Origin of the sequence: Bacillus massiliglaciei (genome assembly GCF_900098925.1) — a bacterium.
Lineage (GTDB): Bacteria > Bacillota > Bacilli > Bacillales > DSM-1321 > Peribacillus > Peribacillus massiliglaciei.
In genome coordinates, this window is sequence record NZ_LT622360.1 from 852,668 (window position 1) to 909,970 (window position 57,303).

A 57,303-nucleotide genomic window follows, 5' to 3' on the forward strand; every position below is an offset into this window, starting at 1 on the left:
GAGCCGGTCGCCGCGAAAGAGGATATCCCAAAAGTTCGAAATATTGCCAAAGAAGTTTTAATAAATGAGGGACTGTCACCGAGCAAAGTTTCCAGTTATGTCTTGCTTATATCGGAAGGCATTACCAATATCCTGAAACATGCAAACTATGGCAGCCTGTGTATCGTAAAAAAAGAATCTTCTATCAATATAATAATAGAAGATAACGGAAAAGGATTTCCTTTAAAATCACTGCCCTATACGACATTAATGGCAGGCTATTCAACTAAAAAATCACTTGGCCAGGGCTTTACCCTAATGCTGAAAATTGCAAGCAGGGTATTGCTGAGGACCTCATCAAACGGTTCTACATTAATTCTTGAATTCACTTATGAATAAGGGGCTGACACTTATTAAATGAAAGGTAATAAAGTGATTCCGTCAATAGATGGAACCATCCATAAAACACTTTTAACAAGCGTCCTGCAAGATGGCTTTTGGAGCCGCTGGTTCGCTCATGGAATAGAACCTAGCATTTTAAATTCCAATAGAATTGCGCTTGCCTCTTTGGATGGCTGGATCTCGATACTGAGTGAGAGTGCGCTCAGTCATTCGCTGAGGGCAGAAGAATATAAGAAAAAAGGCAACAAGTCAGAAGCCGAACAATATTACAGGCTGTCAGGACTCTATTATTGTTTAATTCAGTGGGTATATCCTGCTCCAGATATTAATAAGAATGCCTGGCATGCTTTAGTACAGAATCAGTTCGATAAAGCGGATGCGTTATCCGATGATTTAATAACGGTTCACAAGATTACTATAAATGGAAGAAAGCATATTGGCAGAGTCAGAGTCCCTGTAAACTCTGCAGGGACTGTAATCATTGTTAATCCGATTGACTCTCCAAAAGAAGAATTATTTTCTTATGAAAAGGACTTTGCTGAAGCTGGATTTACTGTCATAAGCTTTGATGGACCTGGTCAGGGGGGAAGTGTGTTTGACAAAGACAATAAAGCAAGCACGGAAAGCTGGGGACTGTTTCTGAATCGTATAATCGAGTTTTCACATAGAAAATTTCCATCAGACCCATTGCATCTTTTTGGTACCAGCTCGGGGGCGGCATGGGCAATTGAAGGCAGTCAGCATCCTTTCATTAGCAAATCTGTCGCAGTCAGCCCGCCGTGCGGGACTCAAACCGAAATGCCCGACTACTTCAAAGAAAGAATGCATCATGCTTTAGAAGACTTCAACAGTGGCTTCCTGCCCAGTCCAGATAAACTTGAATTAAGTAAGAACGTTCTTCTATTTCATGGTAAACAAGATGTCATGGTGAAGGGTTCAGATATATATGATCTATATTCCAGATTGGAAAACCCTAAACGGCTTATTGAGTATGAGGAGGCCGGGCATTGCTGCGATGAGAAGTTACAAGAAATAAGAAAGCGTTCTATCCAATGGTTCAAAGGAGAGAGTTTGGATGAGATTTAACGAATTTTGCAAGAGCATCTTCGAAATTATTGAAATAGAATCAGAAGATATTTCCGAGTCCAGTTCCTTTAAAAATGATCTTGATATCGATTCCCTTCAAATGGTAAACGTTGTGATAGGAATTGCCGAAAAATATGAGATCCCTTTTGAGAGACTCGTACTAAATTCTGAACACATTCACACAGTGGGCGGACTGTATAACATCGTGAAAGGTGAAACAAAATGATTCCATTGATTCAAAAAGTTATAAATCCAGTATCAGACAAAATTGCACTGACTACCTTTGATGGTTCGTTTTCTGGCCGGGATATAGGTATTTTAACTGAGCGATATGAAAAATTACTGGCACCGTTGGATATTAAGGGAAAGAGGATTGGCTTGCTGGTAACTGTTATCGAAGAATATCTTTCTCTTTTGTTTGCTGTCAATAAATTAGGAGGTATTGTCATTCCGCTCAGTTGGCAATTTAGACATGAAGATTTGACAAAAGTGCTTGAACTGCTTGATCCTCATATAATCTTTTCCATAACAGAGCATAATGGATTTCATTTCTCAGATGTCATCCAAACATGGGCTGAATGTTCTAATAAAAAGACACAGATTTTCACATCTGACAGTTGCTCAGAATGGAACCTTACTCACTTCATCGGGGAAGAAAAAGAACTTGATGAGGAGGGGAAAGATTTCATTTGCTGCTCTTCAGGCAGTACCGGCACTCCAAAGGGACTCGTATTTAATATGAAGGTATTTGATTTCTCATACAAGCTAATAAGTGACTTCCAAAAAATTAACTCTGAGGATAACGTCTTATTCTACGCCTCAACCAGTACCATTTATGGAATTAAATCGATGACCAACATTATTCGAGCCGGCGCAAATGTATTTGTTCCATCATCATTTGATCTGCCAGCCATCATCCAGACGATGAAACAAGCGAATTGCAATAAAATCGTTACAACCCCATCTATATTTAAAGCAATTTACTCTTTTGCCGTTCATTTATGTCCGCAAGTCATCGCTAATTTAAAGTTAGTATGCCTGAGCGGAGAAAGAATGCCGGAGAACTTTGCTGACCAATTTCCGGATATGGATCATTGTGAATTTTCATCACAGTATGGCATATCGGAAATCGGAGCCATCGGTTTCGCTAATCTTCGTTCGGGCTTGGAGCATACTATCTATAAAGAGATTGATTTTACAATTAAAAATGGTGAGCTTCTGGTCAGAACAGGTGCCGTATTTTCCGCGTATTATCGCAATAAAGAGCTGACAGATAGTGCTTTTGAAAATGGCTGGTATGCAACAGGTGACCTAGTTGAATTACAATCTGACAATCGTTCTATTACAATTGTGGGCAGAAAGAAAGACATGATTAAAAAAGGCGGACAGCAAGTCATTCCAGGTGAAATTGAAGCTGTGCTTTCTGAAATAGAAGGTATCAAACAGGCAGTCATTATAGGGATCCCACATGATATATACGGAGAGCAAGTAGCAGCTTTTGTTGTGTCAGAGGGCATAAGCGCGTCTGAAATACGAAGTTTACTGAAAGGGAAAATTTCTGCTTATAAAATCCCGGATAAAATCATTTCACTTGACGCCTTCCCTATGACGCAAGGAAAGGTTGATAAAATAAAATTGAAATCATTCATTGCATAATTTACGGAGGAGCAAGATGGATAAATTCAAGACAGGGAATACACTGAAACATCAATTTATTATTAAAATATTTCTTGTTTTCATTATCATAACGTTAGTGCTCGGTTCAATTCAGTATTACTATTTAAGCAAACAAATCAACAATGATGTAAATAACGAAGCAAAACAAATTGAAACCAGTATAGAACAGGGAATAAAGGAAACGGACCTAGCGTCCCGCTCTATAGAACAACAAATAGATGTCAGGTTAAAAATCATAGCAGAAAGAATCAGTGAACGGCTTGAAAATAAAAAGGTTGAAGAAATCACAAACGAAGAGTTGAAAAGGATCAGCAGTGAATTTGAAATAAGCGGCATCACTATTTTCACTAAGGAATCAGATGATATCGTAGGAGCAAAATCCACGGAGCCGAACGATATTGGTTTTAGTTTTAAAAAAGAATTAGGGGCCGAGGATTCTGGTTTTATCGGATTGAGTCATTTACTTGATAATAAAATGCCTGTGCAAAATGGTGAAAGTTATGTAGATGAAAATACAATTATTTTACTTACCTCTCAATCGGGTTCCCATAAAAATAAACCGACCTTTTTTAAATATGCATACTATCATAAAAAGGGTCAGGATTTCGTCATAAACCCGTTCATTGAAGCAAATGAAGTATATCAATTCACACAGTCTGTCGGCCCTGATACCTGGATTCAAAATGTTGTGAATACCAATAAAGTGGCTAAGGAAGTAGCTGTGTTAGAACCTCGTGTTTATGCTGATCCCAGTTTAGCCGAAAAAATGTATCCCCCTTTAAAAAAGGTTGTTTACGGAGAGTTTGCCCTTGCAAACAAGAAAGACAAAGCAATTCTAAAAGGTATGGCTAAAGATCCAAAAAGAACTTCTTATATAAGCGGAGAAGGTGAAGATAAACTATACAAAGTGTTTATACCAAGGGAGAACGGACAAGTTATTTATGTCGCCTTAGATTATAGTGTGATTAGTAAACCGCTGCATAAGTTAGCGATCTTACTCATTGCCTTCAGCGCAGTATCGTTACTCGCCTTGTTTATATTAACGGCTCGATTTTTCAGTTCACTTTATAAGCAGATTCAGGAAATCATCAAACAGATTAAACAATTGGAATCTGGAGATTTTACTGCTAAGAGTAATGTAAAAGCAAAAGGAGAATTAGCCAGTCTTTCTGCCAGCACGAATCATATGACTGCCATATTAAATAAGGTATTAAAGGATACAACAAAACAGGCAGAGAAAGTCCAGCATTTATCTCAGGAATTAAAATCAGAGACTGATAGTTCTGTAGATACTGTATATGCCTTATCACTCGATTTAACGGCAAATGCAAGAGAAGATAATTTTGAAATTACTGATTTTCTGAACAGACTGGAGCAAGCATTAAAAAAAGCTCCTAAAAATGAGGAAATGTTAAACGTATTAGAAAGTATCGAGAAAATAAGAGACATATCAAATACCCGCTCCGAATCAACGACTCAGATTACCTTAATTTTAGCTGACTTATTAAAATCCTTACAGCTTCAATCCGATGAGCTTTTGAATATTTCTAGTGAGTTATTTCATGATATGTATAAATTTAAATTGTAAGGGGTGCATCTGATTGTTGTTCAAAGTTGAAAGCAGCTTGGCTGGCACTGTTCAATATATTGGGATGATAGGAGTGTTAGATTACTCTACTGTGGATTCCTTTGATTTTGTTAATGAAACACCAGATTATGTAAAGGAATTCATTATAGATTTCTCTGCTTTAGAATTCATTGATTCCACAGGCATCGGCGCTATTTTGACCATCTTGCACAAAGCCAGCTCACTTCAAGCGATTGTGACATTTCAAGGAATGTCAGAAGAAACAGTCGACTTATTCGAAACAATTGGACTTTATGAAATCAAAAAAGCTTTATTAAATGAGGAGGTCTAGCCTGATGTTCAGACGTGAATTAGACCATTCGCACCAAGATTTGGCTTCTGCGAGCAAAACGCTGGAAAGAGAGATCAACCTGGCGAAAAATATTCAGCAAACACTATTAAATGGCGAAAAACCTTCTTTAGAAAATGATGAAATCACTGGCATTTCCATCCCTGCAAGATTAATAGGCGGAGATTATTTCGATTTTTACTCATTGCCTAACGGAAAATTACGAGTCATTATCGGCGATGTTATGGGAAAAGGCATACCTGCAGCAATGCTGATGATTTTAACAAGAGGTGCTTTCCGGACAGCTGCTGAATCAACTCAAGGACCTGGTGAAACATTAACCTCAATGAATAATGCCTTATACAAGGATTTACGGAAATTAAAATCATTTGTAACCGTCTTCTGTGCTGATTGGGATTCTAAAACAGGCTTGTTTACTTATGCGAATGCAGGGCATTCTTTGCCTGAAATTATAAGAAGTGATGCAGAGAAAGTCCAGGTTCCTAAAGTAAAAGGCGTCATGCTGGGCGGACTGCCGAATCAGGTCTATCACCAAGAATCGATTACATTAATTGATGGTGACTTAATCGTACTCTATACAGATGGGATTATTGAAGCGCAAAACACTGAAGGAGAAATGTATAAATCTGAAAGATTATTAAATGTTTTAAAGGAAAGTATCACACGAAGTGCATCTGAAATTGAAACCGCTGTTGTAGCAAGTGTGGAGAATTTTACTGAAACCATGCCGCAAAGAGATGATATTACATTAGTTACACTCAAAGTCGGGAGTGACAGAACAGAAATATCTGGTTTTAATTCTCCTCTGGTGTAAAAAGGGAGGTATCGATAATGGAAAAGAATATCGTTTCTAAAGGAAAATCAGTACAAGAAGCTCTGGAAACTGCTTTGGACCTTCTTGGTGTTACAAGCAATGAGGTCAATATCGAGGTGCTGGATCCGGGAGAAAAAGGCTTTCTCGGTTTTAAAGCAAAACCGGCAGTCGTTCGCGTAACACCACTTCAAAGAGAAAAATCTGAAAAGCGGTACATTGAAGATAGAGAAAATTTGAAGTTCCTTGAGTCGATATCTGCGAATAATCCAGAAGAGAACAATCCAGTGGAAAATCTTCAAGGCACCGCATGGGTTTCTAATGGAAAAATCTATTGTAAGGATGCGGAGAATAAATATCCGCTTATTAATCCTGCTAAAGGGGTAACTCTTTATAAAAATGATATATTGGTCCGGTACACGGATATCATCAGTGAAAGTGATACCATTCGGGCGGAAGTGATAAATGAAGTGATACGGCCGTCTTGGGAGATTGTCTTAAATTCAGATAAGTCAGAAGCACTGCTTAAAGTAAAACCGGGTATGAAATTGATCCGAAAGCTAAAGGACACTTCGCCAAATACCAATTTACATTTAGAAATTACAGAAGAAAAAATACCACTTTTTATTGAAGTAGAAAAGATACTTGAAGAAGCGACAAAAAGGGGTATTGTTCATGGGTTAGATTTTTCTGGCATTCATTTAGCCTGTCAGTCAGAAACGGAGGGAACCTTCGTACTGGCAAAGGCTACTATGCCAGTACAAGGGAAACACGGATTCTTTCAGGTCTTGCAATCGGTCGAGATCAAGACATTTATAAAAGAGCGCTTCGACGGTTCAGTTGATTTCAGAGAAATAAAAGAGTTTCCTTCAGTTGATTTCGGTCAAGTAATAGGAGTGGTCATTCCTCCGAAAGCAGGAACACCAGGAATAACAGTCACTGGAGAGCCGCTGCAGCCAGCAGAGGCTCATCCGCTTATCTTAAAACCTGGAAAAGGAGTGCTTGTTGCAGAGGGCAATAAAGTGGTGGCTACTGTTTCAGGTCATCCCGAAGTAAAAATAAAAGGACAGTTAGCTTCTATTTCGGTGATTCCTAAATTAGTCATTCAAAATGATGTTACCTTAGAAACTGGAAATGTTCATTATATTGGGGTTGTTGAAATTACCGGTTCTGTACAGGATGGCATGCAGGTAGAAGCAACAGGAAATATATTGGTAAAGGAAAATACAAATAAGTCCAAAATTATATCAGAAGGTTCGATTGTAGTCCAAAAGAATGTCATCGGCAGTATATTAACTGCCGGCAGCAGCGGCTTATTGAAGACAAATTTAGCAAGGCTGCTTATAGATTTGATCAATAGCCTTAGAAGAATGGCAGATGCCATTAATCAACTATCACAAATTTCTGCATTCAAAGAAACGTCATTAAAACTAACTGGATTAGGACCCTTAATCAAAATTTTAACTGAAAGCAAATTTAAAGATTTTCCTGAATTAACAACATCAGTTATAAAAAAAATTCGAACAGGTTCCTCTGAGCTTGAGACGGAATGGCTGGAATTTGCAGAAAGTCTGAATAAGAATTTCGTTGCTATTCCAATTTCTGGTTTAAAGTCAGCGGAAGATATTCTGAGTATCATCCAGCAGGCTGAGGCTCTGCTTGCCTCCGTTAAGGGAAATGAGACAAATTCAGCTGATGTAAGAGCCGAAAATGTTCAAAACAGTGAATTATATTCCAGCGGTGATATCGTTATTTCCGGAAAAGGAGTCTATAATTCCAAGCTTTATGCAAAGAGAAATATTTCAATTAAAGGGTTTCTTAGAGGCGGGGAAATATACGCTGAAGCAGATATCGATTTAAATGAAGTTGGTGAGCGTTCGGGTTCTTCAGTATTGGTTGCAACATCCTCAAAAGGCAAAATTAAAATCAAAACGGCTTCAGAAGATACAACCATTCAAGTAGGGGACCAGTCGCAAAAACTGTTAAAAAAATCAACTAATATTATGGCCGGCTTAGATGAACATGGCCAATTAGTCATTTCCCAAGGAGTGGTTTGATGTTTAAATATACAGTCTCTAAAAAAGAGAATCAGACTGTTTTTAAATTAGAAGGAGATCTGGATATTGAAGCAACAGAGGTCATTGAAGAAAAAATGACAGAAGATCTCAGTGAAGGAAATACAGATGTCGTTTTTGATTTCCAGAACATTGATTTCGTTGACTCTTCAGGGATTGGCCTTTTAATTACTTTAGTCACAGATTTAAAAGAGAATAACAGGAATCCGGTCATTATACATGTACAAGAAGATGTTAAGTTTGTTTTTGATCTGCTGGAATTAGATAAAATATTAGGAAGCGATGTTTTAGCATTTAACAGCTAGGCTTTTATAGATAAAAAGCGGGATAAGATCCTGCTTTTTTTATGTCTTCAATCCGCTTTCTTGTAATAACTGTTAGTTCAATGAATGAATCTCTTGGTGATATTGCCTTATAGTTTTAGTAATAGTGTACATATTTAGTTTTTACCCGCAGAATAGGACAAATGTTTGTGTTCTTTTTCTGAAATTTATAAGATAATGATACTGTTAATAAATTTCAGAATAATGTGATATATTATAGAAAGTATAATTATAGAGTATTTTTTAGGTTTTATGCAATCCTGGGAATTAACTACATATTAATGAGGTGTAACAAAGGTGGCGATACGAATGGTCGATAATCAATCATTGCGCGACAAGAAAGTTATGACGATTAAAATTGTGAAAGAATTAACAGGTTTGTCAGAAAGGAAAATTCGATATTATGAAGAGCGAAAGTTAATTTTTCCTGCCAGGACGTCTACAGGCAACCGAATGTTTTCGTTTTCTGATATTGAAAAGTTGATGGAAATTGCAGAGAAGCTGGCGGATGGAGTACAGACGGATGAAATTAGGAAAGATATAAAAAAACGTGAAAACAAGAAACAAGATCAAAAGAAAGAAATGATAAAAGGACAGTTAAATTCTCACTTTAACAGAAAACTATCCCATTAATTGTGCTTTACAACTTTAGTTTATTATCAGAGTGCAGTTTTTTTCCATTAAAATAAGAATTCTGTTCCCCTCTTGAATAACCTTATTTTTAAATAAGCCTTATGATACATTAATAGTCTAAAAGGTTTATCCACCTTATAGGAACTGCTCCATTTCATACTTTTTTTTATGATTAAGCGTAAGAATAATTTGTCAACGTTGCTTTAACGGAGAGACGCCAGAAAACAGTTCATTTGTTTTCCAGGCGTCTCTCTTTACTTTATTGTTTTTTTGTACTATTATAAACCTCGGTATTAATTCCTACTAAATCCATCAGTTTGAGGTGAGAAAATTGTCACAGACAACATTGGAAGGGACAAAACTTCCGTTTCAGCATGCTACGACTGTTATTACAGATCTTAGCCCAACACAGAAAAAACTAGTGGCGATTGGCAGTATTGCAGCTATTATTCTACTTATCTCCATCGTCAACGTAACGAATTGGACTCAAGGTATTCTGTTTATAATCGGTCTTATGCTTGGTGCAACTTTGCTTTATGCAAGGTTTGGCTTTACATCTGCTTTCCGCAGGCTGCTCTCTGTCGGAAATGTACAGGGGCTGCAGGCGCATATGCTTATGCTCGCTATTGCTTCTACACTTTTTGCTATTATTTTAAGTACGGGTTTTTCTTTTACAGGGACTGCACCTACAGGGTATGTATCACCAGTAGGCATAAGCGTTCTGTTCGGAGCCTTTATATTCGGTATTGGTATGCAGCTCGGCAACGGCTGTGCATCCGGTACATTATATAGTTTAGGCGGAGGATCTTCTTCTATGATCCTTTCACTGACTGCTTTTATTGCCGGTTCGACACTTGGGGCCTACCATTTTAATTTTTGGATGGAAGATACTCCTTCGCTGCCAGCCATATCATTGGCTGAGTCGACCGGGCTTGGCTATCTTGGCGCATGGTTTGTTCAGATTGTTGCTTTTGCGGTAATCTATTGGATCACCATCTTGATTGCCAAAAAGAAGAACCCTCCTATGATGAAGCCGCTGGCTACTACAAAAGGGTGGAAAAAGGTTATCAGGGGGTCTTGGCCGCTATTTACAGCAGCAATTGTTTTAGCTGTCCTTAATGCTTTAACTTTAACTGTAAGAGGCACCCCTTGGGGTATTACCTCTGCTTTCGCATTATGGGGAGGCAAAGGATTGGATGCTTTAGGTGTGAATGTTTCCAGCTGGGGTTATTTTTCCGGTGCAAATGGCGAGGCATTGACAAACACCGTGCTGGCTGATTCAACAAGTGTAATGAACTTCGGTATTATTTTGGGAGCTTTCATTGCAGCATCTTTCCAAGGGACATTCAAACCAAGGAAAATTAAAGCAGGTGTTGCGGGTGCAGCAATTCTTGGCGGTCTATTGATGGGATACGGAGCCCGGCTTGCCTTCGGATGTAATATTGGAGCCTATTTCGGCGGGATTTCATCATTCAGTCTTCATGGATGGGTATGGATGGTAATGGCGATGCTTGGTACTTATGCCGCTCTATTTATACGTCCCTTATTCGGATTGAAAAATCCAAATTCAAAAGATTCATTTTGCTAAAAACAAAGGATTTTGGCCTGCAGGCTTTCTCTGCAGGCTTTTTTATTTTGCTTAATTATGCAGCTTCTTATCCAGAAGTAATATCATTAGCAGAAATAATAAACCCCCATTTTGAATGAAAAGAAATGTTTGACACCTTAAGGATAAGTGTAAAAAAGTAACATCCAGTCTTTTCGGAAATAAAGCTTTTAGGAGGAAGAAATTTTGAATCAGTCACAAAGTACAGTTGCCAATATCATGATTGAACAATTGCATCTCATGGGTGTGGAACGGATTTATGGAGTAGTCGGAGATACCATAATTGGACTGATTGATGCTTTGGCTAATCAGGACAAAATTAAATTCATTGCAGTGAAGCACGAATCTGTAGCCGCTATGATGGCTTCTGCAGAAGCGAAATTGACCGGGAAACTTTCAGTATGTACGGCAACGATGGGGCCTGGGGCCACGAACTTGCTGAACGGACTCGGAGACGCTTATTCTGATAAGGCACCGGTTCTTGCACTGACCGGACAGGCACCCAGTCAAAAGATTGGAACAGATTATCAACAATATGTTGATCAGCAGCAATTATTTAAACCGTTTGCCGCTTACAGCGCCAATTTGACCAACCCAGATGGGATTGTTGATCTCCTTCAAAAAGCAGGACAGAAATCATTGCATCAAAAGGCAGTTACCCATTTATCGATTCCAAAAGATTTTTTTGAAAAAGAAACCCAGGCTAAGCCAAGGCCATTGCCGGAAATGGTAAGAGGAACAGCATCTTTTCAGGAAGAGGACCTTAAACGCGCAGCTGATATTATGAAATCAGCCGCTAAGCCTATGATTCTTGCCGGTGCAGGTGCCTTTGCTGCAGCTGAAGCAATAGAGGAACTTGCGGATGTCTGGGGTGCAAGCATTTTGACAAGCTTGGGCGGAAAAGGTGATTTCACTGCTGGTTCTCCCTACCTTTTACAGGGGATAGGCGAAGGGGGAAATCCTTACGCTCAGAAGCTATTCAAACAGGCCGATGTTGTATTGTTGGCATGAGCCACCTGGTGGCCGGAAGGTTATGTCCCGGAGGATGCTTCTATTATTCAAATTGATAAAAACCTAACAAATATAGAAAAAAATATACCTGTAAACATAGGGATTGAAGGAAACACAGAGTTAGTTGTTCCTTTATTATTGAAAGGGCTGGAAGAGTATTCAAGAAATGACACTTGGGTGGAAAAAGGGAAAGAGGTACAGGAAAAATGGTCTCAAGAACTTAGAAAAGAGGCCGAACAGGACGGTTCCCCGATTCATCCGGCAAAGATTGTCCGAAGTATTGAAAAGGCGATCGCCCCTGATGCCATTCTCGCTCTGGATACAGGGGATGTGACAGTCTGGGTCAACCGCATTCTTCAGCAAGATCAGCAGAAAACCCTCTTTTCAGGGTATTGGCGCACAATGGGGTTTGGGCTGCCAGCCGCAATGGCTGCCAAACTAAATGCCCCGGAACGACAGACAGTTGCGATTGTGGGAGATGGCGGACTCCAAATGACATTAGCGGATTTGTTGACAGCCACAAGGTATGGCCTGGATATTACCGTGATTGTTTTCAATAATGGATCACTTCAAATGGAACGGGATAAAATAAAAGCCGAAAAAGGGGATGAAGTTGGGGTGGATTTGACTAATCCTGATTTTGTAAAGATTGCAGAAGCCTGCGGCTGGAAGGGGTGGAAAGTGGAAAGTTCGGATACTTTAGATGATGCTTTACAGGAAGCCCTTCAGAGTAAAACCGCGTCATTAGTAGATATTACAACTTTACAGGCTTTTTTTCCAGAAACTGAATAAATGGTACAGGAAGCCAGAAGGAAAATCTTCTGGCTTCCTATGTCCTTTCTAACCTGTTTATTTTAAAAGGAGGCATTTAATTCATCCATTATTCAGTGCAGCCCTAAAATCAGTTTTAAGTATACTGAAATAATTCTTTTAGATCCTCTTAAAAAACTTATTAAGCCCTATTTCCACAGCTTTTTTCAAAAGTTATCGGTTAAATTTTAGTAATACAAGGAATGGCTCACATTATCGGCATGTATATTTTTACTCGTTAACTTTATCATTTTTTAGGAAATTTTCTTAGATAAGGTCTTGGTATATAATAATAATTCCGATAATGGGAGGAAACTTAAATTTAACATAATAATTTTTTGGCTTTTCTCTATCTCATAAAACTGATGTTTACCAAGCCTTTTTATGAAAATTATTAGGTTGTAATGTGTTTTATCGGTATGAAAATGCTTTTTATCTTATTAGCTGTTTTGCTTAGTGTTTCGGGATTTGTTATTTTATTCCTTCCAGAATTCCATTGCTTTTTTTTCATTTGTATATACGGTGATTTTTTCTTGTTTAGCAAGATGCTTATATGGAGCATCCTTATCTTTACCTTTTTGGAGAACATCATGTTGCTTTTCAATTCGATCAAGCATTTCATAAAGTTCTTGTTCTTCATTTTCTTTCATATAGATTTTCCCCTTCCAATTAGATTCTTAATGGCGGATATTATTTGTTATCTAATTATGTACATTATTATGTCCAATTTGAAATGTTGATTTCATTATAAACATTTCTATTTATTTTGAAAATTAAAAAATCAATTAATGCAATTACACTTATTAAGCATTTTGTGGTCACTCTTTGTTTTTGATATTCTATATGTAAGAGGAGTTGAAAAAGTTGAAAATTAGAGCAATTAATAATGAGAATATAGAAGAACTATATTTCGCATTTACTGACTTTCTTCGGGAAAATGGCATAGAGTTTGCCTATACCGATTTAACAGAAGAGAATGGGGAACTTTCCTTTCTATTTTGCAATGATCCGGAAAATGCCAGATCCGTTGATTTTGACAGTTCTCGATGTATCGGCCTAGAGACAGAATACATAGCAAAAGAAATACTCCAGCCGGTTTTGCCTCGGCTAAAAGAATTTGCAAGATTAGGCTCGCTTTTCTAACCTGCTCGTTTTAATAAGAAGTCAAGGTAACGAGACTGGGGGACAAACATGAAATGGAAGGCTGTTCAGCCATACTTCAAAATTGTTAGAGAAGTTACAGGACTTGAACAAAAGACACGCAAATCCTATCGGGAAATGTATTTAGACGACCAAAAATTAGTCACTAAATACAGGGAATTCCCACGCGAAAAGGTTCTGGACATGTCTTTTAAAAGAATGGGAGATTCAGGAGGCATCTTGTATTTGCATACAGATCATGGGGTGTATTCTTATAATGTAGAAGAAGATCCTGAAGAATTTATGAAAGCATTTAAGCAGAGCCGTAACTGATATGCGGCTCTATAAATGCTTCCGGCTATGTACCGGATTTTATAGGCCCGGATAAGATGAGCTCTTATAAGCTTTTCACTTGCTTTTTTTCGTTATCAAGCTTATAATTTGTTTTGATATCAATTGTTTTTAATTCAAGATATCATTTATTACTTCTAATTGGGGGAACAGAGAATGTCAAAAGTATTATTCGTTAAAGCAAATGATCGCCCAGCCGATCAAGCAATATCAGTACAAATGTATGAGGCTTTCTTAAGCACTTATAAGGAAGCAAATCCTTCTGACGAAATTACAGAATTAGATCTTTTCGCAGAAAATATTCCTTATTACGGAAATACAGCGATCATGGGTGTATACAAGCGTAATCAAGGTCTTGAATTGACAGCTGAGGAAGCAAAAGCTGCAGATTTGGTTGATCAGTATTTAAACCAATTCTTCGCTGCTGATAAAGTCGTTTTTGCTTTCCCGCTTTGGAACGCAACTGTACCAGCTCCATTAGTTAGCTATATCTCATATCTAGCTCAAGCTGGTAAAACATTCAAATACACTGCTGAGGGTCCTGTTGGCTTGGCTGGCGATAAAGAAGTTGCCTTGCTTGCTTCTCGCGGAAGTGATTATTCTTCAGCTGAAATGGCTGCTAACGAGCTTGCTGTTAAATATGTACAGGCAAACCTAGCTCTTTGGGGATTGACTAACCCTGTAACAGTGGTTATCGAAGGGCACAATCAATATCCTGACCGTTCAGAAGAAATTATTGCAAACGGCTTACAAGCTGTTGCAGAAGCTGCTGCAAAATTTTAATTACCCTTTCATAACAAGGAAAATATCATATGAAAGACCTCTGGTGATTTCTGTTTACATGAATCAGCAGAGGTCTTTTTTGTTCTTTTTTTGGATAAAACATGCAGATTTGCGAGAGGGCAACGACAGGTACTTCAACTATTAATTTGGAGAAAAACACCTCCTGCTGTTCCATAAAATAACGCTGGAGAGGTTTCTATGATTCCTGACAGCGGGAATACATATAAGAAATAAAAGTAAGGAGGAACCTCAATGTCTGAAAGCGGAGAAGAGCGAGATCAATATTTTAAAGAGCGCGCCGGAACTGATGAGGCGAGATTCCATGTAGTGCCCCAGGACGATGAAGGATGGGCTGTTAAAAGAGAGGGCGAAGATGACCCTGTATTTTCAGCAGATAAAAAAACAGAGGCCGTGGAAGAGGCAAAAAAATGGCGGAAGAATCGAAGACAATGGCCTATATTCATGATGACAATGGCAGAATTGAAGAACAGCTGAATTATCAGGAGTAAATTAAACAGAAAGAAGAGGACCGATTAGAAGCTGGTCCTCTTCTTTCTGTTGTATAAAAAGTATAAAATATCTGTTGATTTATTAACGGTTTGTCTAATGAAATTATTTTCGGTTAGATAGATAATAAAGATAGCAAGCAAAATCATTGTTCATTTGGAGCGTTCCATTTGTTCGGGAGGAGATTATATGATTAAAAAACAGAAAATTCTAATAAACGGAAAGAGACTGCAGGAAACTCTGGAAAAATTCGCTGAATTTGGAGGGACAGATTTTAACGGAGTGACAAGACTGGCTCTCACTGAAGAAGACCGCCAGGCAAGGGATTATTTCCGTTTTTGCTGCGAAGAGCTTGGTATGCAGCTGAAAATTGATGATATGGGCAATATGTATGCAAGATTAGAAGGGGTGGAAAATAAAGCACCGGTTGTAATGGGCTCTCATATCGATTCTGTAAAAAAAGGCGGACGATTTGATGGAATCCTTGGTGTAGCAGCCGGGCTTGAAGTAGCAAGGACGATTGTGGAAAATGGGATAAAGCCCCAGGTGCCTATCGTAGTCTGTAATATTACGAATGAAGAAGGCGCCCGATTCGAGCCTTCTATGATGTCCTCAGGTGTCTTGTCTGGAAAGTTCGATAGAATGGAAATGATGCAAAAAAAAGATACAGAAGGAATAAGCTTTGAAGAAGCCCTTCATTCAATTGGATATGCAGGAAGTGAAGAAAATCGGCTGAAAGAGGCACAGGCTTTCTTGGAATTACATATCGAACAGGGACCTATTCTGGAACGGGAAGGTTTGAGTATAGGGGTAGTAGAATGTGTTCTTGGCATGGTTTGCTATGATATCGAAGTGCTTGGAGAGTCAGACCATGCCGGAACAACTCCCATGAATATGAGGAAAGATGCTTTATTTACAGCTAACAGCCTCATCAGTGAAATACGGCAGAAATTAAGTATGCTGGATGAAGAATTGGTTTTCACAATTGGAAGAGTAAATGTTTCTCCTAATATTCATACAGTGATTCCAAATAAAGTGGTTTTTTCTTTAGAAGCGAGACATAAAGACACAGAGATTATAAAGCAGGTTGAAGAGATTATTCTTAGTTTAAAACAAACTGGCAATAAAGAAGGGTGTGAAGTCAATACGGCTAAACTGTGGGACAGGGACACTGTTTGGTTCGATGAATCACTCTGCAGTAAGCTAGAACAGTCTGTGAAATCTCTTGGTTACTCATACAGGCGAATGGTAAGCGGGGCCGGTCATGACGCTCAGTTTTTCGCCAGTTATATTCCATCAGCTATGATTTTTGTTCCAAGTGTCAACGGTAAAAGCCACAGTGAGGATGAGTTAACCTCCTGGGAAGACTGTGAACGAGGTGTAAATGTATTATTGGAGACGGTTCTTTCTTTACAGCAAAGCAATTAATCAAAGAAAAATCCTGTCAAGCCATCATCAAGGCAGACAGGATTTTTCTTTGAATAGTTCATAATTATTAATATCAAAAAATTAGAAAAAGAAAAAATATTTTTATAACTGTTTCCAAACTTCTTGAAATATTATTTTTAGTGGAATATCATGTTTAATAGCAAGTTCTTTACATACTTCATATTCTGGTGCTTGTTGAATGACCTCTCCATTCATAATTCCTTGCTTTACAGGAACCGTCCCCCATGGAGTTTCAATCTGCACAAAGTTTCTTCCAAGCCGGTGAACGGATAATGGATAATACCGAAGGCCAAGAGTGGTAGTTTCTTTAAAAATGACAGCGGTTACTTGTTTTAGTCTGTCCTTGCTGCATAAGACTTGCAGCTGTGTGCCTGGACGATTTTTTTTCATATAGATGGGGATGTAGAATACATCATTCGCTCCCTCTTCTAACAGTAATTCCATTACATATCCAAGCCATTCTCCCGGTATATCGTCCAGATTTACTTCAATTTTCATCATTTCATGATCGGTATGTTCTTGCTGATGCTTCATGACAGATTCCCCCTTGCTCCAATTATCTTACTTTTTGTATAAGGATGGTAGATTACTAGTATGGATTCATATAACAAGGATATTTTAACACAATTTAAAAATGGATCTCTCTCTTTGGAAGAGGCGGAGCAAAAATTAAAAGGATTTACTGATTATGGTTTTGCCAAAGTTGACGATCATCGAAAATATAGACAGGGATTTCCTGAAGTCATTTTCGGTGCAAATAAAACGCCTGAACACATTACCGGAATCTTTCGTCATTTATTAATGGAAGGGCATACAGTTTTAGCTACAAGAGTCAGTGCTGAGGCAGCAAACTACGTAACAGCGGAGATAAGCGGAATTGAATATGATCAAGCAGGCCGGACTCTTCTTTATAAAGCTAAGAATCATCAAATTGCTGATAAAAAAACAATCGGGGTCATATGTGCCGGCACTTCCGATATCCCTGTCGCCAGAGAAGCAGAAGTTACGATCGAAGCGATGGGTCATAAATCGGTGAGCTTTTATGATATTGGCGTGGCAGGGATACACAGACTCTTTGCCCAGCTTGAGGAAATCAGGAAATGCAATGTGCTGATTGTAGTTGCCGGCATGGAGGGTGCTTTGCCAAGTGTAGTAGGCGGACTCGTATCCGTGCCTGTAATCGCCGTGCCGACCAGTGTAGGCTACGGGGCTCATTTGGAGGGATTGACATCACTGCTCAGTATGTTAAACACCTGTGCTTCCGGTGTTACTGTAGTAAATATTGATAACGGATTTGGAGCTGGGTACTCAGCTTCATTAATGGCGAGAATTTAAAATGGGGAGTGCATGTCATGAAAACATTATATATTGATTGCGGAATCTCCGGCATTGCTGGAGATATGGCACTTGCTGCTTTTCTTGAAATTGGGGCAGACCTGGAAGATATAACAAGAAAACTCAAATCTGTTATACAGGAAGAATTCAGTCTTTCTATAAAGAAGGTTGTGAAACGAGGGATTGCAAGCTCTCTTTTAATAATAGATACCGAAGAAGAAAAGCATTCACACCGTCACTACAGCACAATTAAAAAACAGATAGAAGATTCGGAGTTAAGTGAAGAGGAAAAAAACACAGCGCTTGCGATCTTTGATGTTATTGCCCGTGCGGAGGCAAAGATTCATAACAGTTCATTGGAAAAAGTACATTTCCATGAGGTCGGAGGGGTGGACTCCATGATTGATATTATTGGTACCGCTATTGCTTATACTCAATTAAATATTGACAGAACGATATGTTCACCTATCGCCTGCGGAAATGGATATATTCAAATCGCCCATGGACTGTATCCTGTACCCGCTCCCGCAACACTTGAGTTATTGAAGAATCTTCCCGTCAAACAGACGGAGATTAAGGGAGAGCTGACCACCCCGACAGGAGCGGCGATTGTCCGTTCACTGTCGGAAGGATTTGGTACTCTGCCAAGCATGGAAATTAAGGAAATCGGCTACGGGGCAGGAAACAAAGACTTTGAAAATCACCCAAATGTTGTCCGTTTCATTTTAGGAGAAAGCTGATGAAGGGAGATTACTTGAATGGATAGTCTGAAAAGCCTGGATAAAGAACAGAGACTCAAAGAAATACTTCAGGAGATGGGCAGCATCGTTATTGCATTCTCAGGAGGGGTGGACAGTACGTATTTGCTGAAAATTGCTCTTGATACTCTCGGAAGGGACAATGTGCTGGCTGTTACAGCTGATTCTGAATCATTCCCTGAAGCTGAACTGAAAGAAACAATCCGGTTAGCTAAACAATTTAATGCCCCGCATCAAGTCATAGAAATGTCTGAGCTTGCTATTCCCGGTTATGCTGAAAACGATGCCAATCGATGTTACTTTTGTAAAAAAGGACTGTTTGATCAGTTATTTCCAATTTTACTAGAAAAGAATTTTAATAATTTAACCTTTGGATTAATATTGGATGACCTTGGCGATCACCGTCCAGGCGTAAAAGCGGCGATGGAAAGAAATGTAAGAGGTCCCTTGGCTGAGGCTAAGATGTCTAAAGAAGATATACGTCTTCGGTCAAGAGAATTAGGGATCGATACATGGGATAAACCGTCCATGGCCTGTCTTTCTTCCAGAATTGCTTATGGAGAAAGAATTACGATTGAAAAGCTGAACAGCGTGGAGAAGTCTGAAGAATTTATTAAGAGATTTGGAATCAGGCAAGTGCGTGTCAGAATTCATAATGAAATAGCAAGAATTGAAGTGGAGAAGCAAGATATGCCTGTCTTGCTGGAGCGAAGCCGGGAAACGGCAGAATATCTGAAGGGCTTGGGGTTTAAATATATCACGATGGATTTAATAGGATACAAAAGCGGGAGTATGAATGCTTCAATCGCAGAAGAAAGTGTATCTAAGATTTAATTTTATCCTTTAAAGCAAGCCTTGATCTATTGAGGTTTAGTATTTTCTTTCATTCATTTTCTTTCAGAGGAATAGCACCTCCTAAATCATACAGGATTCAGGAGGTGCTTTTTTATGTAAAACCGGTAAGGGAATTAATCTATAATCATCTTCTCGACTGTGTAATCAATTCTCATAACCGCTTATGATTTTTGAATGATCGTACTTTGCCGGAGACGGTCCTCTTCCCAAAACTTTCGCTGATTTAGCCATATTGCTATTTGGAGAGTCTTAGCATCCTGATAATAGCGGGGATCAAACCCTGTTTTTTCTTTAATTTTATTTAGACGGTAAATTAAGGTGTTCCGATGAATGAACATATTATCAGCCGTTTCCTGGATATTCAGGTTGCTCAAAAAAAACTGTTCTAATGTTTCTTCATATTGAAGAATGGTCTTATTGATCACTCGTTCTATAAATCGATTAGCCATATAGGAATTGATTTGATAAACCAGTGCTTTTTCTTCGATTTCATCAAAAGATATGTAATCGTTTTCGGAATTGCCGATTTCTAACGCAAGTTCACAGTCCTTATACGCATAATAATAATTAGAAAGAGAATCAAAAGGAAGACCGCTGGCCATACGGAAGTGGACACTATGACTCTTCAATATTTTATAAACCTCTGTTATTTTTTTCTGCGCTTTCTCCTCAGGCATTCCGAAAATTGTAATAAGTAATTTACTGTATTGGATAAAACTTATGATTGCGTATTCCTTATGCAGAATAGATTCAGCCTGCTGCAATATAAATTGGTTAGAAAGAGTCCGTTCGGTAATATGAATCAAGACTGACTGAAAGGGAGGCTTAAGATTAAGTCCCAAATAATCAAGTTTACCCTGCAGATATTCCTGTGACGGCTTTTCCTTTAATAATTCTCCGATGATCAATTCCACATTTCTTTGTTCCCATTCCTGCTGTGTGGCAGTGAAAGATTGCTTCAGCATAAGCTCGGTAATCATTTTGACGATACCGCTTACATCTTTAATTTCTTGAGGTTCACCTGAAACACCGAGTACACCGACAATTTGGTCTTGGAACACAATAGGCATATTAATTCCTGGCTGAACTCCTTGCCATTTTCCCTTTTGTTCTTTGGTAATGGAGAGCGTCTCACCCGTTTTTAAAACTTCCAAGGCTCCTTCATGAATTTGATGAATTCGTTCTTTGTCTCTGGTAGCTATAATATATCCTTTGTTGTCCATTATATTGACATTCCGGTTTAACTGCCGGGAAGTTTCCTGGACAATGGTTTCTGCTATCTCAGAGGAAATCATAAAAAACACCCCTTTGTTCCGAATATACAAAAAAATATAATTATTTGTACAATTAATTATATCTGACAAACATAGTAATATCAATTTGAGATTAGTATACTTATATATAATAAATGAAAGCGTTTACTAGGAGGATGACATGAAGATTGTTGTTGCACCTGATTCGTTTAAAGGAAGTTTAAATGCTGTAGAAGCTTCGAACGCGATTGAAAAAGGAATCAAGAGAGCCAGTCGGGAGGCGATAATTGAAAAAGTACCTTTAGCGGATGGTGGAGAAGGTACAGCTGAAACCTTAGTCATGGCAACCAAAGGCAGACAAAAATCAGTTTATGTGACAGGTCCGTTGGGAGAGAAAGTGCTGGCCAATTATGGTTTGCTTGGCGATGGAAAAACCTGTGTCATTGAAATGGCTCAAGCATCTGGAATAGGACTGGTTCCGAAAGAACAATTAAATCCATTGACGGCGACTACATATGGAACCGGTGAATTAATTAAGCATGCAATCGATGACGGGTACAGAGATTTTATTTTAGCTCTAGGAGGTTCGGCAACAAATGACGGCGGTGCAGGCATGCTTCAGGCGTTAGGGATGCGGCTGCTGGATGACCGCGGCCAAGAGGTTCCTGCAGGTGGGGAAGGACTTGCTTCCATCCGTCAGATTGACATGGAATCCTTTGACCCCCGCATAGCAGCCTGCCGATTCTCCATCGCCTCAGACGTGGAAAACCCTTTAGTAGGACCAGACGGGGCATCGTATATTTTTGGGCCGCAAAAGGGAGCGACTGAGGAGATGGTCTCCCTGCTTGATCGCAGCATGAAAAATTGGGCGAATCAAATTGAAAAGGTTACCGGAATACATCTCCATGATTATCCGGGGGCCGGAGCTGCCGGAGGAATCGGCGGAGCTTTCATTGCTTTTTTTCCTGCTGTATGGAAACGGGGCATAGATGTAGTGGCAGAGCATACAAAGTTACAATATGCGATGCAGGATGCTGATTTAGTTATTACAGGTGAAGGGAAAGTCGATGTACAGACAGCATCAGGAAAAACGGCCATGGGGGTGACACAGGCAGCGAAAAAATTGAATATTCCAACGGTTATACTGTCCGGTACGGTCGGCAGCGGGTTTCAAGCGCTTTATGACTATGGAGTGATCAGCGTTATGAGTATTATTGACAGACCGATGTCCCTTGAGGAAGCGATGAACGAAACAGCCAGTTTATTAGAGAAAAAAACAGAGCAGGTAATACGTATGTTTTTCCATGAACAAATTTCATTAGAAAAAGCAGGGGGTAAAACAACGTGAAAATCAAAAAAACGATAGAAAAAGTACCGGGCGGTTTAATGGTGGTTCCGTTATTATTCGGAGCAATCCTAAATACAATCGATCAATTGCATATACCATTTGTGATGAATGCTTTAAAAGCTTTAGGTGTTGCCCAAACAGAGGATGGCTATTATGAATTTTTAAGAATTGGCGGGTTTTCACAGGAATTATTTAAAGATGGCGCACTTGTGCTTATTGCCTTATTCTTGTTTTGTGCCGGCAGCCAGATGAATCTCAGAGTCGGGGGTCTTGCCTTAAAAAAAGGAGTGCTTTTAACATCATCTAAGTATTTGACCGGTTTAGCCGTTGGACTGTTATTCGGGTTTATCTTCGATCCGATGCATGGATTATTTGGATTATCGACAATGGCCATCATTGCTGCCATGACAAATGGAAATGGAGGAATGTACGCAGCCTTAACAGGACAGTACGGCAACCGGTCAGATGTTGGCGCTGTAGCAGTATTATCCTTGAACGACGGTCCGTTTTTCACTTTAATGTCACTGGGACTGATGGGTGCTCAATTTCCGGTCATTTCCTTCATTGCCGTTCTTCTGCCGATTGGAATTGGGATGCTTTTAGGGAATCTAGACGAAGATATTCGGGATTTTCTTAAGCCGGGAGAACTTCTGCCTGTCCCATTTTTTGCCTTTGCCTTGGGAGCAGGAATGAATCTGGCCAGCTTCTTTAACCCGGATGTAGTATTAGCAGGACTTACCCTTGGCTTCCTGACAACTTTCTTAACTGGATTTATAGGTATACTTGTTTTCAAACTGTTCAGAGAGAAAAGTGTCATTGCCCCTGTCGCTGAAGCATCCACTGCAGGGAATGCAGCTGGAACACCTGCAGCTATTGCTGCAGCAGCAGGTGTCGCTGCAGGCTCCGGTATGATGTCACAGGCGGATGCTCAGGCCTACATGGATATTGCTAACATTGCTACTGCCCAAATTTCCATTGCTACTTTAACGACTGCCATATTATGTCCGATCGTTGTCATTATGGTTGATAAATATCAGAAAAAGAAAGGAATCGATGGTAAGATGGAAGTAATGAAGAATGACAAAGATGAAGGCGTTACCATAACATAACTCTGTTTGAAATACCCTGGGATTCTCTCCCGGGGTATGGCCTGTTAGAGGCGAAATAATTTATGAATGTATGAATCAAGCAAAAAAACAAAGAAAAGAGTGAGATTATTATGCAAACAACACTGCTTTATGGAAAAACTGGACTCGAGCTATCATTGCCAGATAATACATTTATCGTAGAACCTAATCATTTGCCAGGTCTTGATGACGAGAAGCAGGCTATCAGAGACGCCTTACAAAATCCGATTGGAACGTCCGCTTTATCATCGCTAGTAAAATCAACTGATACAGTTGCCATCGTGATAAGTGATATAACGCGTCCTACACCGAATCATATCCTTGTTCCACTGTTAATCCAAGAACTGCAGCATGTACCGCTCGAAAACTTTGTTATTATCAATGGTACGGGAACACACCGTGATCAGACAAAGGAAGAATTCATCAGTATGCTTGGGGAATGGGTAGTTGAAAATATCAGAATCATCAATAATAACTGTCATGATAAAGAAACCCTGGTGAATCTCGGAGAATGCTCATTCGGCTGTGATGTCTACTTGAATAAGGAATATGTAGAAGCCGATTTTAGAATTGTAACAGGATTTATTGAACCTCATTTCTTTGCCGGTTTTTCCGGAGGGCCAAAAGGTATTATGCCTGGTATTGCGGGCATTGACACAATCATGACTTTCCACAACGCAAAAATGATCGGTGACCCTAAGTCTACCTGGGGGAACATGGTGAACAACCCCGTTCAGGATATGACAAGGGAAGTCAATAAGCTGTGTAAACCAGATTTCATGCTGAATGTCACACTTAATCGTGAAAAGGAAATCACAAATGTATTTGCGGGTGAATTATATCAGGCCCATGATATAGGCTGTGAGTTCGTGAAGGAGCATGCCATGATTAAATGTGAGGAAAGATTTGATGTGGTCATAACTTCTAATTCTGGCTATCCCTTGGACCAGAATCTTTACCAGGCTGTTAAAGGGATGAGCGCAGCCCACAAAATCGTTAAAAAAGGAGGATCCATTATCATTGCCTCTGAATGTTCAGATGGTTTGCCGGATCATGGCAATTACTCAGAAATATTTAAGATGGCAAACACGCCTGAGCAGCTTCTGAAATTGATCAACGATCCGGACTTTAAGGTTTTTGATCAATGGCAGGTGCAGAAGCAGGCTGTAACACAAGTATGGGCAGATGTTTATGTTTATTCCTCTTTGACCGATGAACAAGTAAAAAACGCGATGCTCAAACCAGTCGATCAAATTGAAGACACGTTAAAGGAATTAAGAAAAGTTTACGGCGACGGAATGACAATTGCTGTATTGCCGCTGGGACCTTTGACGATTCCTTATGTTGAGGATTAAGAACCGAATGAATAACATAATGCTGATTGCCGATGATTTGACGGGTGCTTGTGATGCCGGCGTTCAATTCACAAAAAGAGGAATGAAAGCGGCTGTATATTTTGATAAACCTGACATACATGCTGACAGCCATGAAGTGTGCATCATTGATCTTGACAGCAGAAGTTTAACGAAACAAGCTGCATATAAGAAGGTGCAGGCTTGCCTGAATGTAATGCCAAGCAGCCAATCGCCGCTGTTTTATAAAAAAATAGATTCTACCTTAAGAGGAAATATCGGCAGTGAAATTGATGCGATGATGGATGTTTTTTCATTCGACTTTGCGGTGATCGCACCAGCTTTGCCCGCTTTAGGCCGCCTAACGAAAGCCGGGCGCCATTATTTACACGGAACTCCTGTCGAAGAAACAGAAATTGGAACAGACCCCAAAACACCTGTAAAGGAATCAAGGATTGTCGAACTTCTTTCAGAGCAATCCAGCAGGAAGGCCATTTCGATTTCTCAGGATAAGCTGAAAAATGAAAAAGACTGGGAGAAAACAGCAGCCGGCCTATTGGCTCAGTCATATCGTCTGTTTGTACTGGATGCTGAATCTGAAGAAGACTTGAAAAGAATTGCAGCGACGTTTTCCAAATTGCCTTTCCGTATTCTATGGGTAGGTTCGGCCGGCCTTGCAGAAGCTTTGCCTATTCCAGCATCCAAGTCATTAAAGAATGCAGTGCAAATCCCTCATGGGACAGTATTAACATTAGCAGGAAGCCGGGCAGAGATTACTTCGAAACAAATAGAGTATATGCTTCAGTTTCCGAAAATGGGGAGAGTAACTTTAGACCCCGATAAACTGCATAATGAGATAGAAAGAACAAGAGAAATCGGCAGATGCCTAAAAGAAGCAGAAACATATATTAAAGATGGGAAAGATCTTGTGATACATGTCCATCAAAAAGGTTCCCGAGACATAAATACCGGTTCTTTGCCAAGCATTATCGTATATGAATTGGCTGCCATTGCATCAGCTGTTACAAAGAAATTCAATATTGCCGGGATGATTTTAACTGGCGGAGATACAGCCAGAAGCATTGCTGCAAAAATGGGTGTACGCGGTATCGAACTTGTCGGGGAACTGGAAATAGGGCTTCCGCTGTCAAAAATGATCGGCGGGCCCAATCTATGGATGGCCACGAAAGCCGGGGCTTTTGGAAATGAAAGCTCGCTCTATCAAGCCTATCAGTCACTAAAAGGAGCTGTTGAAATATGAAACCGATCATCGCAATTACTATGGGAGATGCAGCGGGAGTGGGGCCGGAAATTATCGCAAAGGCATTTACGAAAGAATGGATTTTTACAAACTGCCGCCCTGTTGTAATAGGGGACTCATCCATTTTGGCTAAGGCTGTTGAAATCGTCGGAGCCACTCTCAAAATTAATAGAATGAAAGATCTACATCAAGCCGTCTTTACAGATGGCACGATTGATTGTCTGGATTTAGAGCTGCTTGATCGAACTCTTCCTTTTGGCGAAATCTCAAAATCAGCCGGCAATGCTGCTTTCCGCTACTTAGAAAAAGCGATTGAATTGGCAAATAATAAAGAGATTACTGCTATCTGTACTGCACCTTTAAATAAAGAAGCTCTTCATCTTGCCGGGCATCAGTATCCGGGCCATACTGAAATATTAGCTGAACTTACAGGTACGAAGGAATACGCTATGATGCTTTCTGCACCAAATCTAAGAGTGATTCACGCAACAACTCATGTCGGTCTCATAAAAGCTATAGAAAGTATTTCCCCAGAGAGGGTGTTAAAGGTCATCAGACTTGCTGATCAAACATTAAAAAAAGCAGGCGTTCAGCAGCCAAGAATCGGTGTTTGCGGCATTAATCCGCATGCTGGAGAGAATGGTCTTTTTGGAAATGGCGAAGAAGAGGAAAAAATTATTCCTGCGATTTCAGAAGCAGCATCAGAAGGCATTGATGCAGCTGGTCCTTTACCGGCAGACACTCTGTTTTTTAGAGCAGCCAGAGGAGACTTTGATATCGTTGTAGCGATGTATCACGACCAGGGACATATCCCAATTAAAGTGATGGGAATTGAATCAGGTGTTAATATCACTGTGGGACTGCCTATTATCAGGACAAGTGTGGATCATGGGACAGCCTTTGATATTGCCGGAAAAGGAATCGCCAGTGAAGAGAGTCTGGAAGAAGCTCTGCGTCAGGCTATTAAATTAGCACCTGTTCAATAATATGAATGATTTATGAAAGCCGCTGGATGTAAATCAGCGGCTTTTTCTCTGGCTCTGCTGAGGCTGAATGACCCATACGCTTAAAAAAGAAATAAACACCTGTCAGGCAGCGGAGCAGACTGGCCCTTGTTTCATTCTCTTTTACATGAAAAAAAACATGTGATAGTATGGATATGGTATGAAAGATATAGATTTTACAGTGAAAGAGGAAAATAGATGATTACTCTAAAAAGTGAACGCGAAATTGAAATGATGCACGAAGCAGGTAAATTACTGGCGGCAACTCACAGAGAAATTGCCAAAATGATCAAGCCTGGGATCACGACCTGGGAAATCGAAGAATTTGTAGAGAAATTTCTCAAAGAGCATGGAGCAACCCCAGAACAGAAAGGATATCAGGGATATAAATACGCAACATGCGCATCGGTGAACGATGAGATCTGCCACGGATTCCCGCAGAAAAAGGCACTAAAAGAGGGAGACATTGTAACGATTGACATGGTAGTCCGACTAAATGGCGCGCTTGCGGATTCAGCTTGGACCTATGGTGTCGGAGAAATCTCAAAGGATGCACAGCGCCTGCTCGATGTTACAAAAGAATCCTTGTATAAAGGGATTGCAGCAGCAACGGTTGGAAATCGACTGGGAGATATCGGGCATGCAATTCAATCCTACGCAGAAGGTGAAAAGTTTTCTGTTGTCAGAGATTTCACAGGCCATGGAATTGGAGAGAGCATGCATGAAGATCCAACGGTTCTTCATTATGGAAAGCCCGGTAAAGGCGCCCGCTTAAAAGAGGGCATGGTTATTACCATCGAACCGATGCTTAATGCAGGAACCTGGCATATGAAAATGGACAGAAATAATTGGACAGCTAGAACTGCAGACGGACAATTATCTGCCCAGTATGAACATACGATCGCTATCACAAAAAATGGTCCGATTATTTTAACGGAGCAATAAAAAAAGCCGGACTTGTTGAAATAATCCCTTAAAGTTAAACAAAGTTATTTTAATTAAGCAGCTTGTAAGGTCTGAACCTGGTATTGAACCGGGCTCAGGCCTTTTAGTTTTGCCTTGATTCGTTGTTGGTTATAGAATTCTCTATATTTTTCAGTTCTAACTTAAAGTGTTCTACTCTTGCAAATTCCTCCGTACTATACATTTTAAACCCATTTGTTTCATGATACGTTGAACTTTTTTATGATTCACTATGTGTCCACGGTTTCTAAGTTCATCACGGATTCGCCGATAGCCAAAACGACCCTCATGTTCATCATAAATAGTTTGAATTAATTCCTTAATCTCTGCATTAGGATCTGGACGATCAAAATTTTTCACACAATAATAATACGTACTGGGCGGAATTTCTGCGAGCAGTAAAAGTGCTTTCACCGAATATTCATTCTTTAATTCATATATTGCTTTCGCTTTGTCTTGTTTGGTGATCTTTCCTTCTTCTGATCTAAGGTGTTCGATTTTTTTAGCGTATGCGTTCTCCATACGTAAATGTTCTTGTTCCTCTTGTAATTCAAACGGTGTGGATTTTTTTGTTTCTTTCTTCATTGCTGGACGCTCCTTTTTCTAAGATTCCAGGGCGCCTGTTCCTAGAGACTCAAATTATAACTGCTTTTTTCGGTGACGTCCCGGTGTGATATTTATAATTAAGTACGTTTAGTTTAAACTGCCCATTATATGATGTATAGCTTTTTTCAAAGGTTTTTCTCCATGGAATTGATTTTGTTTTACCCATTTCTGAAATACAGCTTTGTTCACCCCCTATAATCAGAAATTGACATCAGCCTTCTTTCACCCTATATATAGCTCTTTAGAGCTTTTAATTTCTCTTCTGAATAAATTTAACTCTAAGAAAAGCACCTCCAATTGTTGATGGTTTCTAACAATTTGGATGCGGTTCAATTAGGGCCTTTTTATGAGTGTTTATTTTAAAATAAACCTCGTCAGAATATTCTTAATTTAAAATAATAAAAAAACAGCCAAGTATTAAATACTTTACTATTTTGTACCATCACAGGATAATTAAGATAAGCAGGAGCAAATATTCTGATACTGAAAATAAACCGGCGAGGAGGTCTGGTTCATGAAGAAAGACGAAAAGCCCACTGTCTCACTGGAGTCTGTAGGATTGAGCCAACGCGAATTTTTAACTTTATTCTTATTGCATTCCCTATCTATTCGGACCAACTATCCGCGGGCCATTCACCAGGAGTTAAAAACCTTGTTCACCGGAAAAGTACACAGTTATGACTATTTATGCAAAACAGCAAAACTGCTGGTTCAGTCCGGCCACCTGAAGGTATATACAGAAAAACGAAAGAACTACTATCAATTAACACAAAAAGGGCACGAGCTTTTTAAATGGTATCAAGAAAACTATTTCACCCGTTTTGTCGAAGTAAAAAAGGTCATAGACCGATTTATGTTCGATTTAACAGGTTCAGGTCCAAATCCTCCTGTCAAACATAATTTGCCCGAAGAATATCGTTCTTATTTTTCCAAAATCATCTCTGTAAAGGATCTTGTTCGATATGTAACCCTAAAAGTTGCTTTTTCCCGCCGTCCTATCTATATGGGAGAAGTTGGAGAACTTTTAAAAGATAAGTTTGGCTGGATAGCAAGCAATGGATATTTATATGATCTGGCACATGAAATGGAAGAGAAAGATCTCTTGGTTGGCCGCTGGGAAAGTGAAAAGCGCACAAAAAGATATTTACGGATAACGGATGAGGGCTGTTATCATTATAAACAAATCGCTGATTCAGCAGCACATCAAGTACAGGAGATTCAAAAATATTTAGCAAGCATACTGAAATTTTTAGAAGCCGAGACTGCTGCTGTAAAGGGATGATACGATGAAAAAACGGTATGAAAATTTGGACGGCATATTGAATCAAAAAGGATTTAAAGATTTGCTGAAATGGTCACAAGAAAGGCGCAAGAAGGTAAAGGATATCGATACACTAATACCGCAAGCTGAAAGAAAAGAAACGGAAAGGTTACAGTCTAATCGCTCAGAGACTTCTATCACTTGGATTGGACATTCAACGTTCTTGATTCAGGTGCAGGGGCTTAATATCCTGACAGATCCTGTCTGGGCAAAAAGGATGGGCGCCCAAAAACGGCAAACCGAGCCCGGCCTTTCTATACAAGACTTGCCAGAAATCGATATTGTGGTCATCTCACATGGACATTATGATCATCTTGATTTTCAGAGTATTCGGAAGCTAAGCGGCAATCCTTATTTCTTAGTGCCTGAAGGACTTAAGCATCTATTCAAAATAAGGGGCTACCAACAAGTTATAGAATCGAATTGGTGGGAAGGCTTTGTTATGGAAGATGTAAAATTGACTTTTGTGCCTGCGCAGCATTGGACCCGGAGAACCATTTTTGATATGAACACTTCTCACTGGGGCGGATGGGTTATAGAAGATCTGGATACTGGCGTGGGTATTTATTTTGCCGGTGATACTGGCTATTTCCGAGGATTCGAGGATATCGGCCGGGAATTCAACCTGGACTATGTGTTAATGCCGATTGGAGCCTATGAACCCGAATGGTTCATGCAAGTGTCCCATATCAACCCTGAAGACGCCGTAAAAGCCTTTCAGGAATTGACAGGATCTGTTTTTATTCCGATGCATTATGGCGCTTATCGTCTGGCGGATGATACAGGACCGGAGGCATTGGAGCGTCTTATTGCAGAGTGGCGCCGATTGGAGCTTGATGATTCTGCTCTGAAAATACTTCAATTAGGCGAGACACTTTGGTGCAACGCTTAATAAAGGCTTTACAGGGGTAACACTATAGCATAGAAGCTTTGTAAAGAAGGGGTGTCGCCGCATGAAGAAGGATCAAAAAGAAGAAATGGGAAGTATCTATAAGTTTATTCAAGGACAAGTCGATAAACTGCCCATTTCGCAATCAAAAAAACAAAAAATGCTGGAACAGCTGATAGGCATTAAAACAATGACAGTAGATTCGCGTGAACCGCGTATTGCCCTTGTGGGGAGAAGGGGTTCCGGTAAGTCGTCGCTCATTAATGCGATGTTCGGAAAAGAAAAACAATATGTAAGCTCTGTCAAATCAGGTACCGGTAAAGGGAAATGGCTATGGTATCCAAGTCAGGAGGAAAAGAAAATCCGATTGCTGGATTCCAGAGGACTGGGAGAAAGCGAAAAGCCGACAGAGGAAATCAGTGAAACAACGCCTATAGCCGAACTGGCCAAAGCTGTAAAGAACGAACAGCCTGACGTGTTTCTTTTCCTGATTAAAGCCAAAGAAACAGACTCTCGGATCGAAGAAGATCTTCAGGAATTAAATAAACTCCGGAAAATTGTGAAGGAAGAGCATCATTATGATGTTCCGGTTCTTTGTGTCATTACCCAGGTAGATGAATTGGATCCGCCGCATTATAAGCAAACTCCGTTTGATGCTCATCCTAAGAAAAAAGAAAACATTGATGAAGCGGTACAATTAATGGCCAAAAGATTTCAGGAAAATGGGATTCCGTTATTAAATATTATTCCGACATGTTCCTATGTGGATTTTAACGATAAAGGCGGGATTGATTATGATATGCGCTGGAACATTGATGAACTGTCTCACTATTTAATTGAGGCCTTACCCAGTGAAGCGAAGCTGAGAACGGCTAAAGCTATACAAAGTCATTATGTGAAACGGAAATATGCACTGACCATTGTAGGTACATTTACGGCTATTACCGGACTTATCGGGGCAGAACCGATACCTTTTGCTGATTTTCCCATTTTGACAGCAATGCAGGGTCTCATGATCATCATTATTGGTTTTATTGCAGATAAAGAACTTAATACAAAAGCAGCTGGAGAATTCATTGCTGCTATCGGAGTAAATGTGGGGATCGGTCTTTTAGTCCGTGAAGGAGTCCGTGCGGCAGTAAGAGTAATTCCTGCAGCAGGGCATGCTGTATCAGGAGCTGTGGCAGGTGCTGTCACTTATGGTATTGGACAGGCAGCTATTGTCTATTTTATCGATGAGAAAAACATGGATAAGGCGAAAGAAGCTTATAAATTAGGAAGCCGAAAGTATAAAAATAAAGAAACAGATTAAAACAACGAGGAATAAATGGCAGGATTCATTTCGGCCATTTTTACTGGTTCCGAGGGGATGGATAGGATTGTCTTTTTATCAAACGAAAGAACAAGAACAGTATATTGAAAGCCTTGGGCATGCTATTAAGTCATTTAAGAGCAGGGCAGCCCATCTTGATGAAACAAAAGGCTTCCCTTTCAAAAATATACAGGAGCTGAAAGAATTTCAATATCCTCAGCTGACATTAGCAAAGGAATATGGCGGCAGAGGAGGTACGTTATATGATTTTCTGCTTGCGCAGGAACGGATTGCAATGGAGGATGGGCCAACCGCACTGGCCATCGGCTGGCATGTGGGAACAGTTCTGTCATTGACTGAAAAACGACCGTGGGAAAAATCAGTTATGGATGAATTTTTCACCGAAATCAGTAAAGGCGCATTAACGAATACCGCTGCTACAGAGCCTGCGACCGGAAGTCCAACCAGAGGGGGGCGGCCGGAAACGACAGCTGTTCACATGAATGGCAAGTGGCAGATTAACGGCAGAAAAACCTTCACCACACTGTCACCTGTTCTCGATATCTTTTTAGTGACGGCGTGGATTCCTGAGGAGGATACACTTGGCGTCTTTATGATCCATCGCAATACGGAAGGAGTAAGAATAGAAGAAACATGGGACATGGTTGCTATGCAGGGAACAGGAAGTCATGATCTTATTCTCGAAAATGTGATGATTGAAGAACGGTACTGTGTTGAAAGAAAAAAAACCGGAAGGAATTCCGAAGGCTGGCTATTGCATATTCCTGCCTGTTATATAGGAATAGCGGCAGCCGCAAGAAATTATGCAATTGGGTTTGCAAAAACTTATTCTCCAAACAGCCTTCCCGGTCCTATTCGTGAATTGCCTAATGTTCAGCGTGCTATAGGAGAGATCGAATTGGAACTGACAGAAGCTCGCCATTTTCTCTATTCAGTAGCTGAAAAATGGGATAATCAGAAGGATCAGCGAGGCGAGATGGGGAAAGAGCTGGGAGCAGTTAAGCATGCAGTAACCAATCATGCGATTTCCATCGTAGATAAAGCGATGCGGGTAGTAGGTGCAAAAAGTTTACAGCGAACAAATCCGATGCAGCGGTATTATCGTGATGTAAGGGCAGGTTTACATAATCCTCCGATGGACGATATGACAATCACATTATTAGCTAAATCCATATTATTTGAATAACCTCCGTAAAAAACATAAAGAGCATCCGAAAGGACACTCTTTATGTTTTTTATTTTTCTACATATAAGATATCAGATACTGGACGTTCACTGCCATCGGATGGGGTATTCAGGACTTCTCCATTAAAATAGAGGGTGGTGCTGCCCCCGCCGTCCAAGTTGTATGCCCACTTGGCCCCTAATTCTTCAAATAGTGCGGTTAAATCCCTGAAAGTCATTCCCCTTGATTCTTTTGACCTGCCATCCACTGTAATGATTATGTACTCGTGCGGGGTTCTTTGGCCAATAGCTGTCCTAGGAGCAGGTTTATCGGAATACCACGCTTCCTCATAATACGGACTTCTTTTACCATCGACGATCAGTTCAGGCCCAAAATCAAAACTATGCAGAACTCCGTCTTTCTTCATATCTTCTGCGGTTCGGTCTCCTTCACCGATAAAAAGGGTTCCGTCTTTTCGGATTTCCAAGGGGCTGAATGATTCTCTGTACATTTCTCCGTTTCTGATCACAAGACTTCGTGATTTAAAAGCAACATCTGCTCCGTTTACAGCAAGTATCGCTCCGTTCTTACCCGCTATTTTAGATGTTTTTTCTTTTTGTAAGCTTATCGTTTCATTTGAAAATGCAGACTTCAGCTGTTCGGCATTTAGGACTTTTATAGTGGAAATCCAATATCTCACATTTCGTTTTTCATAAGGCTGGATTTGGATCTGTACAGAGTCATTACTGTATTGATACGGAGCCGGTATCTCCTCACTAAAATGATTCTGGCCGCTGTCTGGATCAGTCTGTTCAGGAACTTTTTCATTTGGTTGGGTTTGATTAGTCGTGCAGCCCGTTAATAAAAAGAAGAGAGAAAAGAGTATGGCTATTTTTTTCATATGTAAACTGCCTTTCTTAAGGAAATGCCTTGAAGAAATAACAGTTTATCATAAACCTATTTTCCTTTCCAAAATACCTTTGATTGATTTCCCTCTAATAAGAAGAGAATTACAAGCGGAAAAGTAATAATAGTGAAAGATTTCATATTTTTTTAACGGCTAATAGCCGCTTTTGCAAGCCATTGTCCTTACAATTAGGAAAAAACTTCTTTTCTTTCTATGACTAATTACGTCATTTTATTATCTTATAATAGTTGTTTTATTACATAAGACTTACAATTTATTGAAGTATTATGCCTGAAGATAGTACCTTAAATCACCGGAAACTTCCAATTAACAGGTAGGAGAATCGGTTTGTTTTATGGTGGATTATAAGCAGTGTTGCTCATTTTTTAACATTTGTAATTATCCTTTTTTCCTATTTACGCCCGGTTCATTCAGTAATACTATTAAGGCTGGAATTTTTATATCGATATATTATTATTTGTGGCATTGTCACTTGTTGCTATGGAGAACAAAGCTTGATAGAAAGTAGGAGGGGTTGGATTGAGGCATAATTTGTCCTTTGGATCTTTTGAAAACAGTAAGGCTTTGCTTAATGAAGGCTATACGGTTTTCAATGGGACTAGGAGCCTGATAAAAAACAAAAAAGATAATATGAAATACTATATTTATAGTAAAGAGACAGGAGAAAAAATCATTTTCGATGAATACGAGCCGATGACCATTTTACAAACGCTCGTTTTAGAAGACTCTTTTGTCACGAAAGAGGGAAAACGAAAGAACGAACGGATCGTATTTTTCGTAGATACAAAATGCCGTTTATCTTTTGTAAAGACACATCAGGATAATATGAAATTATCTAGAATATTAGATAAGGTAGAGAAAACGCCATTCTATCGTTCGATTGTCTTTCTTCTCTTTTTCCATTTTTTATTTTTTGGAGTCATGCGTGTAAGAAACCAGACATTTAACAGCGCATACTTGTCCTTAGGATATGATAAAGCACTTAATTATAAACTTCACTTTTTGTTTCCTAAATGGATAAGGGAAAAGTATGCACTGCGTACAAATAAACTTGCATTGCTTGTTCATGCCTACTGGGCGTGGATTCCTATGAAAGATATATATGCTTATTATCTGGAAACTAGCAATATTAATATACCAGTCTTTATAAAGCTGAGTCAGGACGATTACAGCCTATGGTATTTTTTACGGTCAGATTCACGTCACGTTTATAGCAGAAATCATTATATTTGGAATACGCGCTCTTTCCGCCTGAGAAAGAACAATAGTGAGCTCTTTATAAGGAAATCGATTACGGGGCAATATGTTATAGTTGTTACAAATATTATGTCGAAATCGATTGTTTTAAAAGAAAAGCTCGCTAAGCTATATGTGAATCTATTCGTTTCAAATAAAGAAAAATATGATGTGTACTTTGAGAAGTTCAGCGCAGGGGCTTCGGAATCGGCATTTGAAGTCTTCAAATATGCATATACACGAAAAGATGACTGTGTATATGTCCTTGATAAGGACCATCCTGAATATCGCGTCCTTAAACAAAAATATGGTAAAAAACTGGTGGCGAAAAATAGTTTTATTGCTTTTTATCATATTTTTACGGCTAAGAGTTTTCAGTCTTCTGATTTAGTCAGTCATATCCAAAGAAGACTGTATGATAATGATTCTTTAATCAAAGAAAAGATTCTTGATGTAGATAAAAAAGTAATGCTGCAGCATGGCGTTTGTATGTGTACAAACATATTTGAACGAGGGTATTTTAATCGAAAGGTTCCGATTGCTCCAGACTACATCCTGGTAAACTCTCAATTTGAAAAAAGCCTATTTACTGAACATACAGGATATACCGATGAAGAGATCATGGTGACCGGTCTTCCTAACCTTGATTTGTATGTAAAGGAAAAAGAAAATCAGAAAAAAGAAATAACATTTATGTTAACGTGGAGGCCTTGGGATTTAACGGGAAGCATTGAACCCGGCAGCTACTTAGATCGGTATTTTTCTTTTATTGAATTAGTGAAAAATAATGAATTCTATAAAGGGATTAAAGTGAATGTAGTGCTTCACCCAAAATCTAAGCTTATTTTGCAAGAACAATTCCCAGAAGTATTTGAAAAGTATCATACGTACTTTTACGAAGGGGATATTAAAGAGGCTTTACTAAGAAGTAAGGTATTGATATCCGATTATTCTTCTGTTGTTTTTTATGCCTTTGCCGGGGGAACGAACGTTATTCTGTATTGGGAAGATAAAGAGCTTGCGGAACAGGAATACGGAGCTCCCAACATCCTGCAGAAAGATATTGCCTTCGGAGACATTGTGGGAGCATTTGATCAGTTACATTCCCATATTGTAAAGAACTATCAAAATCCGCAGTCTGTTGATCATCAATCAAAGTACGGACAATTGATGGAGTGCATTGATGGAACGAATACAAAAAATACGTATGAATACATTCAAAATATCATTATGAAAGAAGAAGCAAGCGGAAAGCAATTGGATATTGCAAAAGAAGAAACTCTAGATAAGCGGACCGCATGAATTAGACAAAGTATAAATAGACAAATGCGCCGGTGTTTAAAACCGGCGTCTTTTTTTCACATGAAGAAACTGATGTCATAAACGAAAGACGGGCATCAATAAAAAGCTAACAGCCAAGAATGGAAGTGTGGACAGTGAGGAAGCTACTTATCGTAAATGTTATTAGTATTTTGTTTGCAGGGCTTATCATCATCCTTTTTACTAATCATCATCAAAAGGAATTGACAGACAGTCTAAGTAAGAAAATAGAAAGCGGAAATCATGACAGAAAGGTGGTCTTATTATTGGGCAGCAGTGTGACTCAGGGAATTGGAGCATCGGATCCTCAAATTTCCTGGGCAGGTCAATTATATAGACAATTGAAAAGGCAAAATCCTGAAGTGGTTTTTTTAAATCTTGGCACAGGAGGATACACAACAAAAGATATCATCAATAACACATTAAAAACGACGACTAATCTGAATGCGGAAGGTCTGACACCTGATGTAATTATTTACGAAACAAGCTTAATTAATGACTTCCAAAAACTCAATTTGACTCAATCCAAACATTATGTTGAGCAAGCTATAAACAGGCTGTCGATACAATTTCCAGATGCGAAAATATATCTAATGCCGCCAAATGATGTAACCCTTTATGACGGCAGGCCAAATGCCCAGCATCTCACATATCAAGAATATGTTCACCTCGTCGGAGATTTCATAAAAGGAGAGGGATGGACCTATATAGATTTTTGGAAAAACTATGAAGAGATAGCTAGAAAGAAAGGATTGGAACTCTCTAATACGTTAGAAAATGACCGGAAACATCCAAATGATCAAGGTTATAATATATGGTATCAAGCCATTAAAAACAAAATAGAATTATAATAAGAAAGCTCGTCTCTTTAAACTGAGACGAGCTTTCTTTAATTTAGCCGGATCCAAAGAGAGAGGGAGACCGCTATGTATTATACTGTCATTAAATCAGTACTGTTTGCTTATTGAAGGTCTTTTCAAATTCTTCATAAATGCGTTCGTAGTATTCGTTTTGATAATGCATAGGGGCCAATCCCCATTCATGTTCTTCCCAGGCATAATAACTGCCTTCAGGGAGTTCAATCGTGCGAATCCCAGGCATATTGTTTTCAAAGAAATCATAATAATGCTTCAGCAATCTATTAATATTTATGTAGATTTTGGTTCTTCGGTCATCAAATTTTTGTTTTTCGTTATGTTTATTAACATATTCATAGGTGAAAAAAGCCCGATGTAACAAGATATTTTCCGGTTTATATAACGTCTTCAATTCTTCAATAAACTGAAGGCATGCTGTTGTATTTGATAATTTAATATTGAGCCACTTTTGAAGGGTTCGATCACATAAAAAATGAGCCACATGATTTCCAATTTTGATAACCTCTCTTATGATTGAAAGTGACCAAACTATCACTTTTAGAGAGAGGCACAAAGGATGATCGATATGGCTCAATTTTATAATATCAAATTCTTACATGAGGTAGAAGGACTATCACAAAGACAAATAGCTAAAAAGCTTGGTATTTCAAGGAATACAGTAAGTAAGTATTTAAAAGAACAGGAAGCTCCAACAACCATACAACGCCAAAGAATCTATGGTGGTACTAAAGATTATTCTGAAGAAACAAAACGGGTATTACCAATAATTGACCAATGGTTAGAGGATGACCTCAACCGATGGGGTAAGCAGAAACATACGGCTACCAATATATATAACAGATTAGTTAATGAATATGACTTTGAAGGTTCGGAATCTAATATACGAAAAATAGTAAGGAAACGCAGAAAAAAGCTTCAGGAAGTCTTCATTCCTCTTGATTTTCAACTCGGCCACCAATTCCAATTCGACTGGGGAGAGGCGGACATCATTCTACAGGGTCGAAAGAAACGTATTTACCTCTTTTGCATTCAGCTTTCCGCAAGTCGTGTAAGGTTTGTGAGAGCTTATCTTCATGAAAAACAGGAAGCTTTCCTTGATGGATTTGTTCATGCGTTTGAATTTTTTGGAGGAGTTCCAACTGAAGGTCTATTTGATAATTTAAAAACAGCTGTGGTAAAAATCCTTCAAGGTAGAGACCGATTGGAACAGGAATCATTTCTTGCCTTACAAACACATTATCTATTCAAATCTGAGTTCTGCAATGTCAGATCTGGAAATGAAAAAGGACGTGTAGAGGGATTGGTAGGCTATGTAAGAAGAAATGCCTTTGTACCTGAGCCGGAGGTTCAGACACTAGATGAATTGAATGATTATTTACAAGATTGGTGTTTTAACGAGGCAGAACGCAAAACCGTTCCTTATACCAAAGAAACAATCGCTGATATGTGGGCTAAAGAAAAGGAATATCTTCACCCACTTCCTGAACAACGGTTTGAAGCCTGTAAGCTAGTCTCTTGTCAGGTAAACAAGACTTCACTAATCTCAATCGAAACCAATCAGTATTCTGTCCCATGTGGTTATGTCGGCCAAGCTGTATGGGCAAAAATTTTTGTCGACCGAGTGATCGTTGTGGCTCAAAACCAAGTGATCGCAGAACATTTACGTTCAAATGAACGAAATCAAATGATTACTGTATTGGACCATTATCTAGAAGCGTTGATAAAAAAGCCTCGTGCGATACGTGATGCACATGCTTTCCAAGCTTCTGACATTCCAGCTGTGTTCAGGCGTTTTCATCGGAAGATGAGAGAACAAGAAGGAGCCATTGGAGATCGAAAGTTCATACGACTTCTCCTCCTTCATCGTGAAATTGGAATGGAAAAGTTAACACAGGCCTTGAGTGAGGCTGAGGAAGCACAAGTTTTTCGTTATGAAGTTGTGCATGAAATCATCCAAAGGCTAACGAATAACCATTTGAAGTCTCACGAGCTCTCTAAAGAGAAGACACCTACAAATCTGCTAGACTATAAAGTTAAAAAGTCAAATGTAGCTCAATATGAACAACTAACTGGAGGTCAGACAAAATGAATGCAGAAATCATGCTAGATCATATTGTAAAGCAACTTAGAATGCCGACAATCGGAAGACAGTATCGCTCTCTCGCTAGAGAAGCGGAGGAAAGAAACCTAAGTTATGAAGAATACCTATTGGCATTACTAGAAACAGAATTAGAAACAAGAGAAGAAAATCAGAGACAGAGGAGACTTAAGCAAGCTGCGTTCCCTGTCCAGAAAACATTAGATACCTATGATTTCAGCTTAATGCCAAGCTTGAATCGAAACCGCTTTATCACCATGGCTAAGGGTGAATTCGTAGACAAAAAGGAAAATCTAATATTTTTGGGGAATAGTGGTACTGGTAAAACTCACTTGGCAATCGCTCTTGGGGTAGAAATGATTCAAAATGGTTATAAAACTAAGTTTATTACAGCATCGGCGTTAGTAGAAGAATTACTTATGGCCAACGAGGAGCATAAGCTTGGGGCATTTGAGAAGAAGTGGCTCAAATTTGATTTGATCATTGTTGATGAGTTAGGGTATGTCCCCTTCTCCAAAATTGGAGCAGAGTTATTGTTCCAATTCTTTTCAAGTCGTTATGAACGCGCGAGCGTTATTGTTACAACTAATCTAGAATTCTCGGAATGGACAAACATATTTGGCGACGATAAAATGACCGCTGCATTACTTGATCGCCTTACGCACCGATCGCACATCCACCTACTTAACGGAGAATCCTATAGATTCCGTCAAAGTATGCAACATCGGGAAGTTGTCGAAGGGTAACAACGGCGGGCGAGGTGTTTGGGTGTCTTGCCCCTCTCCGGGGCAAGGCACCCAAACACCCAACTACTCCCAAATATGGGAGTTAACAGACACTAAGTGGCTCACTTTTAAAGTGATCGCTCTGGCTCAATATAATATTGACAAAAACAGCTGTTTCCCATTCTTTGATGGTATCTGCTTTTCTAACTTCACGGCCGCCCAATTTTTCCTTCAAACCGGCCTCCACAAAATAACTGGACCTGGTAACATAAGAAAAACCAATCTGATACAAAGCAAAACGCTCATCTATAAAATCAATCATCAGCAAGTCATTCTTTTTTTCTTCTAATTGCTGAAAGAACGTTTTATTCATATCTGTAAGGACCGTTCTTTGCTTAAATCGGCTTTTAAGCTGAACGTCTTGCTCTTCTAATGGGTATGGCGCTGACATCAAACTTAGAATAGAAGAGCGGGCATGATAATAATTCACTTTATAATCGGTATCCAGCAGACGAAAGATGTCTCTGGAAACACAGCTGCCTAAAATATTCAATTCCTTCATAATCAACCTCCAATTACTTACAGTTTCTATTTTATATGACCTCATTCATCAGAAACAGTGCAGATGTAACTAGGAAAAAAGGATACATAAAAGGACTGTATAAATAAAGGAAATGTTTGTTTTAATATAAGATTTTCTGGTTTTTTACCATTTTATAAAGACCAGTCAGCATAATTTGAGATCTTGGGAATGTGAATTTTTAAAAAGTTATACGTAAATCGTATGATAATCATTACAGATTGCTCTGTATAAATTGAACCAGAACTTTTTATTCATTTATTTATTTAAAGGCATGATAAATGAAATATAAATCAATCAGTTTGGTTACGTTAATCTAAATTTTTTATTCCGTCTCATTTCTTAAAGTATTCTTAGATTTTGAGACAAAAAATCAGTATCTCATATAACTTCCTATAATATATATTATGTAAACTAGGATAATTTTACACCGTGATTGGGGTTATCCCCTGACGTTCCTATAATATCTGTACTTTGGAACCTTCTATCCGCATGTTCCTTATAATTTTTCACGTTTTTCATGTGAACGATAATCCTCCTTTTGAACGATAATGTTGTGTATTTGTACGGATAATGAGTTATCGTCTAAACAACTTTTATTGGAGGTTTTTGGTTTGCAATTAAAAGCTGCAATTGACGAATTCATACTGTACATTCAAGTTGAAAAAAATTATTCCACACATACAGTTGTCAGTTATGAATACGATTTACTTCAATTTTAACTTTTTTACGTAATCATGACTGTTCAACTGATTTGGCTTCAATCACCAAGACCCATGTCCGTCGCTTTATCCAGCATCAACTGGGAACCCACAAGTAAAAACCGCGTTCCATGAACCGAAAGATTTCCAGTTTTAAGTCATTCACTAAATACTGCATACAGGAAAAATACCTTAACCATGACTTTATGAGTGGCATTGAAACACCCAAAACCGACGACAAGTTGCCAGTATATATGACGTTAAGTGATCTTCAGCAATTATTCCGCTCGCTTGAACAGGATGATTCGACTTTATCAAAGCGAAATGAAATCTTGTTCAAGCTAATGGCGGTAACCGGTATGAGACGGTCCGAACTTGTCTCGCTTACATGGTCGCAAATGGATTTTTCCAATCAAACAATCCGGATATATGGAAAAGGTAAAAAGGAACGATTGTTGCCCCTTCATCCCCTCCTTATCTCTCTTCTTAGTACTTATAAGGATTCTCTGAGTCCGTATCAGAGTTATCCTACGGAGCCTGTGTTTTTGAATAAAGATGGTAAACCATTGAAAATCCACGTGGATTACACTCTATCTTTAAAAAGACCTTACGAAAAGCCGGTCTGCCTCCTCCCGCTTTTCGTTACACCATTTGCGCCATACATTTGCTACACTTATGCTGCAAGAGAACAAAGAAAATGTGGATTTGAGAACACTTCAAGAATTATTAGGCCATGAATCCATCACTTCAACGCAAGTGTATACGCATGTAGAATTTGAACAGAAAAAGAAAGCCATTGATTCGTTTAACATATTTTAAAAGGAAGAAACTACCCTTGATGGGTAGTTATCTTTTTCCTTCTGCAAAAAACTGTGACGAAATACTTGAATGATATAACCCCATTACATCCTGTTGGTTAGCATAAAAATTCGTGTTTATAGGTGCTGATGCACTTGCTTGAAAACCCCCTTGATAATGACTCGGAATAGGATGGCTAGATGGATTTGGATATTGACTTGAATGATTTGTTTGGTTTGGATAGGGGCTAACTTCCGGAAACATGATTTGCTGATTCGGCATAACTGTTTGAGTAAGCTTTTGTTCTACTACTGACATCGTAAAACGGATCATATTTTGTTTAAATGAATGCACATGATACATGTTGTTCATTTGGCCTTGGAATGCTGCTGGCAAATTCTCATAGATCACATTCTGATTCATTTGAACGCCTAATTGATCTTCCATATCCAAAGCTGTTTGAAGCACCGTTTCCAATAAAATTTGGGCCATACGTAATTCTTTTACTTCTTTCGTATCTCTACGAAGATAACGCTCTAAGGCACCTTGTTGCGCTTTCTTAGAATGCAGTAACAGCAACCGTTTCGCATTATCTGATACACCCATTTCATGGAACATTGTAGCCACACTATAACGTAACCCATGTGGAGTAAAATATTTACTCGTTTTCTGTTTACATGTTTTTTTACCAACTACTGCTTTCTTGCTCAATCCGTCACTTGGTTCGGAATCAGGAGTCTCTGTAATCCATCCTAGATGTTCACAAATTTTATGCACTATATAATTCATTTGCTTGTTAGCAAATGCCTTTCCGCGTAATCCATATAGAAGTGGATCTTCTGGGTGCATTCCTTTTGTATATTCCAAAAAATAAGCTAATACTCTTGGAGGTAAAGGAATAAAAGTTTCTCTATTTTTCGTGTTAGGGGTCTTTACTTCCCTTTTTCTTTCATCCTCCTCACTTTTTTCTGACTTAGAAAATATAATTCTTATTCCACCCGCCTCCTTATCTATAGACTGAGCTTGTAAACTAATCAGATTTGTTGAACGAAAGCCGGTAAAGATATCTAAAAGAATAGGAGCTAAGACATTAATTCCTTGAACTTGTAATTCATGTGCTGCCTTATACACTTGATAAAGTTCGTTGATGTCCAAATCCTTAGATAAATACTGCTGCTCGGTATAGTCTGTAATTTTAACCGTTAAAAATGGATTACCATCTATGATTTTTGCATGATTTAAATGTCTAAACAAAGAGGATTTTAATGTAGCGGGCTTCACCTTTTCAGCTTGATCGTTTTTCCATACTTGACAATATTCATACGTAACATTTTCAAGAATTGGCTGTAATCCATTACTAATCATATGGTTAGTAATATCTTTTATATTTTTTCTATACGCCCTTTTTGAGTTTGGAGACCAATTGCTTATTTGCTCTTGGTCTAAATAGGCTTCCTCTAATGTACTTTGTGGTGTAATCGTAATTTTTCGCATACTAATTTACTAGTTAACATATCCATCGTCTTCCTTGTATCAGCATAATTAATATTATTCATTTCCAAGTTTTTAACATTTATTCCAAAATAGGAAGAGTGTTTCTCATAAATACCATACTGGGAAAGAGTCTTCCCTTCTTTTCCGAAACGTTCTGTATCATTAACTGACCAAAGTAGATCTAGGTTATCTATTGGACCATCAAATTCCTGACCCCGATTTTTGTTCCCAATGTTCATATTAACCCTCCATATAAAAGAAGAAACCCCCAAGAACCATTGCTACAAAAGCAACTTCTTGGGGGGTTCCCTTTTTTATTTATTTAATTCCTTACATATACCATTATAAAGGCGCAATGTATATATTTTAATACCTAATTAAAAATCTTTTATGAATATTGCCATAATAAATAGTTTATGCCACAAACACACATAAATCCAGTTTGTCGCTGTATTACATTACAAGCCCGCCATCAACAAATAAAGTTTGCCCTGTCATAAACTGACTCCAATCTGATGCTAGGAACAACACGGGTCCTGCTACATCTTGTGGAGTTGCAATTCTACGGAGAGGGGTTTGGGATATGATGAGATCCTTTAACTCTTCTTTTGTACCCTTGCTTGCATCCGTTGGATAGACAAGGCCAGGAGCAACACAATTAACCCTAATACCAAAAGGTCCCAGCTCCGCAGCTAGATTACGGCTATAACCCATAAGTGCGGTTTTAGCTGTCGTGTATTCATTATAAGGAACAATCGGTCTTTCAACTAAGTTACTAGTGATATTAATGATGCTGCCATAACTCTGTTTTTTCATATAGGGCAGGACTGCCTGACACATATAATGTGTCGAACGCAAGGTCCCATCAATTTGCACCTGATAATCTTCCCAGTTTAGCTCCCATGCCATTTTACGATGGTTGGCATCAAAAATGTAAGATTTAAAGGCATTATTCACGAGAACATCAATTTTCCCTGCTTCCAATACTTTTTCTATCATCTGATTGACTGACGATTTAGAAGTTACATCGGCCTGTATAGCCCATCCTTCACCACCAAGTTTAGTACAATCTAGGGCAACTTGTTCAGCTGCCTCTTGGTTTTGCAGGTAGTTGATGATCACTAAGGATCCTTCCTTTGCAAATGCACGAGCAATACTAGCTCCTATTCCTCGGCTAGCTCCTGTCACCAGTACTACTTTCCCCTGAAATTTCTTCATTTTTTCTCTTCCATATTGTTAGGAAGAAGATCGTCACGTACTGACTCTTTCATATCGATGCTATTTTCGATAAGTCCTAGTTTTTGATACGTATCTGCCGCTTTCTGCAAGACCGATGTATCAAGTACCCCTAATCTCTTACTTTCAGTTTCAGAGGAAACACTCGAAGCATTTCTCAAATTAATAATTTTCAGGTTTTGTTGTTCATCTTTTCCGTCAATCGCGTATTCCGATGCTAGTGTAGCGGCTTCCTCTGGGTTTTTGATCATCCACTGCGTGCTTCTTCTATAAGCCTTCAAAAATTCCTTCAGAACGTCTTTCTTTTCTTCATACGTCTTTTCTGTGACAACAAATACATCGCTAGGCACATTCAAATAATCCTTTACTTCCATTACATTTACTTCATCTAATCCTTTTTGTTTAGCTACTACTAATCCTGTATCTGTTGCAGCCGCAGCATCCACCTTTCCCTGCATCAAAGGGGCAAAATTCAACAATCCTGTCTCCACGATTTTTACATCGTTTTCCGAAAGTCCAGCCTGATGCAGAAGAACCAATAAATTTTGACGGGTGCCGCTTGTTAAACTATATACACCAATTGTTTTCCCTTTAAGATCCTGTGGCTTTGTAATGTTTTTGTCTTTAAGCGATACAATGTTAAACACATTTTGTGGATAGATATTATAAATCACCTTCAGATTTTCCCCTTTGTCTAATGCAAAGAAAAGAGAGCCGGGATCTGTAAACGCAATGTCTGCTTGTCCTGAAACAATATTTTTAATGGCATCCCCGCCACCTGCTCCGGGAATAACCCGTACGTCCAATCCTTTATCCTTGAAAAAGTGTTTTTTCTCATCCACCAATAGGTTCGTTTGCTCAGTTATCGGCTTACTCCAATTGGCTACTCTGACCGGCTGCATTTTCTCTGAACCTGATTCATCGGTTGTCTCTTCTTCTTTCGCTCCACAAGCGATTGTAATTATTGCCACCAATAACAATAAACCCATTAAAATAATTTTTGATTTCATTTTTTTTCCGTCTCCTTCATATATCGTATTACCCATTTCTTTTCCAATAGTTGCACCGCCTGATACAGAACCATTCCCATGAATGTCAACAATAACAAGGTTGCGAACATTAATGGTGTATCCATCATCCCCTGTGAAGCGATAATCACCGCCCCTAATCCGTCACTTCCACCAATGAACTCTCCAACGACTGCTCCTACTATTGCCAATACAACCGCTACGCGCAGTCCAGCTATAATTCCCGGCATACCAGCAGGTATCTTTAAATGTATTAAGGTTTGCCAACGGGAAGCTCCCAGCACTTTAAACAGCTCCTGTTTCTGCCTATCCGTATACTTTATGGCCGTAACCGTGTTCTCCAATAAAGGAAAAAAACAAATAAGTGCGGTAATCACTACCTTAGAGGTCATTCCAAATCCAAACCAAAGTATAAAAAGAGGGGCTAGAGCGAGCTTTGGAACTGCTTGACTGGCAATAATATAAGGAAATAAAATCTTCCGTAAAAAGGGTACTTCGCCCAAAATAATGCCAGCCAGAAATCCGAATAACCCTCCAAAAAACAGACCTAGTAAAACCTCTGCCGTTGTCCGGAAAAGATGCGGAGTAAAGTATCCGCTTTTTATGCCCTCCAAAAGAGTACTGAAGATCACAAAAGGGGTCGGTAGTACAAGCTCCGACATGGACCTTGCTCCTATTTCCCATAAAAACAACAAAATAAGTAAAAGTAATACGGAGTATAACGGAAATTGTTTCAAAACCGTTCGCCCCCCATTACCTGACGTATCTTGAGGCAAAGTTCATTAAAATAAAGGCTGTACCTCATTTCCACCGTTCGCGGCTTTTCAAGATGGACAGCTGTTTCATAGATAATGCTTCCTTGATCCATGACTGCGATCCTGTCTGATAGATAGACAGCTTCCGAGATATCATGTGTAATAAAAAGTACTGTTGTATTTTGTTGTTTACATATCTTTAAAAGATCGTCCTGTAATTCTTCTCTTGTAATTGCGTCTAGTGCTGCAAATGGTTCGTCCAAAAACATCATAGACTGCTGTTGAATGAGCGCCCTTGCAATGGCTACACGACTCTGCTGACCTCCTGATAATTGTGCTGGGAACCTCTGAATATATTCTGCTAACCCAACAGTCTCCAATAACTTCATGGCATTCTCTCGATCCTTTGCTGTCACCTTTCGTCTAAGGGAAACAGGCAACAGAACGTTGTCCATTACAGTTTTCCATTCTAATAAGGTTGGGGATTGAAAGACAAAGCCAGCTTCAGGAGACGGCTTAACAACTTCCTTCCCATTAAGGGAAATGCTTCCGGTATCAACCTGCAACAAGCCTGCAGCGATTTTTAATAATGTCGTTTTTCCACATCCGCTCTTCCCCAGCAAACAATGAAACTCCCCTTCTTCAATCCCCCAGCTTACTCGATTGATAACTGACCCTTTGCCTTGATAGCTGTATGTTACATCATTAACTGCCAAAAAAACCATTCCACTACCTCCTAATCAACATAAGGGGCAAATCTTTCACTGTACAGTTCAGCAGAGGACTCTATATCTACCATGTTAATCAAATCTAGCAAATTAAAGCGGCCATCATGATGCCATCCCGCTTCGGGAGAAGTCATACTGCCCAAAGCAGTTATACGTGTTACACCTATTTTCCCTAATGACTCTGCCCAATGAAAAAGTTCTTTTGGGCTTCCAGCTATACCAACCGTTTGAAGGAAAGCACGGTGAGGCTCAATTGAAGGAATCAGGTCCTCTATTTTTTCAAATGCGATCACTTTTATCACTCGATTTAGACAACTTGGAGTGAAGTTGACTTTTTCTTCGTAAACAACAGTCCAATCGTGTGTTGTATTTCCTAACACTTCTTTTTGTAAATCAAAAAATATACTCATCTCTTCTTTTTGTCGCCAAGATGCTAGGACTGCAGACTCTTCCATTGAAAGACTCCGGCGTGGATACCTTTTCTCCAAGTTATCCAGTTCATGCGCCATATATCTTGCAAATTCTCTTGGCGAAACATTGCCGCCATGTTGGACATAAAAAATATGGGGAGAATAACAGCCTTGCTGATCATAACGGATTACTTCCAGTGCTGCTTGGCGTACCGTTTCAAAAGATTTCTGTGAATCTAGGCTTGAACAAGAAATCAATCCAAAACTGATTTTATGTCCATAAGCCAAAAACCGAGTGGTAATCGGAATTCGACTTTGAAGGGCGTCAAGCGTCTCATTACTTCCGTAACCCACTAAAACATCACTTTGCTCCAATATGCAGGTTTCCCGCTCTTTGTCTCCCCCTTTCCACCAAATAACTGCAAAACACTCCGCCAATTTTGGTTCAATTTCCACTAACAAATGGGCAAACCAGCCCGCAAACAAAGGCTCTGCACTCGAAACCTTCCCAATGTTTCCTGACTTGGCCAACAATGCGGAGATAAAGCTCCATAAAGGAAGAGCGGGGACATTTCCCGACCATACGTGGGTGATAAGGTTAGGCCCGACTGCCTTTGAAAATCCACCTTTAATTCGAGGCTGAAAGTCATCCAGCAATAAAGGATTTCCTAAATCCTCAACCACAAAGCGCTGGAGTTCATGTTTGCGAAATTTTTTCAAATAGGAAGTAAGACCAAGACGAATTACTTCTTCATCATATCCTGTTATAATCGGCAACAGCTGTTCCGCTTTTTGACGGTATGATGTGCTACGATCCAGTAATCTATCAATCGCTTTATCTATAATGTTGATTATCTCAACAACGGAAAATGACTTTAAGGTTTCAGTATTGGCCTTTTTAACCTTTTCTATCACTTTATTCATCTGTTCAACCGTAAGAAGCGGAATCTCAACCTCTATTTCTTTATCGTTTCTCTTAAATTTTCAAAATCCTCTTCACCTATATCCGGTATATATCCTGCAAACTCGCTCATTTCGAAAATCCCTTTGCAGCCTTTAAAAATTCGTCCACTGCTATTGAACAGCCCTTTGCCTCTGTTCCCTGAACTCTCCCTAATAATAGAAAACCGCCATCCACCTCGACCCCTAAATCTTCTGTTAAGATTGTAGTTACCGAATTAAAATTAGCTAAATCACAGTGGACAAGTACTCCGTGCTCCCCTTTCGGGACCTCTTCACCCGTTAAAGGATTAATAACTCTAGTCCTGATCCAATGCGGTCCTGATTTAATAGGTGGAACATTCTTATTTCCATAATCATAAAATTGTGTACTTAGCTCTGTCATACCATACATATTGATGCAATCAGATCGGTCTACACCTAAAAAAGTGGAAAGCAGGTGATAAAACTCATCCAAACCCAATTCCTTTGATTGATTTTTGTATCCTCCTGTATCAAGGATTCTACTTCCTTTTGGTAAAATGAAGGTTTTTCCCATTCGTTCTAATTCCTCAATCATATGTACAAAACTAAAACTAGCGCCTACAAGGGCATAAGGCTCCCCTGTTTTTTCAGCATGGTCAAGTTCTTTCAGCAAGCGGTCCATATTAATTCCACTTTCAGTTATTAGATAGTGACTTTCCTCCGTACCAAATTCTCGCATTCCAAGACCCAAGTAGCGGGCTAATGAAGAGTTAGGCATTTCTATTTCTGTTGGAAAAAGGACCCCCATGCGGATTTTCTCCGTTTCCTTCATAAATCTTTTCTTAAAGTTTAAAATCATGGACTTGTCAAATATATCTAAAGTGGGATGATAATGTTTGCCCCTTATTCCTTTTGTTGTTCCGCTTGTCATGAAAACTGCTTCTGCTTCTTCGGGATTTGTGGAGCTTAGCATTACCTCTTTAAAAGCATTAATCGGAACAGCCGGAATATCCCTCCATGACTTAACAACTCTTGGCGTCTTTCCTTTTTGATAACAAAAGGTTCGATAGGGAAGATTATTATGGTATTGATAAGAAAATAATTGTAAGGCGTGTTCATTGAATGCATCGTCTGAGCAAACTTCATTCAGCATAAAACGAACAATACTTTTGGTTATTTCTTGCTGTTGATTCATCGAATCCATCCTTTCATACAAAAAAAGCACTTTGCGTAAGCAAAGTGCATAGTAGTCCCTAGTCACAATCCCTACGCTGGCATTACCCAACAGGTTCAAACGGTCTACGACAGTTAGTCATACTCTCAGCCTGATTCCACAGACTCCCGTAATATTTATTTTTTTAAGTCTATTCCTTCTTCGCATAGAATGCAACACCATTTTAAACAACCGTTAAAATGAAAACAGAATCCCCAAATGTCTAAAGCTTCCCTTTATATAGATATTATTACTGCTAATTACGGTGTTTATTTAATTCTTCACATCCAAAAATGAACCCGTTACACTTACAGAGCGCCTTTTCTTATTATTCGAAACTATATTTTATGTATATGTATTATCGATTTGTTAAAGCTCGTATTAAGAAATTATCATATTTGTATTTATACGATAATGGTTATATTTCATACCAATAATCATTTTTACGATAATTTATGTGAACGTTCTATAATTCTAAAAATCCATACTGAGAAGAACTCTTCCGTTCTTTTCCGAAACGTTCCTTATCTGATTCACTCCACTAATGTTACTGAATACTTCATCATCTTTCATTGTTCCTAACCTCAAAAAAAAACCAAGGCAAATTGTTATTGAGAACAATTTGATCTTGGTTTTTTCCCTTTGTATTTTTAATATTATATATTCTAATTTCATATATTTTAAGAGATATTAAAGGTTTAATTATAATTTTTGTATATTAATTTTGTTTATGCTTTTTCAGATTCCTGAATTTCTGTATTTTTGTGTAAAATTTGCAGTTCTCCCTTTGTGATTCCTCCATTATCTCTTCAAAAGTGTTTTAATTTTGCGTTAATTGATCTGTTTCATTGAGAAGAACTTCTCTTTTTTGATGAAACTCTACTACACCTCGTTTTATTTCATTGAGCTTTTTTCGTACTTTTCTTTGTACAATCATCATATCGAAGATTGGTTGAAGTATTTTTTTTGTATCACAGTATCCTTGATTTATGCTTTTTTTCACACATATTTTGAGTAATCAAGTGTTCCACTAATCAAACCACCTTGATAATTTTAAAGAAAGATTTCAATAATTTTGCAATCAGGGTAAAGACCATAATTTAATATCCTATCCCGACTTAGATGTATAGCAATATTGCAATCACATCCAAGGTAATATAGTGGTTGAATAGGAATATTGTCTGCTAACCTCCGTCCCAATAAATGACACCATAAATTCATCTGTCTCATCATGAGCTGCACAGCTCGGACTCCTCATAATGGCAATAAGAACTGTACCTTCTTCTTCCCAACGGTTTTCCAAAAAATAACGACGTGTCCTGTTTGTATTGAATATGGCCTTTCCTTAAATATCAGCATATGTACCTGTTCAAAGTCCAATTGATTGCTATCAGCCAGTTGTTTAAACCACAAATTCAAAAACCCCTTTTTAATTGGCTATGTTTTCGTTTGTTGTTGATTTTTAACCAAAAGAAAAACCACTCATAAAAGAGCGGTTTATTGAAGGAAAGATTCCTGTTAGCTGAATAATTGAATTAGATTAATTAATGTTTCAGAAAAAAGGATTCTTCTAAGTTTATTTTGAAACCTGCAAATACATCTTGTTTTACGTCTTTAACTGTTTGAATTAGATTTTGTAACTTAGTACCACTAATTGTTATTTTATTAAAGGAAACATCTTACCGTAGGGTTTTTTACTATCTTTCTATTCCTATAATCATAAACGAAATAAAAATTATCCTGATATTGATTCAGTTTTTGTAATTCATTAGTTAGTAAGTAATATTGGTCAGTAAGTCCAGTTGATAATTGAGACTCTTCTTCAGCTACCAATAACGACAGATTTTCTGGGGAAGAAATTGATATCGTAGTTATTGAGTTTTTTGATATTTTGGAGGTATATTCCATTAATTCATTTAGCTGAGGATTCGATAACTCACCTTTATAGATTCCTATCAGGTATTGATTCATATTTTACACACTCCTTTTATACTTACTAAGTAAATACGATATAAAATAGAAAATCCTTCTTCAACAAACCTGCCCCGTTAAAGTTCTATAAGCACTCTCTCTTTCTATATTAAAGGTACAACACGCCAGGAATTTTCAATTATGAATTGTTCCCCTATAATTCCTTCAAGATCCAATTCCGTCTTTGACTGACTTTTTAAAGCAGAAAAGGATGAAATTATATAATCCTTATGTGCTTCTTCACTTAACCACCCAGTGAGTACAAGGAAGCGTTTATCATCTTTAACAGAAGAACCAAACTCTCCACCAAGCATTTTTTCAGTCTTTTTCATTCCTGAATTCCAAACTTTACTTTGTGTTTCTATAAAATGAGAAGCCCTTCCCTCCTTTACAGTAGACAAAGCAGTTCGAATGAAATTACTTTCTCTTAAAATCGATACTATGTCTTTTTCTAATCCCTGAATATTAAAGACCTCTTCAAATAATTCAACATCAATTGATGTATATGTACTTGACTGATTAGAGTTTAAAATTATACCGTCGTGAACATTATTCATAAAATAAGCATAAACGTCTTTATTTTCCCAGAAGGAAAATACACAAGCAGTAAATTCATTTTTTATACTCCATCCACCAGCTTGTCCTAAAAATCCGTTGATGACATTTACAGGTTGCCATTGTGCTTGTAATTTTGAGAATAAGTCTATTTGATCTTTCTTTACCTGACAAGAAATTCTTTTAATAATCATAATTAGCTTTCCCCTTTCATTTTTAATTTTACCATTATCTACTAATTATGTTCTACTTATGGAACTAACCTGCCTCTTTAATGACATAAGAAAAAGGCTACGTCAGAAACCTTCCTTATTGAGGTAAAGCACCTGTTAGAATTAAAAAATTGCACCCTTTAAGGTTTCTGTTACTTATGGATTTATTTTTGGATAAGTTTTTCAAGTTGGCTTAAATATATCATTTTACTTGGTTCGGACGGGCTACCATCAGGCAATTTACACATCAATTCTAAAGCGTTTCCATCTGGATCATCAAAATAAATCGATACATTCTGCTGATGCGGTCTAGCTATTGGTTCCAACGATTCCAATCCACTATGAGAACGAAGGGTGATCCCTTTTTCAGTGAGCCATATACTTGCTTTCTTAATGTCATCGAAATCCACTTCAAAAGCTAAACCTGGAAAACTGGCAGGTTCCCTATCCCTAGAAATATCTGTTTTCCAAAGACCTAGCCATGTTTTGTTTGGTATAATCTAAAGAAAGGCAATGTCTTCGTATTCGTAAGCCAATTGCAATCCAAGGTTTCTATAAAACTCAATCGAACGTTGTAAATCATGAACTGGCAGATGAACCTCATATAAGCCTTTTAGCATATTATCCAACTCCCCTAAACGTAAAGTAAAAGCACCCGTTAGTTTGCAAAAAGAAAGTGTTTATTCTTTAATCCACTCTAACAATTCGATACGGTTACCAAAGGGGTCAGAAATATAGAACCTTTTAGCTCCTGGAAGTTTATCATCTTCAATAACATCAATACCGTTTGTTACCAGATGCCTTTTTAATTCCTCTATATTTTCTATTTCAAAAGCAGGATGTGCCTTTTTGGCCGGATTAAATGATTCTTCGATTCCTATATGTATTTGATAATTTCCAAATTCAAATCAAACCCCGCCACGCTTCTTTAATTCTTCAGGTTTTTCAACTTCGTCAAAACCTAAAATATTCTTGATAAATTTTCTTGCAGTGTCCTCACTACCTTTAGGAGCAGCGAGCTGAATATGGTCAATTGCTTTAAAAATAAAGGGCATTTATATCCTTCTCCTCTGACTTCAAATTGATATCACTTTTGCTATTTCCAATTTTACGCCAATTGGAATGATAAGGAAATTTTAAAGTTATTATTTATAACCATAAGTCTTCCTTATGGTTGTAAATCTTTTGTTCTTAAATTAACCTGCCCTTTTAGTTCATTAAGCAAAAAGGCCACCAAATGGCAGCCCCGGTTCTCAACTAACGCACCCATTAGTTTAAGTAGATTTCTTCACAAACTTTTTAGTAGTAAGTTAATACAGGAATGCTGTCACTTTAGTTGAAAATCAATTATCTATAGAATATAATCCTAGATTATTTGACTTCCATCAATGTGAGTACATTAATTTGTGAAATGGTTGATTAATAAGCAATTATAGATACCTGAAATGTTCTTGCTTTTATGACCTTCTACTACAAATGCGTCTGCTTTTCGTCAAAATCAACGGGTTATCATTGTTATTTCAATGATAACCCGTTAATTTAAGAATGTTAAGCAGCTTTTATAAAAGCTATTTACATGCTCTGTTCTTAAATAAGGAATTTTGATTTCTTACAGCTTCCTGTGCAATACAATTCCAGCCATCATGATTTTTCCCCGAAGGTCATGTATCCTTAATTAAAAATTCGCTGGCAAGCATTACATAAATCTTATGTTTTGTGCCAACATTCCTATCCCATATTTTGCGTCCTTGTTATTCAAAATTATATAGGAATTCATCTTGGTTTTATTCAATTTAAGGTTTTAGAATGACTTTAATACAATTATCGGTCCTTGTGTCAAAAACTTCGTATCCATGCTTTGCCTGGTTTAATGGAAGTACATGTGTAATTACATCACCAATATCAACTTTTCCTTCAGATATCAGATTATAAAGAAAAGACATATACGGAATAACTGGGGCCTGACCCGTTTTAATGTCAACATTTCTTTGGAAAATGTCTCCTAACGGAAAACCATTATAACGTCCCCCATAAACACCGGTAATTTGAATGGTCCCGGCTTTGCGTACAGCCTGTGACGCAATGACTAGCCCGCCCATTGCACCGCCATGAAGCTTCATTCCAGATGCAAGATATTCAAGAGGCGTCATCTTGCCGCTCATACCCGAACAATCAATAACAATATCTGCTCCACCATGTGTTAACTCTCTTAAATATTCGCCAACGTTTTCATGTTCTTCAAAATTTACAGTCTCCACTTTATTGGTCCGTTTCGCATGGTCAAGCCGGTATTTAAGGTGATCGACCGCAATAACACGCTCAGCACCTTTAAACCAGGCAAATTTTTGAGCAAGAAGACCTACTGGACCACATCCTAAAACGATGACAGTATCACCAGCTTTGACACCAGAGTGATCTACACTCCAATAAGCTGTTGAGGCTGCATCTGCAAGTAACACTAACTTCTCATCTTCTACTTCGCAATTCTCGGGTATTTTAAAGGGAGTAAAGTTCCCATATGGAACTCGCATATATTCAGCTTGTCCGCCAGCAAATCCACCGGTTGTTTCTGAATATCCAAAGAAACCGCCCATTTCACCATGAGGGTTTGAATTATCACATTGACTGGTTATGTCGTGGTTACAGTACCAGCAATGCCCGCAGCTTACATTAAAGGGAATAATCACCCGATCCCCTTTTTTTAATTTTGTTACCTCCGGTCCTACTTCTTCGACTACCCCCATTGGTTCATGGCCAATTACATAATCAGTTGGCATATTGGGAATCATTTGATGAATCAAATGTAAATCTGAACCGCATATAGCAGAAGATGTTATTTTTACAATGATATCATCGCTATTTTTGATTTTTGGGTCTTTTACTTCTTTAACCTGGACATTTTTACTCCCCTGGTACGTGACAGCTTTCATTTTTCTCTAACCTCCCTTATTTATTAGGCGTTGCGAACATTCCAAGTCTATCCGTATCATTCGGAAATAAGTTCATCCCGGCAATCATTAAAGCATTGTCGGCAGATTTAAGATCCAACTCAACTTGCTTGCCAACATCGTGCGGATATAACCAGCCCTTGCTTATCATCAAGTCAGATATCTCTGTGTGTAAATCAATAGATTGTTCCATTTGCCTGTATAATGTCTCTCTTAACTCCAGGCTCGATGTTTCAGTTAACGCAATGGCATATGTATGAATGCCTGTTTTAACTGAAAGAAGAAACTCCAATGCAATGCCCGAATCTGCCATTTCTGGCATATGTTCAGCCCCTTGGGGATCTAAATAATCCATTTCCATTTTTTTCACCTCACTCAATATAATTGGTTTTTGCCCCTTTATAAAATTCTTTAAGTTCATTAATGGCTGCAATTGACTGTTGAACATCTTTTTCCATCAGTGCTTTTAAATCATTATTGAAACAAAGGCCCTGCATAAGCTTTGATTTCAATAAGCCTACAGTTTTCAGATTTAATATCTCATGTGTTTCCATTGTTTCATGATAGGCCAAGCTTTTCTTCTCCATGACTTCACCTCCTAAAATTATAATCCCTTAAATATGTGAAAATTATTCAATGTAAAATTACTCGTTATGGAATATTTTAGGTGGAATGTAAACTACCTGTCTGAAGCAAGATAAGAGAAGTTCTTAAAGATTGGAGAGATACTTTTGACAAAATATTTAGGACTTCATGAAACACTGGAGACACTCGAGTTAATTGCATTTAAAACAGTATGTTTAACAAAAGCTGTAACTATGAGCAAATTGCTTCCTGATGGAGATCTTAAAACGATTCTTTCTGGTGATTTAGAATCAGGAAGCCAAGGTCTGAAGCGACTTCAGACCTTTATTACAAACCGGGAGGATACTCACAATGACTAATCTTCTGCAAAATATGTCTGGAATGGGAGGATTAACTGAAAGGGCAATCGCCTCAGATTTTCTGATTTCATCTAAATCTGCCGTCAGAAATCTCGCATTTGCTATTACGGAAACAGCTACTCCTGAACTGAAATCAGCTCTTCGCGAGCAATTGAGAAATGCAGTGGATACACATGCCAAGATTACAGATTTTATGACTGCCGATGGATATTATCATCCTAATCATTTAGGTGACCAAATAAATGTGAGACTGCAGGATGCACATATCGCTTTAAACCTTAAAGATCAATAGGGGCAGTATAGTATGTTTTATGCAATAAAAAATCAGCTGTTTAATAGCAGCTGATTTTTCCTTTAATATATTACATAGGGTAGATTTCCAACCTGCCCGTTAGCTGAAGAAGAAAAGCCGCCTGTCACTGTGTTACCCACCGTAATTTTGTATAAAATCCAAATTCCCTTTTCTGGAAT

At 38.6% G+C, this 57,303-nt stretch carries 60 protein-coding genes, 4 pseudogenes and 1 riboswitch (1 of these 65 running past the window's edge); of the genes and pseudogenes, 40 read left to right on the forward strand and 24 right to left on the reverse strand.

Going from position 1 to position 57,303, the window contains the following annotated elements:
- The 13 genes from BQ4305_RS20735 to BQ4305_RS21965 form a co-directional block, all read left to right on the forward strand.
- Positions 1-378 carry the 3' end of an ATP-binding protein gene (locus BQ4305_RS20735; RefSeq protein ID WP_110929601.1) on the forward strand. It extends 540 nt beyond the left edge of the window, so the window shows 378 of its 918 coding nt (coding positions 541-918); its start codon lies beyond the left edge, outside the window; it ends in the stop codon at positions 376-378.
- An 18-nt stretch (positions 379-396) separates the two neighbouring features.
- On the forward strand, positions 397-1,467 hold the full coding sequence (locus BQ4305_RS20740) for an alpha/beta hydrolase (protein ID WP_110929602.1): 1,071 nt from the start codon (positions 397-399) through the stop codon (positions 1,465-1,467).
- Complete coding sequence (locus BQ4305_RS20745; protein ID WP_110929603.1) at positions 1,457-1,693, forward strand: phosphopantetheine-binding protein; 237 nt, start codon at positions 1,457-1,459, stop codon at positions 1,691-1,693. The genes BQ4305_RS20740 and BQ4305_RS20745 overlap by 11 nt, the downstream gene beginning before the upstream one ends.
- On the forward strand, positions 1,690-3,123 hold the full coding sequence (locus BQ4305_RS20750) for a class I adenylate-forming enzyme family protein (RefSeq protein WP_110929604.1): 1,434 nt from the start codon (positions 1,690-1,692) through the stop codon (positions 3,121-3,123). The genes BQ4305_RS20745 and BQ4305_RS20750 overlap by 4 nt, the downstream gene beginning before the upstream one ends.
- Before the next feature lie 16 nt (positions 3,124-3,139).
- Positions 3,140-4,732 (forward strand): methyl-accepting chemotaxis protein, encoded by a 1,593-nt coding sequence (locus BQ4305_RS20755; protein WP_110929605.1) that lies wholly within the window; start codon positions 3,140-3,142, stop codon positions 4,730-4,732.
- Between the two features lie 13 nt (positions 4,733-4,745).
- Positions 4,746-5,063 (forward strand): STAS domain-containing protein, encoded by a 318-nt coding sequence (locus BQ4305_RS20760; RefSeq protein ID WP_110929606.1) that lies wholly within the window; start codon positions 4,746-4,748, stop codon positions 5,061-5,063.
- 4 nt (positions 5,064-5,067) lie between these two features.
- Entirely contained in the window at positions 5,068-5,895 is an 828-nt protein-coding gene (locus BQ4305_RS20765; protein ID WP_110929607.1) for a PP2C family protein-serine/threonine phosphatase, read from the forward strand.
- A 17-nt stretch (positions 5,896-5,912) separates the two neighbouring features.
- Positions 5,913-7,949, forward strand: coding sequence for a FapA family protein (locus BQ4305_RS20770; protein WP_110929608.1), 2,037 nt, complete (start codon positions 5,913-5,915; stop codon positions 7,947-7,949).
- Positions 7,949-8,272 (forward strand): STAS domain-containing protein, encoded by a 324-nt coding sequence (locus tag BQ4305_RS20775; RefSeq protein WP_110929609.1) that lies wholly within the window; start codon positions 7,949-7,951, stop codon positions 8,270-8,272. The genes BQ4305_RS20770 and BQ4305_RS20775 overlap by 1 nt, the downstream gene beginning before the upstream one ends.
- A gap of 327 nt (positions 8,273-8,599) precedes the next feature.
- On the forward strand, positions 8,600-8,923 hold the full coding sequence (locus BQ4305_RS20780; RefSeq protein ID WP_110929610.1) for a MerR family transcriptional regulator: 324 nt from the start codon (positions 8,600-8,602) through the stop codon (positions 8,921-8,923).
- Positions 8,924-9,254: 331 nt separating this feature from the next.
- Positions 9,255-10,511, forward strand: coding sequence for a YeeE/YedE family protein (locus tag BQ4305_RS20785; RefSeq protein WP_199880782.1), 1,257 nt, complete (start codon positions 9,255-9,257; stop codon positions 10,509-10,511).
- Positions 10,512-10,715: 204 nt separating this feature from the next.
- On the forward strand, positions 10,716-11,540 hold the full coding sequence (locus BQ4305_RS21960; protein WP_234397013.1) for a thiamine pyrophosphate-binding protein: 825 nt from the start codon (positions 10,716-10,718) through the stop codon (positions 11,538-11,540).
- A gap of 177 nt (positions 11,541-11,717) precedes the next feature.
- Positions 11,718-12,332, forward strand: a complete 615-nt coding sequence (locus tag BQ4305_RS21965) for a thiamine pyrophosphate-dependent enzyme (RefSeq protein WP_234397014.1) — start codon at positions 11,718-11,720, stop codon at positions 12,330-12,332.
- A gap of 494 nt (positions 12,333-12,826) precedes the next feature.
- Here the strand turns inward: BQ4305_RS21965 and BQ4305_RS21745 are convergent, their stop codons facing one another.
- Positions 12,827-13,000: a hypothetical protein gene (locus BQ4305_RS21745; protein ID WP_199880783.1), complete on the reverse strand. Its 174-nt coding sequence runs from the start codon at positions 12,998-13,000 to the stop codon at positions 12,827-12,829.
- Between the two features lie 214 nt (positions 13,001-13,214).
- On the opposite strand from BQ4305_RS21745, the gene BQ4305_RS20795 reads away from it, so the two are divergent.
- The 5 genes from BQ4305_RS20795 to BQ4305_RS20815 all read left to right on the forward strand — a co-directional run bounded on the left by BQ4305_RS20795 (position 13,215) and on the right by BQ4305_RS20815 (position 16,559).
- The gene (locus tag BQ4305_RS20795) at positions 13,215-13,493 is read left to right on the forward strand and encodes a hypothetical protein (RefSeq protein ID WP_110929611.1); all 279 of its coding nucleotides are present in this window, start codon (positions 13,215-13,217) and stop codon (positions 13,491-13,493) included.
- A gap of 48 nt (positions 13,494-13,541) precedes the next feature.
- Positions 13,542-13,823 carry a hypothetical protein gene (locus tag BQ4305_RS20800; protein WP_110929612.1) on the forward strand — a complete coding sequence of 94 codons (282 nt, stop codon included), beginning with the start codon at positions 13,542-13,544 and terminating at the stop codon, positions 13,821-13,823.
- Positions 13,824-13,997: 174 nt separating this feature from the next.
- Complete coding sequence (locus BQ4305_RS20805; RefSeq protein ID WP_110929613.1) at positions 13,998-14,624, forward strand: FMN-dependent NADH-azoreductase; 627 nt, start codon at positions 13,998-14,000, stop codon at positions 14,622-14,624.
- A 252-nt stretch (positions 14,625-14,876) separates the two neighbouring features.
- Positions 14,877-15,119, forward strand: a complete 243-nt coding sequence (locus BQ4305_RS20810) for a DUF2188 domain-containing protein (RefSeq protein WP_234397015.1) — start codon at positions 14,877-14,879, stop codon at positions 15,117-15,119.
- 204 nt (positions 15,120-15,323) lie between these two features.
- On the forward strand, positions 15,324-16,559 hold the full coding sequence (locus BQ4305_RS20815) for a Zn-dependent hydrolase (protein WP_110929721.1): 1,236 nt from the start codon (positions 15,324-15,326) through the stop codon (positions 16,557-16,559).
- Between the two features lie 102 nt (positions 16,560-16,661).
- Here the strand turns inward: BQ4305_RS20815 and larC2 are convergent, their stop codons facing one another.
- Positions 16,662-17,114: a nickel pincer cofactor biosynthesis protein LarC2 gene (gene larC2 / locus BQ4305_RS20820; RefSeq protein ID WP_110929614.1), complete on the reverse strand. Its 453-nt coding sequence runs from the start codon at positions 17,112-17,114 to the stop codon at positions 16,662-16,664.
- A 60-nt stretch (positions 17,115-17,174) separates the two neighbouring features.
- Here larC2 and larB point away from each other — a divergent pair, with 60 nt between their 5' ends.
- From larB to larE, 3 genes are read left to right on the forward strand one after another with little or no spacing between them, the layout of a single operon-like run.
- Positions 17,175-17,915, forward strand: a complete 741-nt coding sequence (gene larB, locus BQ4305_RS20825) for a nickel pincer cofactor biosynthesis protein LarB (RefSeq protein WP_110929615.1) — start codon at positions 17,175-17,177, stop codon at positions 17,913-17,915.
- 17 nt (positions 17,916-17,932) lie between these two features.
- On the forward strand, positions 17,933-18,655 hold the full coding sequence (gene larC, locus BQ4305_RS20830) for a nickel pincer cofactor biosynthesis protein LarC (protein WP_110929616.1): 723 nt from the start codon (positions 17,933-17,935) through the stop codon (positions 18,653-18,655).
- 18 nt (positions 18,656-18,673) lie between these two features.
- Complete coding sequence (larE, locus tag BQ4305_RS20835; RefSeq protein ID WP_110929617.1) at positions 18,674-19,507, forward strand: ATP-dependent sacrificial sulfur transferase LarE; 834 nt, start codon at positions 18,674-18,676, stop codon at positions 19,505-19,507.
- A gap of 182 nt (positions 19,508-19,689) precedes the next feature.
- Here larE and BQ4305_RS20840 read toward each other — a convergent pair whose 3' ends face one another.
- Positions 19,690-20,823 carry a CdaR family transcriptional regulator gene (locus tag BQ4305_RS20840; protein ID WP_110929618.1) on the reverse strand — a complete coding sequence of 378 codons (1,134 nt, stop codon included), beginning with the start codon at positions 20,821-20,823 and terminating at the stop codon, positions 19,690-19,692.
- 139 nt (positions 20,824-20,962) lie between these two features.
- Between BQ4305_RS20840 and BQ4305_RS20845 the strand changes: the two genes are divergently transcribed.
- From BQ4305_RS20845 to map, 6 genes are all read left to right on the forward strand, one after another.
- Entirely contained in the window at positions 20,963-22,129 is a 1,167-nt protein-coding gene (locus BQ4305_RS20845; RefSeq protein WP_110929619.1) for a glycerate kinase, read from the forward strand.
- Positions 22,126-23,238 (forward strand): 2-keto-3-deoxygluconate permease, encoded by a 1,113-nt coding sequence (locus BQ4305_RS20850; protein WP_110929620.1) that lies wholly within the window; start codon positions 22,126-22,128, stop codon positions 23,236-23,238. Before BQ4305_RS20845 ends, BQ4305_RS20850 begins: the two co-directional genes overlap by 4 nt.
- 110 nt (positions 23,239-23,348) lie before the next feature.
- Positions 23,349-24,611: a nickel-dependent lactate racemase gene (gene larA / locus BQ4305_RS20855; protein ID WP_110929621.1), complete on the forward strand. Its 1,263-nt coding sequence runs from the start codon at positions 23,349-23,351 to the stop codon at positions 24,609-24,611.
- A gap of 7 nt (positions 24,612-24,618) precedes the next feature.
- Positions 24,619-25,869, forward strand: coding sequence for a four-carbon acid sugar kinase family protein (locus tag BQ4305_RS20860; RefSeq protein ID WP_199880784.1), 1,251 nt, complete (start codon positions 24,619-24,621; stop codon positions 25,867-25,869).
- Positions 25,866-26,855, forward strand: coding sequence for a 4-hydroxythreonine-4-phosphate dehydrogenase PdxA (gene pdxA, locus BQ4305_RS20865; RefSeq protein ID WP_110929623.1), 990 nt, complete (start codon positions 25,866-25,868; stop codon positions 26,853-26,855). Before BQ4305_RS20860 ends, pdxA begins: the two co-directional genes overlap by 4 nt.
- Before the next feature lie 216 nt (positions 26,856-27,071).
- Positions 27,072-27,818: a type I methionyl aminopeptidase gene (gene map, locus BQ4305_RS20870; RefSeq protein WP_110929624.1), complete on the forward strand. Its 747-nt coding sequence runs from the start codon at positions 27,072-27,074 to the stop codon at positions 27,816-27,818.
- A gap of 53 nt (positions 27,819-27,871) precedes the next feature.
- Here map and BQ4305_RS22355 read toward each other — a convergent pair.
- Positions 27,872-27,970: pseudogene (locus BQ4305_RS22355) on the reverse strand (IS3 family transposase); the annotation flags it as partial.
- Between the two features lie 37 nt (positions 27,971-28,007).
- A pseudogene (locus tag BQ4305_RS22360) lies at positions 28,008-28,364 on the reverse strand (IS3 family transposase); the annotation flags it as partial.
- Positions 28,365-28,956: 592 nt separating this feature from the next.
- On the opposite strand from BQ4305_RS22360, the gene BQ4305_RS20885 reads away from it, so the two are divergent.
- The 4 genes from BQ4305_RS20885 (at position 28,957) to BQ4305_RS20900 (ending at position 33,171) form a co-directional block, all read left to right on the forward strand.
- Entirely contained in the window at positions 28,957-29,724 is a 768-nt protein-coding gene (locus tag BQ4305_RS20885) for a helix-turn-helix transcriptional regulator (RefSeq protein ID WP_110929626.1), read from the forward strand.
- 4 nt (positions 29,725-29,728) lie between these two features.
- Positions 29,729-30,655: an MBL fold metallo-hydrolase gene (locus BQ4305_RS20890; protein WP_110929627.1), complete on the forward strand. Its 927-nt coding sequence runs from the start codon at positions 29,729-29,731 to the stop codon at positions 30,653-30,655.
- A 61-nt stretch (positions 30,656-30,716) separates the two neighbouring features.
- The gene (locus tag BQ4305_RS20895) at positions 30,717-31,964 is read left to right on the forward strand and encodes a GTPase family protein (RefSeq protein ID WP_110929628.1); all 1,248 of its coding nucleotides are present in this window, start codon (positions 30,717-30,719) and stop codon (positions 31,962-31,964) included.
- 61 nt (positions 31,965-32,025) lie between these two features.
- Positions 32,026-33,171, forward strand: coding sequence for an acyl-CoA dehydrogenase family protein (locus tag BQ4305_RS20900; protein ID WP_110929629.1), 1,146 nt, complete (start codon positions 32,026-32,028; stop codon positions 33,169-33,171).
- 49 nt (positions 33,172-33,220) lie between these two features.
- Here BQ4305_RS20900 and BQ4305_RS20905 read toward each other — a convergent pair whose 3' ends face one another.
- Positions 33,221-34,051 carry a phosphodiester glycosidase family protein gene (locus BQ4305_RS20905; protein ID WP_110929630.1) on the reverse strand — a complete coding sequence of 277 codons (831 nt, stop codon included), beginning with the start codon at positions 34,049-34,051 and terminating at the stop codon, positions 33,221-33,223.
- Between the two features lie 546 nt (positions 34,052-34,597).
- Here BQ4305_RS20905 and BQ4305_RS20910 point away from each other — a divergent pair.
- Both BQ4305_RS20910 and BQ4305_RS20915 read left to right on the forward strand, forming a co-directional pair.
- Positions 34,598-36,616: a CDP-glycerol glycerophosphotransferase family protein gene (locus BQ4305_RS20910; protein WP_110929631.1), complete on the forward strand. Its 2,019-nt coding sequence runs from the start codon at positions 34,598-34,600 to the stop codon at positions 36,614-36,616.
- 134 nt (positions 36,617-36,750) lie between these two features.
- The gene (locus tag BQ4305_RS20915; protein WP_199880785.1) at positions 36,751-37,485 is read left to right on the forward strand and encodes an SGNH/GDSL hydrolase family protein; all 735 of its coding nucleotides are present in this window, start codon (positions 36,751-36,753) and stop codon (positions 37,483-37,485) included.
- A 91-nt stretch (positions 37,486-37,576) separates the two neighbouring features.
- Here the strand turns inward: BQ4305_RS20915 and BQ4305_RS20920 are convergent, their stop codons facing one another.
- Positions 37,577-37,993: a DUF6270 domain-containing protein gene (locus BQ4305_RS20920; RefSeq protein ID WP_199880786.1), complete on the reverse strand. Its 417-nt coding sequence runs from the start codon at positions 37,991-37,993 to the stop codon at positions 37,577-37,579.
- Between the two features lie 84 nt (positions 37,994-38,077).
- On the opposite strand from BQ4305_RS20920, the gene istA reads away from it, so the two are divergent.
- Together istA and istB are read left to right on the forward strand one after the other, a co-directional pair.
- Positions 38,078-39,601 (forward strand): IS21 family transposase, encoded by a 1,524-nt coding sequence (gene istA / locus BQ4305_RS20925; protein WP_234396927.1) that lies wholly within the window; start codon positions 38,078-38,080, stop codon positions 39,599-39,601.
- Positions 39,598-40,356 carry an IS21-like element helper ATPase IstB gene (gene istB / locus BQ4305_RS20930; protein ID WP_110927700.1) on the forward strand — a complete coding sequence of 253 codons (759 nt, stop codon included), beginning with the start codon at positions 39,598-39,600 and terminating at the stop codon, positions 40,354-40,356. The genes istA and istB overlap by 4 nt, the downstream gene beginning before the upstream one ends.
- A gap of 82 nt (positions 40,357-40,438) precedes the next feature.
- Here the strand turns inward: istB and BQ4305_RS20935 are convergent, their stop codons facing one another.
- A complete protein-coding gene (locus BQ4305_RS20935) occupies positions 40,439-40,897 on the reverse strand; it encodes a DUF6270 domain-containing protein (RefSeq protein ID WP_110929634.1) in 459 nt (152 codons plus the stop codon).
- Between the two features lie 569 nt (positions 40,898-41,466).
- Here BQ4305_RS20935 and BQ4305_RS21970 point away from each other — a divergent pair.
- From BQ4305_RS21970 to BQ4305_RS22130, 3 genes and pseudogenes are all read left to right on the forward strand, one after another.
- Positions 41,467-41,637: a site-specific integrase gene (locus tag BQ4305_RS21970; RefSeq protein ID WP_234397016.1), complete on the forward strand. Its 171-nt coding sequence runs from the start codon at positions 41,467-41,469 to the stop codon at positions 41,635-41,637.
- Between the two features lie 233 nt (positions 41,638-41,870).
- Positions 41,871-42,128: pseudogene (locus tag BQ4305_RS22125) on the forward strand (tyrosine-type recombinase/integrase); the annotation flags it as partial.
- 139 nt (positions 42,129-42,267) lie between these two features.
- The gene (locus BQ4305_RS22130; RefSeq protein ID WP_324611619.1) at positions 42,268-42,435 is read left to right on the forward strand and encodes a tyrosine-type recombinase/integrase; all 168 of its coding nucleotides are present in this window, start codon (positions 42,268-42,270) and stop codon (positions 42,433-42,435) included.
- A 27-nt stretch (positions 42,436-42,462) separates the two neighbouring features.
- Here BQ4305_RS22130 and BQ4305_RS20945 read toward each other — a convergent pair whose 3' ends face one another.
- From BQ4305_RS20945 to BQ4305_RS21020, 16 genes and pseudogenes are all read right to left on the reverse strand, one after another.
- Positions 42,463-43,908, reverse strand: coding sequence for a tyrosine-type recombinase/integrase (locus tag BQ4305_RS20945; protein WP_110929635.1), 1,446 nt, complete (start codon positions 43,906-43,908; stop codon positions 42,463-42,465).
- A complete protein-coding gene (locus BQ4305_RS20950; protein ID WP_110929636.1) occupies positions 43,872-44,147 on the reverse strand; it encodes a hypothetical protein in 276 nt (91 codons plus the stop codon). Before BQ4305_RS20950 ends, BQ4305_RS20945 begins: the two co-directional genes overlap by 37 nt.
- Before the next feature lie 214 nt (positions 44,148-44,361).
- Positions 44,362-45,126: an SDR family oxidoreductase gene (locus tag BQ4305_RS20955; RefSeq protein WP_110929637.1), complete on the reverse strand. Its 765-nt coding sequence runs from the start codon at positions 45,124-45,126 to the stop codon at positions 44,362-44,364.
- Positions 45,123-46,154 carry an ABC transporter substrate-binding protein gene (locus tag BQ4305_RS20960; protein WP_110929638.1) on the reverse strand — a complete coding sequence of 344 codons (1,032 nt, stop codon included), beginning with the start codon at positions 46,152-46,154 and terminating at the stop codon, positions 45,123-45,125. Before BQ4305_RS20960 ends, BQ4305_RS20955 begins: the two co-directional genes overlap by 4 nt.
- Entirely contained in the window at positions 46,151-46,834 is a 684-nt protein-coding gene (locus tag BQ4305_RS20965; RefSeq protein ID WP_234397017.1) for an ABC transporter permease, read from the reverse strand. The genes BQ4305_RS20960 and BQ4305_RS20965 overlap by 4 nt, the downstream gene beginning before the upstream one ends.
- Before the next feature lie 71 nt (positions 46,835-46,905).
- Entirely contained in the window at positions 46,906-47,652 is a 747-nt protein-coding gene (locus BQ4305_RS20970; protein ID WP_110929640.1) for an ABC transporter ATP-binding protein, read from the reverse strand.
- 11 nt (positions 47,653-47,663) lie between these two features.
- Entirely contained in the window at positions 47,664-48,989 is a 1,326-nt protein-coding gene (locus tag BQ4305_RS20975) for an acyl-CoA reductase (protein ID WP_234397018.1), read from the reverse strand.
- A gap of 106 nt (positions 48,990-49,095) precedes the next feature.
- A complete protein-coding gene (locus tag BQ4305_RS20980; protein WP_110929641.1) occupies positions 49,096-50,184 on the reverse strand; it encodes a LuxE/PaaK family acyltransferase in 1,089 nt (362 codons plus the stop codon).
- 50 nt (positions 50,185-50,234) lie between these two features.
- Positions 50,235-50,344, reverse strand: a riboswitch (TPP riboswitch).
- Between the two features lie 1,523 nt (positions 50,345-51,867).
- Positions 51,868-52,173, reverse strand: coding sequence for a hypothetical protein (locus BQ4305_RS20990; protein WP_110929643.1), 306 nt, complete (start codon positions 52,171-52,173; stop codon positions 51,868-51,870).
- A gap of 104 nt (positions 52,174-52,277) precedes the next feature.
- Positions 52,278-52,922: a YdbC family protein gene (locus BQ4305_RS20995; protein WP_110929644.1), complete on the reverse strand. Its 645-nt coding sequence runs from the start codon at positions 52,920-52,922 to the stop codon at positions 52,278-52,280.
- A 182-nt stretch (positions 52,923-53,104) separates the two neighbouring features.
- Complete coding sequence (locus BQ4305_RS21000; protein ID WP_110929645.1) at positions 53,105-53,350, reverse strand: VOC family protein; 246 nt, start codon at positions 53,348-53,350, stop codon at positions 53,105-53,107.
- Positions 53,351-53,440: 90 nt separating this feature from the next.
- A complete protein-coding gene (locus BQ4305_RS22365) occupies positions 53,441-53,560 on the reverse strand; it encodes a VOC family protein (protein WP_407640173.1) in 120 nt (39 codons plus the stop codon).
- A gap of 60 nt (positions 53,561-53,620) precedes the next feature.
- Positions 53,621-53,995 (reverse strand): annotated as a pseudogene (locus BQ4305_RS21005) (VOC family protein).
- A gap of 738 nt (positions 53,996-54,733) precedes the next feature.
- Positions 54,734-55,870: a zinc-dependent alcohol dehydrogenase gene (locus BQ4305_RS21010; RefSeq protein WP_110929646.1), complete on the reverse strand. Its 1,137-nt coding sequence runs from the start codon at positions 55,868-55,870 to the stop codon at positions 54,734-54,736.
- A 16-nt stretch (positions 55,871-55,886) separates the two neighbouring features.
- The gene (locus BQ4305_RS21015; RefSeq protein ID WP_110929722.1) at positions 55,887-56,249 is read right to left on the reverse strand and encodes a spore coat protein; all 363 of its coding nucleotides are present in this window, start codon (positions 56,247-56,249) and stop codon (positions 55,887-55,889) included.
- Between the two features lie 10 nt (positions 56,250-56,259).
- Positions 56,260-56,475 carry a spore coat protein gene (locus BQ4305_RS21020; RefSeq protein WP_110929647.1) on the reverse strand — a complete coding sequence of 72 codons (216 nt, stop codon included), beginning with the start codon at positions 56,473-56,475 and terminating at the stop codon, positions 56,260-56,262.
- A gap of 144 nt (positions 56,476-56,619) precedes the next feature.
- Between BQ4305_RS21020 and BQ4305_RS21025 the strand changes: the two genes are divergently transcribed.
- The gene (locus BQ4305_RS21025) at positions 56,620-56,832 is read left to right on the forward strand and encodes a hypothetical protein (RefSeq protein WP_110929648.1); all 213 of its coding nucleotides are present in this window, start codon (positions 56,620-56,622) and stop codon (positions 56,830-56,832) included.
- Positions 56,825-57,124, forward strand: a complete 300-nt coding sequence (locus BQ4305_RS21030) for a spore coat protein (protein WP_110929649.1) — start codon at positions 56,825-56,827, stop codon at positions 57,122-57,124. The genes BQ4305_RS21025 and BQ4305_RS21030 overlap by 8 nt, the downstream gene beginning before the upstream one ends.
- The last annotated feature ends 179 nt before the right edge of the window (positions 57,125-57,303 follow it).

What these genes read in the sequence shown, in the direction of transcription:
- BQ4305_RS21010 (WP_110929646.1), bottom strand. Translation starts at nt 55,870, where the DNA reads ATGAAAGCTGTCACGTACCAGGGGAGTAAAAATGTCCAGGTTAAAGAA.
- istA (WP_234396927.1), top strand. Translation starts at nt 38,078, where the DNA reads ATGGCTCAATTTTATAATATCAAATTCTTACATGAGGTAGAAGGACTA.
- BQ4305_RS20885 (WP_110929626.1), top strand. Translation starts at nt 28,957, where the DNA reads ATGAAGAAAGACGAAAAGCCCACTGTCTCACTGGAGTCTGTAGGATTG.
- BQ4305_RS20860 (WP_199880784.1), top strand. Translation starts at nt 24,619, where the DNA reads ATGAATAACATAATGCTGATTGCCGATGATTTGACGGGTGCTTGTGAT.
- BQ4305_RS20805 (WP_110929613.1), top strand. Translation starts at nt 13,998, where the DNA reads ATGTCAAAAGTATTATTCGTTAAAGCAAATGATCGCCCAGCCGATCAA.
- BQ4305_RS20840 (WP_110929618.1), bottom strand. Translation starts at nt 20,823, where the DNA reads ATGATTTCCTCTGAGATAGCAGAAACCATTGTCCAGGAAACTTCCCGG.
- BQ4305_RS20970 (WP_110929640.1), bottom strand. Translation starts at nt 47,652, where the DNA reads ATGGTTTTTTTGGCAGTTAATGATGTAACATACAGCTATCAAGGCAAA.
- BQ4305_RS21015 (WP_110929722.1), bottom strand. Translation starts at nt 56,249, where the DNA reads ATGGAAATGGATTATTTAGATCCCCAAGGGGCTGAACATATGCCAGAA.
- BQ4305_RS20770 (WP_110929608.1), top strand. Translation starts at nt 5,913, where the DNA reads ATGGAAAAGAATATCGTTTCTAAAGGAAAATCAGTACAAGAAGCTCTG.
- BQ4305_RS21970 (WP_234397016.1), top strand. Translation starts at nt 41,467, where the DNA reads ATGTTGTGTATTTGTACGGATAATGAGTTATCGTCTAAACAACTTTTA.
- BQ4305_RS20995 (WP_110929644.1), bottom strand. Translation starts at nt 52,922, where the DNA reads ATGATTATTAAAAGAATTTCTTGTCAGGTAAAGAAAGATCAAATAGAC.
- BQ4305_RS20960 (WP_110929638.1), bottom strand. Translation starts at nt 46,154, where the DNA reads ATGAAATCAAAAATTATTTTAATGGGTTTATTGTTATTGGTGGCAATA.
- larE (WP_110929617.1), top strand. Translation starts at nt 18,674, where the DNA reads ATGGATAGTCTGAAAAGCCTGGATAAAGAACAGAGACTCAAAGAAATA.
- BQ4305_RS20745 (WP_110929603.1), top strand. Translation starts at nt 1,457, where the DNA reads ATGAGATTTAACGAATTTTGCAAGAGCATCTTCGAAATTATTGAAATA.
- BQ4305_RS20965 (WP_234397017.1), bottom strand. Translation starts at nt 46,834, where the DNA reads ATGTCGGAGCTTGTACTACCGACCCCTTTTGTGATCTTCAGTACTCTT.
- larC2 (WP_110929614.1), bottom strand. Translation starts at nt 17,114, where the DNA reads ATGAAGCATCAGCAAGAACATACCGATCATGAAATGATGAAAATTGAA.
- BQ4305_RS20895 (WP_110929628.1), top strand. Translation starts at nt 30,717, where the DNA reads ATGAAGAAGGATCAAAAAGAAGAAATGGGAAGTATCTATAAGTTTATT.
- BQ4305_RS20765 (WP_110929607.1), top strand. Translation starts at nt 5,068, where the DNA reads ATGTTCAGACGTGAATTAGACCATTCGCACCAAGATTTGGCTTCTGCG.
- BQ4305_RS20755 (WP_110929605.1), top strand. Translation starts at nt 3,140, where the DNA reads ATGGATAAATTCAAGACAGGGAATACACTGAAACATCAATTTATTATT.
- BQ4305_RS20810 (WP_234397015.1), top strand. Translation starts at nt 14,877, where the DNA reads ATGTCTGAAAGCGGAGAAGAGCGAGATCAATATTTTAAAGAGCGCGCC.
- BQ4305_RS20775 (WP_110929609.1), top strand. Translation starts at nt 7,949, where the DNA reads ATGTTTAAATATACAGTCTCTAAAAAAGAGAATCAGACTGTTTTTAAA.
- BQ4305_RS21020 (WP_110929647.1), bottom strand. Translation starts at nt 56,475, where the DNA reads ATGGAGAAGAAAAGCTTGGCCTATCATGAAACAATGGAAACACATGAG.
- map (WP_110929624.1), top strand. Translation starts at nt 27,072, where the DNA reads ATGATTACTCTAAAAAGTGAACGCGAAATTGAAATGATGCACGAAGCA.
- BQ4305_RS20845 (WP_110929619.1), top strand. Translation starts at nt 20,963, where the DNA reads ATGAAGATTGTTGTTGCACCTGATTCGTTTAAAGGAAGTTTAAATGCT.
- BQ4305_RS22365 (WP_407640173.1), bottom strand. Translation starts at nt 53,560, where the DNA reads ATGCTAAAAGGCTTATATGAGGTTCATCTGCCAGTTCATGATTTACAA.
- BQ4305_RS20905 (WP_110929630.1), bottom strand. Translation starts at nt 34,051, where the DNA reads ATGAAAAAAATAGCCATACTCTTTTCTCTCTTCTTTTTATTAACGGGC.
- larB (WP_110929615.1), top strand. Translation starts at nt 17,175, where the DNA reads ATGGATTCATATAACAAGGATATTTTAACACAATTTAAAAATGGATCT.
- BQ4305_RS20740 (WP_110929602.1), top strand. Translation starts at nt 397, where the DNA reads ATGAAAGGTAATAAAGTGATTCCGTCAATAGATGGAACCATCCATAAA.
- BQ4305_RS20955 (WP_110929637.1), bottom strand. Translation starts at nt 45,126, where the DNA reads ATGAAGAAATTTCAGGGGAAAGTAGTACTGGTGACAGGAGCTAGCCGA.
- BQ4305_RS20890 (WP_110929627.1), top strand. Translation starts at nt 29,729, where the DNA reads ATGAAAAAACGGTATGAAAATTTGGACGGCATATTGAATCAAAAAGGA.
- BQ4305_RS20975 (WP_234397018.1), bottom strand. Translation starts at nt 48,989, where the DNA reads ATGAATAAAGTGATAGAAAAGGTTAAAAAGGCCAATACTGAAACCTTA.
- BQ4305_RS20935 (WP_110929634.1), bottom strand. Translation starts at nt 40,897, where the DNA reads ATGAAGGAATTGAATATTTTAGGCAGCTGTGTTTCCAGAGACATCTTT.
- BQ4305_RS21745 (WP_199880783.1), bottom strand. Translation starts at nt 13,000, where the DNA reads ATGAAAGAAAATGAAGAACAAGAACTTTATGAAATGCTTGATCGAATT.
- pdxA (WP_110929623.1), top strand. Translation starts at nt 25,866, where the DNA reads ATGAAACCGATCATCGCAATTACTATGGGAGATGCAGCGGGAGTGGGG.
- BQ4305_RS21030 (WP_110929649.1), top strand. Translation starts at nt 56,825, where the DNA reads ATGACTAATCTTCTGCAAAATATGTCTGGAATGGGAGGATTAACTGAA.
- larA (WP_110929621.1), top strand. Translation starts at nt 23,349, where the DNA reads ATGCAAACAACACTGCTTTATGGAAAAACTGGACTCGAGCTATCATTG.
- istB (WP_110927700.1), top strand. Translation starts at nt 39,598, where the DNA reads ATGAATGCAGAAATCATGCTAGATCATATTGTAAAGCAACTTAGAATG.
- BQ4305_RS20950 (WP_110929636.1), bottom strand. Translation starts at nt 44,147, where the DNA reads ATGAACATTGGGAACAAAAATCGGGGTCAGGAATTTGATGGTCCAATA.
- larC (WP_110929616.1), top strand. Translation starts at nt 17,933, where the DNA reads ATGAAAACATTATATATTGATTGCGGAATCTCCGGCATTGCTGGAGAT.
- BQ4305_RS20780 (WP_110929610.1), top strand. Translation starts at nt 8,600, where the DNA reads ATGGTCGATAATCAATCATTGCGCGACAAGAAAGTTATGACGATTAAA.
- BQ4305_RS20800 (WP_110929612.1), top strand. Translation starts at nt 13,542, where the DNA reads ATGAAATGGAAGGCTGTTCAGCCATACTTCAAAATTGTTAGAGAAGTT.
- BQ4305_RS20945 (WP_110929635.1), bottom strand. Translation starts at nt 43,908, where the DNA reads ATGCGAAAAATTACGATTACACCACAAAGTACATTAGAGGAAGCCTAT.
- BQ4305_RS20980 (WP_110929641.1), bottom strand. Translation starts at nt 50,184, where the DNA reads ATGAATCAACAGCAAGAAATAACCAAAAGTATTGTTCGTTTTATGCTG.
- BQ4305_RS20990 (WP_110929643.1), bottom strand. Translation starts at nt 52,173, where the DNA reads ATGAATCAATACCTGATAGGAATCTATAAAGGTGAGTTATCGAATCCT.
- BQ4305_RS20750 (WP_110929604.1), top strand. Translation starts at nt 1,690, where the DNA reads ATGATTCCATTGATTCAAAAAGTTATAAATCCAGTATCAGACAAAATT.